This is a genomic window from Victivallis lenta (assembly GCF_009695545.1).
GTDB classification, from domain to species: domain Bacteria; phylum Verrucomicrobiota; class Lentisphaeria; order Victivallales; family Victivallaceae; genus Victivallis; species Victivallis lenta.
This window is the reverse complement of sequence record NZ_VUNS01000033.1, coordinates 1-57488: the sequence shown is the minus strand read 5'-3', so window position 1 is coordinate 57488 and position 57488 is coordinate 1. Positions and strand designations below refer to the sequence as shown.

At 61.7% G+C, this 57488-nt stretch carries 43 protein-coding genes and 1 pseudogene; 17 read left to right on the top strand and 27 right to left on the bottom strand.

The features are described from left to right. Positions 1–326: 326 nt before the first annotated feature. From FYJ85_RS20070 to FYJ85_RS20060, 3 genes are all read right to left on the bottom strand, one after another. Positions 327–1103, bottom strand: a complete 777-nt coding sequence (locus FYJ85_RS20070; protein WP_154420513.1) for a helix-turn-helix transcriptional regulator — start codon at positions 1101–1103, stop codon at positions 327–329. Between the two features lie 266 nt (positions 1104–1369). After that, positions 1370–2767: a serine hydrolase domain-containing protein gene (locus tag FYJ85_RS20065; protein WP_154420512.1), complete on the bottom strand. Its 1398-nt coding sequence runs from the start codon at positions 2765–2767 to the stop codon at positions 1370–1372. Positions 2768–2786: 19 nt separating this feature from the next. Next, positions 2787–5255 (bottom strand): beta-mannosidase, encoded by a 2469-nt coding sequence (locus FYJ85_RS20060; protein WP_154420511.1) that lies wholly within the window; start codon positions 5253–5255, stop codon positions 2787–2789. A gap of 203 nt (positions 5256–5458) precedes the next feature. On the opposite strand from FYJ85_RS20060, the gene FYJ85_RS20055 reads away from it, so the two are divergent. Both FYJ85_RS20055 and FYJ85_RS20050 read left to right on the top strand, forming a co-directional pair. Next, positions 5459–6433, top strand: a complete 975-nt coding sequence (locus FYJ85_RS20055; RefSeq protein ID WP_106052605.1) for a LacI family DNA-binding transcriptional regulator — start codon at positions 5459–5461, stop codon at positions 6431–6433. Continuing rightward, positions 6430–8541, top strand: a complete 2112-nt coding sequence (locus FYJ85_RS20050) for a DUF6311 domain-containing protein (protein ID WP_154420510.1) — start codon at positions 6430–6432, stop codon at positions 8539–8541. The genes FYJ85_RS20055 and FYJ85_RS20050 overlap by 4 nt, the downstream gene beginning before the upstream one ends. Here FYJ85_RS20050 and FYJ85_RS20045 read toward each other — a convergent pair. The 9 genes from FYJ85_RS20045 to FYJ85_RS20005 form a co-directional block, all read right to left on the bottom strand. Then, a complete protein-coding gene (locus tag FYJ85_RS20045; RefSeq protein WP_154420509.1) occupies positions 8500–11274 on the bottom strand; it encodes a VWA domain-containing protein in 2775 nt (924 codons plus the stop codon). The two genes, FYJ85_RS20050 and FYJ85_RS20045, sit on opposite strands and share 42 nt — an antisense overlap. Then, positions 11271–13010, bottom strand: a complete 1740-nt coding sequence (locus tag FYJ85_RS20040; RefSeq protein WP_154420508.1) for a BatA domain-containing protein — start codon at positions 13008–13010, stop codon at positions 11271–11273. The genes FYJ85_RS20045 and FYJ85_RS20040 overlap by 4 nt, the downstream gene beginning before the upstream one ends. Then, positions 13007–13867, bottom strand: a complete 861-nt coding sequence (locus tag FYJ85_RS20035) for a DUF58 domain-containing protein (RefSeq protein ID WP_235903245.1) — start codon at positions 13865–13867, stop codon at positions 13007–13009. The genes FYJ85_RS20040 and FYJ85_RS20035 overlap by 4 nt, the downstream gene beginning before the upstream one ends. Beyond that, positions 13867–15126 carry a hypothetical protein gene (locus tag FYJ85_RS20030; RefSeq protein ID WP_154420506.1) on the bottom strand — a complete coding sequence of 420 codons (1260 nt, stop codon included), beginning with the start codon at positions 15124–15126 and terminating at the stop codon, positions 13867–13869. The genes FYJ85_RS20035 and FYJ85_RS20030 overlap by 1 nt, the downstream gene beginning before the upstream one ends. Beyond that, positions 15123–16541 (bottom strand): ABC transporter permease, encoded by a 1419-nt coding sequence (locus FYJ85_RS20025; RefSeq protein ID WP_154420505.1) that lies wholly within the window; start codon positions 16539–16541, stop codon positions 15123–15125. Before FYJ85_RS20025 ends, FYJ85_RS20030 begins: the two co-directional genes overlap by 4 nt. Position 16542: 1 nt before the next feature. After that, positions 16543–17517, bottom strand: coding sequence for an ABC transporter ATP-binding protein (locus FYJ85_RS20020; RefSeq protein ID WP_106052612.1), 975 nt, complete (start codon positions 17515–17517; stop codon positions 16543–16545). After that, positions 17507–19282, bottom strand: coding sequence for a hypothetical protein (locus tag FYJ85_RS20015; protein WP_154420504.1), 1776 nt, complete (start codon positions 19280–19282; stop codon positions 17507–17509). The genes FYJ85_RS20020 and FYJ85_RS20015 overlap by 11 nt, the downstream gene beginning before the upstream one ends. Beyond that, complete coding sequence (locus FYJ85_RS20010) at positions 19279–20328, bottom strand: AAA family ATPase (RefSeq protein ID WP_154420503.1); 1050 nt, start codon at positions 20326–20328, stop codon at positions 19279–19281. The genes FYJ85_RS20015 and FYJ85_RS20010 overlap by 4 nt, the downstream gene beginning before the upstream one ends. Positions 20329–20394: 66 nt before the next feature. Next, positions 20395–21849 carry a coiled-coil domain-containing protein gene (locus FYJ85_RS20005; RefSeq protein ID WP_154420502.1) on the bottom strand — a complete coding sequence of 485 codons (1455 nt, stop codon included), beginning with the start codon at positions 21847–21849 and terminating at the stop codon, positions 20395–20397. Between the two features lie 584 nt (positions 21850–22433). Here FYJ85_RS20005 and FYJ85_RS20000 point away from each other — a divergent pair. Together FYJ85_RS20000 and FYJ85_RS19995 are read left to right on the top strand one after the other, a co-directional pair. Further along, on the top strand, positions 22434–23861 hold the full coding sequence (locus tag FYJ85_RS20000; protein ID WP_154420501.1) for a sialate O-acetylesterase: 1428 nt from the start codon (positions 22434–22436) through the stop codon (positions 23859–23861). Further along, on the top strand, positions 23861–24586 hold the full coding sequence (locus FYJ85_RS19995; protein ID WP_154420500.1) for an acyl-[acyl-carrier-protein] thioesterase: 726 nt from the start codon (positions 23861–23863) through the stop codon (positions 24584–24586). Before FYJ85_RS20000 ends, FYJ85_RS19995 begins: the two co-directional genes overlap by 1 nt. A 98-nt stretch (positions 24587–24684) precedes the next feature. Here FYJ85_RS19995 and FYJ85_RS19990 read toward each other — a convergent pair whose 3' ends face one another. After that, positions 24685–26040, bottom strand: a complete 1356-nt coding sequence (locus FYJ85_RS19990) for an alkaline phosphatase (RefSeq protein WP_154420499.1) — start codon at positions 26038–26040, stop codon at positions 24685–24687. Positions 26041–26042: 2 nt separating this feature from the next. Beyond that, positions 26043–27848, bottom strand: a complete 1806-nt coding sequence (gene typA / locus FYJ85_RS19985; protein ID WP_106052619.1) for a translational GTPase TypA — start codon at positions 27846–27848, stop codon at positions 26043–26045. Between the two features lie 151 nt (positions 27849–27999). On the opposite strand from typA, the gene FYJ85_RS19980 reads away from it, so the two are divergent. Further along, a complete protein-coding gene (locus FYJ85_RS19980; RefSeq protein ID WP_106052620.1) occupies positions 28000–29295 on the top strand; it encodes a class II aldolase/adducin family protein in 1296 nt (431 codons plus the stop codon). Positions 29296–29348: 53 nt separating this feature from the next. Here the strand turns inward: FYJ85_RS19980 and FYJ85_RS19975 are convergent, their stop codons facing one another. Genes FYJ85_RS19975 through FYJ85_RS19960 form a run of 4 tightly spaced genes read right to left on the bottom strand, consistent with a single transcriptional unit; the run spans position 29349 to position 31910 of the window. Further along, entirely contained in the window at positions 29349–29591 is a 243-nt protein-coding gene (locus FYJ85_RS19975; RefSeq protein ID WP_106052621.1) for a hypothetical protein, read from the bottom strand. A gap of 24 nt (positions 29592–29615) precedes the next feature. Then, positions 29616–29852: a hypothetical protein gene (locus tag FYJ85_RS19970; protein ID WP_106052622.1), complete on the bottom strand. Its 237-nt coding sequence runs from the start codon at positions 29850–29852 to the stop codon at positions 29616–29618. Positions 29853–29865: 13 nt separating this feature from the next. Beyond that, positions 29866–30129 (bottom strand): hypothetical protein, encoded by a 264-nt coding sequence (locus FYJ85_RS19965; RefSeq protein WP_154420497.1) that lies wholly within the window; start codon positions 30127–30129, stop codon positions 29866–29868. Beyond that, positions 30126–31910 carry a S1 family peptidase gene (locus FYJ85_RS19960; protein ID WP_206213348.1) on the bottom strand — a complete coding sequence of 595 codons (1785 nt, stop codon included), beginning with the start codon at positions 31908–31910 and terminating at the stop codon, positions 30126–30128. Before FYJ85_RS19960 ends, FYJ85_RS19965 begins: the two co-directional genes overlap by 4 nt. A 532-nt stretch (positions 31911–32442) precedes the next feature. Between FYJ85_RS19960 and FYJ85_RS19955 the strand changes: the two genes are divergently transcribed. Continuing rightward, complete coding sequence (locus FYJ85_RS19955; protein ID WP_154420493.1) at positions 32443–32787, top strand: hypothetical protein; 345 nt, start codon at positions 32443–32445, stop codon at positions 32785–32787. Positions 32788–32944: 157 nt separating this feature from the next. After that, positions 32945–33619 carry a hypothetical protein gene (locus FYJ85_RS19950; RefSeq protein WP_154420491.1) on the top strand — a complete coding sequence of 225 codons (675 nt, stop codon included), beginning with the start codon at positions 32945–32947 and terminating at the stop codon, positions 33617–33619. 51 nt (positions 33620–33670) lie between these two features. On the opposite strand, the gene FYJ85_RS19945 is transcribed toward FYJ85_RS19950, so the two are convergent. Continuing rightward, complete coding sequence (locus FYJ85_RS19945; protein WP_106052626.1) at positions 33671–34630, bottom strand: alpha/beta hydrolase; 960 nt, start codon at positions 34628–34630, stop codon at positions 33671–33673. A gap of 161 nt (positions 34631–34791) precedes the next feature. Here FYJ85_RS19945 and FYJ85_RS19940 point away from each other — a divergent pair, with 161 nt between their 5' ends. The 5 genes from FYJ85_RS19940 (at position 34792) to FYJ85_RS19920 (ending at position 39268) form a co-directional block, all read left to right on the top strand. Continuing rightward, positions 34792–35610, top strand: a complete 819-nt coding sequence (locus FYJ85_RS19940; protein ID WP_154420489.1) for an HAD-IIA family hydrolase — start codon at positions 34792–34794, stop codon at positions 35608–35610. 139 nt (positions 35611–35749) lie between these two features. Then, positions 35750–36547: a sugar phosphate isomerase/epimerase family protein gene (locus FYJ85_RS19935; RefSeq protein WP_106052628.1), complete on the top strand. Its 798-nt coding sequence runs from the start codon at positions 35750–35752 to the stop codon at positions 36545–36547. Positions 36548–36856: 309 nt separating this feature from the next. Beyond that, a complete protein-coding gene (locus FYJ85_RS19930; RefSeq protein ID WP_154420487.1) occupies positions 36857–38092 on the top strand; it encodes an FMN-binding protein in 1236 nt (411 codons plus the stop codon). A gap of 15 nt (positions 38093–38107) precedes the next feature. Beyond that, positions 38108–38815, top strand: a complete 708-nt coding sequence (locus tag FYJ85_RS19925) for a type II secretion system protein (protein ID WP_154420485.1) — start codon at positions 38108–38110, stop codon at positions 38813–38815. A gap of 27 nt (positions 38816–38842) precedes the next feature. Beyond that, entirely contained in the window at positions 38843–39268 is a 426-nt protein-coding gene (locus FYJ85_RS19920) for a hypothetical protein (RefSeq protein ID WP_106052630.1), read from the top strand. Between the two features lie 106 nt (positions 39269–39374). Here the strand turns inward: FYJ85_RS19920 and FYJ85_RS19915 are convergent, their stop codons facing one another. Together FYJ85_RS19915 and FYJ85_RS19910 are read right to left on the bottom strand one after the other, a co-directional pair. Continuing rightward, complete coding sequence (locus FYJ85_RS19915; RefSeq protein ID WP_154420483.1) at positions 39375–39956, bottom strand: flavin reductase family protein; 582 nt, start codon at positions 39954–39956, stop codon at positions 39375–39377. Next, positions 39953–41848, bottom strand: a complete 1896-nt coding sequence (locus FYJ85_RS19910) for an ABC-F family ATP-binding cassette domain-containing protein (protein ID WP_154420481.1) — start codon at positions 41846–41848, stop codon at positions 39953–39955. The genes FYJ85_RS19915 and FYJ85_RS19910 overlap by 4 nt, the downstream gene beginning before the upstream one ends. Before the next feature lie 258 nt (positions 41849–42106). Between FYJ85_RS19910 and FYJ85_RS19905 the strand changes: the two are divergent. From FYJ85_RS19905 to gcvH, 3 genes and pseudogenes are all read left to right on the top strand, one after another. Next, positions 42107–44359, top strand: a pseudogene (locus tag FYJ85_RS19905) (ribonucleoside triphosphate reductase). Between the two features lie 59 nt (positions 44360–44418). Beyond that, positions 44419–45141: an anaerobic ribonucleoside-triphosphate reductase activating protein gene (locus FYJ85_RS19900; RefSeq protein WP_206213347.1), complete on the top strand. Its 723-nt coding sequence runs from the start codon at positions 44419–44421 to the stop codon at positions 45139–45141. 144 nt (positions 45142–45285) lie between these two features. Then, positions 45286–45660 carry a glycine cleavage system protein GcvH gene (gene gcvH / locus FYJ85_RS19895; RefSeq protein WP_206213346.1) on the top strand — a complete coding sequence of 125 codons (375 nt, stop codon included), beginning with the start codon at positions 45286–45288 and terminating at the stop codon, positions 45658–45660. A gap of 279 nt (positions 45661–45939) precedes the next feature. Here the strand turns inward: gcvH and FYJ85_RS19890 are convergent, their stop codons facing one another. Next, positions 45940–46086 (bottom strand): hypothetical protein, encoded by a 147-nt coding sequence (locus tag FYJ85_RS19890; RefSeq protein WP_154420477.1) that lies wholly within the window; start codon positions 46084–46086, stop codon positions 45940–45942. A 218-nt stretch (positions 46087–46304) separates the two neighbouring features. Between FYJ85_RS19890 and FYJ85_RS19885 the strand changes: the two genes are divergently transcribed. Continuing rightward, positions 46305–46670 (top strand): hypothetical protein, encoded by a 366-nt coding sequence (locus FYJ85_RS19885; RefSeq protein WP_154420475.1) that lies wholly within the window; start codon positions 46305–46307, stop codon positions 46668–46670. Positions 46671–46760: 90 nt separating this feature from the next. Beyond that, positions 46761–47438, top strand: coding sequence for a DedA family protein (locus FYJ85_RS19880; protein WP_106055676.1), 678 nt, complete (start codon positions 46761–46763; stop codon positions 47436–47438). An 86-nt stretch (positions 47439–47524) separates the two neighbouring features. On the opposite strand, the gene FYJ85_RS19875 is transcribed toward FYJ85_RS19880, so the two are convergent. The 5 genes from FYJ85_RS19875 to FYJ85_RS19855 are packed head-to-tail and all read right to left on the bottom strand — an operon-like array spanning position 47525 to position 57332. Beyond that, positions 47525–48169, bottom strand: coding sequence for a S24/S26 family peptidase (locus tag FYJ85_RS19875; RefSeq protein WP_154420473.1), 645 nt, complete (start codon positions 48167–48169; stop codon positions 47525–47527). A 43-nt stretch (positions 48170–48212) separates the two neighbouring features. Beyond that, positions 48213–48473 carry a PqqD family peptide modification chaperone gene (locus FYJ85_RS19870; RefSeq protein WP_106052638.1) on the bottom strand — a complete coding sequence of 87 codons (261 nt, stop codon included), beginning with the start codon at positions 48471–48473 and terminating at the stop codon, positions 48213–48215. After that, a complete protein-coding gene (locus FYJ85_RS19865; protein ID WP_154420471.1) occupies positions 48470–49333 on the bottom strand; it encodes a hypothetical protein in 864 nt (287 codons plus the stop codon). Before FYJ85_RS19865 ends, FYJ85_RS19870 begins: the two co-directional genes overlap by 4 nt. Before the next feature lies 1 nt (position 49334). After that, complete coding sequence (locus FYJ85_RS19860; RefSeq protein ID WP_154420469.1) at positions 49335–49478, bottom strand: hypothetical protein; 144 nt, start codon at positions 49476–49478, stop codon at positions 49335–49337. 21 nt (positions 49479–49499) lie between these two features. Continuing rightward, entirely contained in the window at positions 49500–57332 is a 7833-nt protein-coding gene (locus tag FYJ85_RS19855) for a beta strand repeat-containing protein (protein ID WP_206213345.1), read from the bottom strand. Positions 57333–57488 lie beyond the last annotated feature (156 nt).

The window sequence follows — 57488 nt, the reverse complement described above, 5'->3', positions numbered from 1 at the left end:
GTGAGCATGCTTGAATACCTTTCTAAGTTGGTTGTAGCTAACCTAACTTAATCGATATTTCGGCTATTAATAGCCCAAGCATGCTCTTTTTCGTTTTTTACCAATAAAACTTGCACACGGCGTTATTGCGATTTTATCATTTCCCGGTCATGATTTTATTCACTGCTCAGCTTCACATGCCATGAACCGTTAAATGGAAAACAATGTTTAATTATACTGCAAAATTGTCTTTTATCAATTGACAAAAATGAATAAATACTTTTAAGAATATTAAGAAAAATCAATACACCATCCGGAACCGGCCAGCCCGGTCCGGACGGGAGGATTCATGAATGCAAGGAATTTTTCTGACGATATTGCGCAGGAGTCATGCCGGTCTGCTTTTTAAAAGCGCGGTAAAATGTTTCCAGATTCCTGAAACGGGTTTCACCTGAAATTTCACGAATGGTCAGCGTACTTTCAGCCAGCAGTCTGCACGCAGTCTGTATCCGGTAACGGAGCCGATATTGATAAGGAGAAATGTTGAACTGTGCCTTGAAGAGTGCTCTCAAATAAATGGGACTGTATCCAGCACGAATCAATGAGAACTCCTCCCAATTGATATCTTCATCCAGATGTTCCAGCTTATCTCTTACAACAAAGATTTCCCTGGACAATTCCGCTCTGCGATCCGTCGTCATATCCGGAACAGTCAGCAGGTTCTGACGCAATGAAGTAAAAAGATACTCGGACAGCAAATCCGAGTCCGTCTTGAGATAAAAATCCTCCAATGCGTCATGAACAAACGAATCCAGCGAAGCAAGGTGACGCCACTGCCCGATATGGGGAAGATTCCACTTTCTACGGTTATAATTCTCAAACAGCAGCAGCAGAACCCGATAAGGCTGGTTCTTGGGAAAGTCATGAAGTGTCATGTCTCCCTGGGTGTGACAGAATACTGTACCGCGTCGATATACTTTTCCCTCATAGCTGGCTGCCCCGCTGACCAGGATTTCCACATACAATTTATTTCGCTGAATTGCAAACGGGCTGAAATTGTATCGCGTGGGAGCGCGGAAATAATAAACAAGGGCGAGCTGAGGATTATATTGACGCTTTTTCATATTTTCGGAGATTGTTTTCCTGCGTCGATACGGCAGAATGGCGTATGAAGAAGAGCACGCCCGGCTTTCAATGCACGCCGTGCGCGATCGATAACGGTTTCAATTTGAATTCCTGTTTTACAACTTCATTACAAATATATCCCCGGTATCCAAATGTCAACAGGAAAATGTACGATTCTTATAATTTCACATGGAAAAAACCGGCAGGCGGTTTGAAAAACGAAGCCCCGGGTTTCCGGGGCTTTCGGGACGTTCGGAACTGAAAATCAGTCCAATGGGTGGCCGGCGAGAGGAGGCCACTCCCCGGTACGGAACAGGAGGTTCGATTTGCGGACCAGCCCGACGCCGGAGTCCTCCACCGTCAGCAGGAAGCTCCACTGAAACGGCGTCTCGCAGCAGGAGACCAGCAGCTCCAGCTCGCGCTCCGAATTCCACCGGGCGCTCGCCTCCATCCGGCGCGGCACCGGCTCCCGCCACGACAGCGTATTGGCGATCCGGCGGCCGAAACCGGCTTTCATCGTTTCGCCGTCGAGCGTCAGTTCGATATGATCGTCGAATGATGCAAACTCGATGGTTTCAAACTGCAATGCATTCTCCGACAAGGCGTAACGGCGAAGCGGCAGGACGCGCCCGGCGGAACCGAGCACCGGCATCTCCCAGTGCGTTACCGCCTCTGCCAGAGCCGCGGCATCCGCCGGAGCGGGGGCCGCAGGCTTCTCCTCTGCCGCCGGCAGCAGAATCTCCCAGACGCGGTCGAGGATCGACTGCATGTTCCGCAGCCCGGAGGTGACCGCAAGCGCCATCTCCTGGTCCGGCATCGCAATCGCATACTGCCCGAAGGCGCCGTCGCCCCGGAATGCATTGTGCCGGCAGCGCCAGAACTGAAAGCCGTAGCCTGTCTTCCAGTCAGGCTGGTCGTTCATCGAGTTGTCGGCCTGCACGCTCGTCGCCTGCCTGAAGTAATCGGCCGGGATGATCTGCTTCCCGTCCCGCCGGCCGCCTTCAAGCAGACACTGGGCGAACGAGGCGATCTCTTCGGTGGTCAGGTTGAATCCCCATCCGCCGGCCTCGATCCCCTGCGGCGACAGCTCCCAGCAGCGCGGCGCGATGCCGAGCGGGTCGAACAGCCGCGGCCGCAGGTACTCCCGGAGCCCCTTCCCGGTTGCCCGCACGACGGAGGCGGCGAGCATGTAGCTCGCGCCGGAATTGTAACAGAAGCGCGTTCCCGGTTCATATGCGAGCGCGGTCTCGAAAAACGCCCTGGCCCAGTTCGGCCGGAACTCCATGTCGTCCATCGCACAGTGATCGTGCCCGGAAGTCATCGAAAGCAGATGACGGATGCGCAGACGCTCGAACTTTTCGTCGTAACGATCCGGCAATTCATCCCGGAACAGGTCGACCAGCCGCGCATCAAGCGAAAGCTTCCCTTCCGCGCAGGCGAACCCGACCGCGCAGGAGGTGAAGCTCTTGCTGAGCGAAAACAGCATATGGGGGAGTTCGGGGGCATACGGTTTCTTCCACCCCTCCGCGATCACCCGGCCGTGCCGCATGACCATGAAACTGTGGACGGAATCCAGTTCTTCGATCGCCCGGAAAAACGCGAGCAGCGCGGCGGACGAGACCCCCTCCGCCTCCGGCGTCGAACGCGGCAGCAGTTTTCTCATGTTCCCCTCCCCTTGCCAATCAATTGTAGGTTTTACGCAGATAATTGACTTCCAGAGCCTTGCCGAGTTCGGCGGCCGTGGTTTCCTTTTTCGGCGAAAACACGAGCGTCTTCGGTTCCCCGGGCAGCAGCGTCAGCGAATTGTCGCTGAATATGCCCGGTATTCCGGGCGTATCGAGCGTGACGAAGAAAGCCGGGCGGTCTGTTGAAAGCGTGACTTCGAACCCGCCGTCCTTTCCGGCCTTCACCGCCGTTTTCACATCGGCATGGCGGAAGGCGCAGTGCTTGAACACATCGAAGAAGAAGGTGTTCTCGAACGAAAGCGCCGTTCCGTCGGCACACTCCGCGGAAAGCCGGAGCTCCATGAAATGTTCCTCCGGATTGAATCCGGCCAGTTCCGCCGGCTTGAACGCCTTGAGGCAGCGGCTCTCGCCGGGCTTCAGCGAGGCGGAGAACTCGAAACGCTTCTGCGGCAGCCCGTCGAAATCGCTGACCACGGCCGTGACGGTGACTTTGCAGCGTTCCCGCAGGTCGCTGACTGCGAAGATCCGGGTCTGCCCGTCCTGCGGGTCCCGGCAGGCGGTCGCGATGACCGGCGCATAGAAGCGCTTCGCATGGTACTGAAGCTGCTTCCATTTGCCGCCGTACTCGATGCTCGCCCACGACGCGACCGGCCAGTTGTCGTTCAGCTGCCAGAAGATCGTCCCCATGCAGCGCGGCTTCAGCGTACGCCAGAATTCGACGCCGGTCTTGATCGCCAGCGCCTGCTGCACCTGCGACAGGTAGAGGAAGTCCCCGAAGCTCTCCGGCATGCGGAAATATTTGCCGAACATGCCGATGATCGGCGCGTTGCCCCTGACGCATTTCTGGTGGTGGTCCATGACCGGCGAAAAGACGTTGAACTGGTCCGGCGGGCAGAACGACGCGACCGTCTCGAACGACGGAAACGACTGGTAACCGAACTCCGAACAGAAACGCGGCCTGACCGAATAGTAGGCGCTGAAATCCTTCGCGCCGTGCCAGACCTCCCAGTAGTGCATGTCGCCGCAGGAGTCGTCGTGCCAGCCGTCGTTGAAATTGTTCGGGCCGCCGCACGGGGAACTCGGCCAGAACATGCGTTCCGGATCGAGCGCCTCGACCCTGCGCCAGAGCTCGCGGTTCAGCCGGTCGTAATTCACAAGATAGGTCGAAACACGCTCCTTGTCATACCATTTCGTCGCACCGATGACTTCGTTGTCGCCGCACCAGATCGCCAACGACGCATGGTGCTTCAACCGCGGAATCTGGTAGTCGAGCTCGTTCATGACGTTCGCAATGAACGCCTCGGTCGACGGGTACAGGCTGCATGAAAACATCATATCCTGCCAGACCATGAGTCCCTTGCGGTCGCAGATCTCGTAGAAAATATCCTTCTCGTACTGGCCGCCGCCCCAGACGCGGATCATATTCATATTTGCAAGGCGGGCGGATTCGAGCAGGTCCTCGTAGCGCGCTTCGGTCTGGCGCGACGGGAACGCATCGGCCGGAATCCAGTTCGCGCCCTTCGCAAACACATCGACCCCGTTCACGCGGAAGAACATCGATACGCCGTACTCATCCGGACGGTTCACGACCTCGATGGTACGCAGCCCGATCATGCGTTCGACCGTCCGGTCGGCGGTTTCGACCGTGAGCGGATAGAGCTCCTGTGCGCCGGAGCCGTTCGGCCACCAGAGGCGCGGATTCTTCACCTCGAACTTCGCGCGGACGAGATTGCGCCCCGCCTTCAGCGAAGCGTTGACCGTCTTTTCCTCGCCGTTGAAGCGGAAAGTCACGGCGGTGCGGCACGGTTCTTCGGCGTGCAGCTCGGCGACGGCGGTGCACTCGACCAGGTTCTTCTCATGCTTCTGCTCGGTCCAGACCGCGTCGATGCGGCCGCCGTCCACGCCGGTGAGCGTCAGCGGCGCATAGACGCCGGCCGCCATCAGCGTAATGCCCCAGTCCCAGCCGCCGTGGCAGTGCGGCTTGCGGATCAGATTCAGGTTCTCGACCTTGCTGCACGAGTTCATCGGAATCGGGAACGGCATCCCGGCAGCCGCCTTCTTCGCCTCGAGCTCGGATGACTTGAAGCGGATGCGGATCGTGTTCACGCCGGGCTTCAGCAGCGCCTTGACCTCCGGACGCCAGCAGGCGAACATGTTCTCCGTCGAAACGGCCTTCTTCCCGTTGATCCAGACGGTTGCGAACGTGTCGAACATCTCGCAGTTCAAATAGACGTAACGCCTCGAAAGCAGCTCCTCCGGAACTTCGAATTCGCGCGTAAACTCCCACTCGTACCGGCGGAACTCCTGGACAAGCTCCTCATTCCGTCCGAAATACGGGTCCGGAATCATCCCGGCCGCCAGAAGCGCGCTGTAGTTGTCGCCCGGCAGCTCGGCCGCAATCGTCCTGCCGTTCCATTCCGGGCAGCCGAGCGTCCAGCTCCCGCCCAAATCGATCATCGAACCCATATCAGAATCTCCAACGGTTGTTTTGACACTTCATCTGCCATGCCGTACAATATATTGAAGAAAAACGATTAGTCAAGGCATTTCCGGTCCGATTGCATGAAACAAAATGTTATTTCATGCAAAAAATGTAAAATCCGCTGGCATTTTGCCGGAATGCCGGTATACTATAAGCAAGGAAACCACAGGAGCCAGGGAAAAAACCGATGCGCCCAACCCTGAAAGAGATCGCCGAGGCGACCGGCTATTCGATCGCCACCGTGTCGCGCGCGCTGAACGGCTCGCCCCGGATCACGCCTGAAACGCGCCGGTCCGTGCTCGCCTGCGCGAGACGGACCGGTTACCGCACCGCCTGCCGCCGCGTCGCGCTGATCGTGCCGGGCTACCAGTTCGACGGCTACTTCGGCAGCGTGCTGCGGCTGCTGGCGGCCGAACTCGGCCGTCTCGACTACCCGGTCGAAGTGCTGAGTTCGACCGGGCTCGACGTGCTGGAGGAGCACTCGTTCTGCGGCGCCATCTCGGTCATGGCCCAGAACGGGCTCGAACGCTACTGGGGGGACCGGCACATCCTGCCGCTGGTCTGCATCAATACGCGCCCGCGCCACCTCGACGGCATCTACACGGTCGGCTCGAACGACGAACAGGCCGTACGCCTCGCCGTCGGACACCTGCTCGAACGCGGCCACCGCCGCATCGGCCGCTTCGGCGGAATCTCAAGCTTTTACGATCCGTCCAACTGGAACAGCGTGAACCGTGAAAACGCATTCCGCAGCCAGCTTGCGGCGCACGGACTCGAACCGGAGCTTTACGCCACGAACACCGGGAGCACCCCGTCCACGATCGAAGCCGTGAAATCCCTGCTCGACCGCGGCGCGACGGCGCTCGTCACCGTGAACGAGGGACTCGAACTCGAAACGCTGCACGCGCTCAACGTCCTCGGCGTCCGGGTGCCGGACGAAGTCGCCCTGCTCTCGTGGACCCAGCCGAATCCGGCCGGCTTCGTCCGGCCCTCCATCTCCGGCATCGAGCAGAACTTCGAGGAGCTCGTCCGGCAGAGCTGCGAAACGTTCCGGCGGCTGCTGGCGGGGGAACCGGCCGGGGATACACTCATCGACTACCGGCTGCAGATCCGCGAAAGTTCCGCGAAGTCCGTCGCCGCAAAGGGAGGCGGCCGGAAATGAACACCGCCCTCTTCACAACTTCCCGGCTCCGCACCGCCGGGAAAATCGCCGCCATCGCCGTCATCCTCGCCGCGGCGTACCTCTTCTTCTGCCGGAATACGCAGCTCGTCTTCGAATGCAGTTCCCCCGGCAGCTTCGCTCTGACCGTCACGGCTCCGGACGGCGCCGTGCTCGGACGGGAGGTGTTCATCGGCGGAGCGGAGTCCGCCCGGCTGCGCTTCCTGCTTCCACGGCAGGCGGACCCCGCTGCGCTGCGGTTCGAGCTTGAGGGTGATGCTTCCGAAATCATCTTCCACCGGCTCGACGTCATCCGCGACGGTTTCCGGGTCTCCCGCAGCAAAGGCGCGGTCACCGGCAATCGGCTCGAACCGGTTCCGGCCTCCGAAGTGACCGGAATCCGCCCGTTCCTCCTGCTGCCGGCGGCGCTGCTGACGCTGCTGCTGGCCTATCTGTTCTTTCCCGGCCGGCGGAACCGCCGTTCATACCGCCGGGCTTTTCTCTGCGGCACGCTCATCGGCTGCGCCGCCTTCTTCGTCAGCTTCGGCTGGAAGGTGCTCGACCCGGAGCGGACCGCCTGGCTGCTCGGCGGCGGCGACCCGACCCAGCACTATCTCGGCTGGGTCGCCTTCCGGAACTCGGCCTGGCATTTCCCGCCCGGACTGACCGATATGCTCGCCAATCCCCATAACGCCTCGATCGTCTACACCGACTCGATTCCTCTTTTCGCCCTGGCGTTCAAACTGTTCCGCGCTTATCTGCCGGAACGGTTCCAGTATCTCGGGCTCTTCGGGCTGAGCTGTTTTCTGCTGCAGGGCGGTTTCGCGGCACTGCTGCTGCGGCGCTTCACGAACAAAACCGCGCTCTGGCTGGCCGGCACGCTCTTCTTCGTCTTCGTCCCGGCGCTCTTTTTCCGCATGTATTTCCACACCTCGCTCGCGGCGCACTGGGTGCTGCTCGCGGCGTTCGCGCTCTGGCTCTATTGCGCGCCCTCCCGGAAAACGCTGCTCCTCTGGTGCCTGCTCGGCAGCTGCACGTTCCTGATCCACCCCTATCTCGGCGCGATGGTCAGCGCCCTCTTCTGCGGGCAGCTGCTGCAGAGTCTCCGTGACGGCGGCCGGGCGAAACCGCTCGCCGCCGCATTCGGCGTCTATCTCGGCGCCGTCTGTCTCGCCTTCCATTCGGCCGGCGGATTTTACACCTTCGGCACGGGGGACGGGCGCTTCGGCTCCTTCGGCAGCAACCTGAACACCTTCTTCAACCCGCTCCAGCCGGACAACCTCCTGAAAACGCAGCCGGTTCTGATGGGCCAGTACGAGGGACAGGCCTTTCTCGGGGCCGGAATGCTCCTGCTCGTCCTTCTGGCGATTTACCTCACAGGCGCCGGACACCGGGTCCGGCCGCCGGTCTCCGGGGAGTTCCTGTCCGCAAGCTGCGCAGCCGCCGGGCTCTGCCTGCTCTTCGCCGTTTCGACCAAAGTCGCCTGGAACGACACGATCCTCTTCACCGTGCCGCTGCCGCCGCCGCTGCCTGAGCTCTGCAGTGTCTTCCGTTCGTCCGGCCGGTTCATCTGGGTGCCGATGTATCTGGCCATGCTGCTTGCGGCGGCGGCGTTCTTCCGGTACGCCCGGCCCGGGAGCCGCGCCGGAATCCTCGCGTTCCTGCTGGCGATCCAGGGCTGGGGCCTGCTGCCGATGGTCCGGGAGAGTTTCGCCCGGTTCCAGGCCGCCCCGGTCGAATTCCCGGTGAACCTGCCGCTCGAACGGCTGATCCGCAACCGGGCCGACACGGTGCGCCGCCTCGTCATTCTGCAGGGTTCGCCGCAGGAGCTGACCCGACTGGCCGCCCCGGCGCTGCTGCAGGGACTCCCGGTCGGCGACTTCTATTTCGCCCGCCCCGACCGGCGGACCGAAGCGGAGCGTAACAAGCTGCTGCGGGATCTCGCGGACGGGCGCCCCCTGCCCGGAGACGCCATCTATCTCTTCAAGAGCCCGAAACTGGCCGAACATAGCGGACTGCCCTGTCTCCGGCTCGGAGAGCGGCTGTACGCGGGCATCCCGGAACCGCCGTCAACGCCGCCGGCGGGCGCGGCGCAGGGCGTCGCCGAGTGAATCTCCGGGCTCCTCCGGCTCCGCTGTCGGCGGAACCGGAGGCTCGTCCGGCGGGAACTCCGCATTCTTCGCCTTTTCCGTCCCCGCGGCCCGCTTCCTGCGCTTCTCCCGGGAAAGCGCGGCTTTCCCCTCAACCGCGACGGCTGAAACCGTCGCCGCTCTCCTCCGGAACAGGCGCGAAAGCAGCCCGAGCCGCCGTTCCGCCACCTCAAGCAGCAGCAGCAGCACGGCCGCCAGCGCGATCCACGGCGTCAGGTTGAAACGGCGCAGGCGGGACGGCAGCTCGTCCCAGAGCCCGTCCGGCAGCAGCAGCTCACGGCCGCCGGTCGAATCGGCCAGCTCCGCGATATCCGCACCGGAAACTGCGTCCCCGTCCGGGCGGAACTCCGGCGAATAGAGCGCCGCGGCCGGGGCCAGAGATTCCGGCCGCCTGCCGTCCCAGACGACGGTACAGAGCTGAACCGAGTCTCCCTCGAGCGGCAGGTTGACTTCGAGCCGGTCCGGAGAGACCCAGGTGAAGACGTCCCGCCGGGTTTCGGGCGCCCCGAAGCCGCGGGTCACGACCGAATTGACGACCGGCGGAGCCGGGAACGGATCGCGCTCGCGGTCCGGATTCAAATGCAGCTCGATGCGATGCACACCGTCGGTCAGCTGCTGGGTAATCAGGTAATCGTCTCCCCCGGACTCCGGAGTCAGCATCCAGTTCGCCAGCGCCGACAGCAGCGTACCGGCCATCGGATCGGCCGCGAACCTCCCGGTGTACTCCCCGTCGGCCTCGGCGGTGAACGCGCTGACCCGGCCGAGTCCGGCCTGCCCGACCGCGGCAATCGGCGCCTTGAATTCATCGCGGGTGACCAGGAGGATTTCGGCCCCCTCCCTGCCGTAACAGAGATTGTAGCCGCCGAAACCGGCGGAGCGGCCGAAGTCGGCCTGCGAGACCGAACGCAGCGCCGCCGTGTAATCGGCCTCGACCGGCGTGTCGACGAAGGTATTGCGGGCCATCAGGAACGTATCCTGCGCGAAAATGCGCGGAAGCTCGTCGGCGCGGTCCGAAAAATAGATCATGCCGTTGCCGCGGCGCGCCACATCCTTCAGGAAACCGGCGTCGCTGTCCTGCCCGGTGCCGAGCCCGACCACGCTGACCGTGATCCCGGCCCGGCTCGTGCGCTCCAGCAGCTCCCGGTAAGCGCCGGGCTCCTCCGCATCGGCGGCGTCGGCGAAGAGGATCAGGTGGCGGGTCGCCGCATTCGACCTCATCAGCTCGTTCGTCGCCTGGTGGAGCGCCGTATAAGTGAAGATGCCTCCGCCCATCGACTCGATGCTGCGGATGCGGGTTTCGCCGCCGACGATATCCTCGCGCGGCGTCAGCGGAATGACCGTATGCGCAGCGCTGTCGACCGCGATGACTCCGAATTCGTCGCGCGGCATCATCAGCCTGTAGACCTCGAGCGTGGCCAGATTCGCCATATCCATCTTGGTCAGGTTCCCGATCGGCGCCGACATGCTGCCGGAGCGATCCAGCGCGACGACGAGAGCGAGCAGATTTTTGCGGAGCTCCTGCCGCTGCTCCATCGAGACCGGCAATATTTCCTCGAGCGGCGAACGGTAGTAGCCGCCGACGGCGAACGAACTGCGGCCGCCGGTCATCATCAGCCCGAGCGCGCCGGATCTGACCATGCCGGCCAGCAGCGACATGCCGTCCGGCCCGAGCCGCGAAGCCGGGACGTTTTCAAGGATCACTCCGGAATATCCGGCCAGCTTCCGCGCCGTCAGCTCCGCCGGGGACGGGCGCCTGACGACGACTGGAATCTTCGCCTCCGCGAGCACCCGCGCAAGGTTGCCGGAGGGCGACTCCGACAGCAGCAGCACCGGCTTGCGCCCCGCGATCGAGACCAGCCGCCGCGCCCGGTTGTTCCCGGGCCGTTCGTCCGACGCCGGGTCGGAGCCGATAACCTCGACCGTATAATCCGCCACGCCGGGCTGATCGCTCCGGTCGCGCCAGGAAACGAAGTTGACGCCGCGGTGCAGCTTCACCTCGCGCACCATCCAGCCGCCGTCGCCGCGCCGGATGCGGCAGGTCACCTGCTGCGGCTCCGGGGAGACGATCCGGCAGTTCAATGTGTAGAACTCCCCGGCCGCGGCCGACATCGGCGCGTCGATTCCGGCGATGGCCAGATCGTGCGCCGAAGCGCGGAGCAGCCTGCGCAGGTCGACCGGAACGCCGCGCGCGGCGGCAGCGGCAAATGCGCGAGCCGGGTCCATGCCGGTCCAGCGCCCGTCCGAGATCAGCAGGATGCGCCCCGGCGAATCAGCCGGAATCTGGCGCAGCGCAAGCGCAAGCGCCCCCGACACATCCGATCCGTCCGGATTCGCAATCCGGCTTTCGAGGCCGTCGAAACCGGGGGACTCCGGCAGCTTGTCGATGACCGGTTCCGCGCCGAAAGCGACCACGCCCAGACGGGAGTCGCGCGGACGCGAAGCCTCGAGGCGGCGGAGAAACGACTCAGCCTCCTCTTTCGCGTCATCCGGCATCGAACGGCTGCGGTCGACCGCGACGATCAGCGTTCCGGTCCGGTCGGGCCACTCGACGACAATGCCCGAAAGCGCCAGCACGAGCGCAAGATAGAGCGCCAGCCGGAGCCCGGTGACCCAGCGGCTCCGGAACGGATGCCAGTACAGAAACGCCGCCAGCGGCAGAATCAGCAGCCACGCGGCAGGCCACATAAAACTCATGCTCCACCTCGTTTCACACCGAGTTTATATTGATGCGCCAGCAGAACCGCCGCCGCGAGCAGAAACGCGATCCAGCCGAGCGGCAAACGCGGATTTTCCCTCATCTGCGCGACCTGGAGCGGAGCGCGCCGGAACTCTCCGGCCCCGCTCAGATCCGACTCCGCGGCCGAAAGCGCCGAAACCGAGACGCTCCAGCTCTCTTTCCCGGCCTCGATCCGGCTGATTCCGGGCGGCAGCCCGGCCAGAAGCACACGGCGGCGGACCGGAGCGACGGAGCGGACGCTCCCGTCCGGCCCGGTGACCGAGACGCGCTTCCCATCGGAACCGTTCCATCTGAATTCGACGATTTCGCCGCTGCGGCAGTTCCTCCGGCCCGGCCCTGGCCGTTCGGAGCGCAGAAAATCCGCGATATTCCAGAACAAAGCGGGCCAGACAGGACTCCGGCTCAGGTTCGAACCGCCGGGCGCGAGATTCAGATAAATGTCGCAGTATCCGTCGAGCCGCCGCCGGAACGACAGCAGCTCCGTGTCGCCGCGCCGGATCAGGACTTCTCCGGGCAGCGCCGGGCCGGAAGCCGCGCTCCAGCGCACGCCCTGAAGACCGAGTCCGCGCGTCAGCGGATGCCCGGCCTGCGCCGCGAGAGGCTCCGCCGTCACACTGTCCTTTCCCTCTCCGCCCGGATTCCAGAGAAAACGGTGATAGTTCCCGGGCGCGAGTTCCAGACCGCCGAAGACAAGCTCGGGCGACGAGGCGCGCGTGAAATCGGGATTTGATTCCAGCACCAGATCGAGCTCCCGGGCAGGAACGGCGGCGAGATCGGCCGCATAGGCGAAACGCAGCGGCGGGCGCTCCTCCGAAAGCAGAATGACCGTGTTGTCGAACGCGAGCGGGTCGCCGTCGCTCTCAAGCGTCACACTCACCTCGCGGCCGCGGGCGGAGGCGGGGATGCGGCAGACGAACTTCCGCTGTTCGCCGGGAGCAAGCACGGCCGCCTCAGTCACGCCGCCCGGCGTGAGCCGCAGCCGAACCCGCCGCTCGGATGAGGACGCATTCAACGCCTCAACCAGAATCTTCCCCGCGCGCCGCCGGGCGTTGACCAGCGCCGCGTTGCCGCGCGAAACGCCGGAGGCGAAAACGCCGGTGTCCTCCGCCAATTCGAAGTCGGGTTTCCGGTCGGTGACGATCAGCAGCTCGGCTCCCGGGCAGCGGCTGCGGGCCAGCGCCAGCGCCCCGGCGAGATCGGCCGCAGGCTCGTCGGCGGTCCAGTACGGGCCGACAGCCGTCCGCTCCCGGCCGTCGGAGACCAGGCGCGGCTCGTTCCCGGCCAGAATCAGCAGGACGCGGCGGCCGGGATGGGCCGACAGCCGCTTTTCGAGCTCGGCCTCCCCGAGGGAGCGCGGCGACGCCCCGTCCGTTCCCTCCGCCCGCATCGAAAATGAGTTGTCGAGCACGACGGCCAGCGCCGGAAACGCCTCGTTCGCCATGCGGAACGGCGCCGTTGCCGCCAGAACGAGCAAAATCAGGGCCAGCGCCTCGAGGAAAAACGAGAGCGGCAGCCGGCGGAACTGCCGGCGCGAACCACTTTCCGGCGTACTCTCGGGCCGGTCCCACAAAAAGATTGCCGGAACCTGTTTCCGGACCGAACGGCGATAGAACCAATAGAGCGCCAGCAGCACCGCGAGCGCCGCAAACGCATAGAAGAAATGCGGATGATCGAAGCCGGTGATCAGGTTCATTTCAGCACCCCGCAGCGAAACAGCTGTTGCAGATCCCAGCCCGGATAGAACTCCTCGACGGTCAGCCGGATGAGCCGGACGCCGTACTCTCCGGCCGCCCGGCTCCAGAGTTCCTGATGGCGGGCCAGCCGCTGCCGGTAGCGGGCAAGCAATGCGTCGTCGGCCGCCAGCTCGCGCTCCTCGCCGGTCTCGGCGTCCGTCAGCGAAACGGTTCCGGAGACGGCCGGATCGAGTTCGTCGCGCGTCAGCAGCTGGATGACGACCGCCCGCATCGCGCCGTCGGCCAGCCGCCGCAGAAAGCGGCCCGGCTCCTCCGGCCAGAGCAGGTCAGTCACGACGATGCGGATGCCGCGGCTCTGGAAACCGCCTGCGAAACGGCCGAACGCTTCGCCGGGGCTCGCGCCGCCGTCGAATGCACCGCAGCTCCACTCGAGCGGACGATACGGGAACGGCTCCTTCTCAAGCGTTTCACGCGCATGCCAGACAGCCAGCGAAAAACCGGCGTTGGCCGCCGCCTGCGCAAGCAGTCCGGCCAGCCCGAGCGCCGCAGCCGCCTTCGCCTCTTCGGTCGCCATCGAAGCGGAATCGTCAAGCACGATGTCACAGCGCGGATCGACTTCTTCGCTGTAAAGCTTGACCATCAGCTGTTCGCTGCGGGCGAAAACGCCCCAGTCCAGCTGCCGCAGGTCGTCGCCGGCCTGGTACTCGCGGTATTCGGAAAACTCGAGGGCGTTGCCGCTGCGCCTGCCGGTCCGCCGCCCGTCGATCCCGGCCGTCATCCGGGGCGTGGCCAGCTCGAGGCCGCCGGCACGGGCCAGCGCCGAAGCGAGAACGGAGCGGAACTGCGGACGGTCCATCAATCGCACCTCCGGCCCATAAAGCAGCGGAAATCCCGCACAATGCGCGGAATCTGCGGCAGGAACAGCAGCGCGGCGGCAGCCCAGCCGGCCATCGCCGCGTCCCGGAACACCGCTTCGCCCGAACTCCCCGTCGCAACGGAGATGACCGCAACCGCAGCCGCGACGACGAAAAGCCCGAACGGAATCGAGATATGGTACAGCAACGCAGAAACATTCCGGCGCGAACGGCGCGCCGCCCAGCCGACGATCAGGAATCCGACCTCGGCCCAGGCCAGGCCCCAGCTCACCAGAAACCGCCAGAAATACGGCGAATCGAATTCCGGCAGCAGCAGCCAGGCCGCCAGCGCGACGCCCCAGCACCAGAACCAGCCCCCGGCCGAACTGCCATAGGCCAGAAACGCTCCGAAACGGCGCCAGGCCGGAGACGGCAGCTGTTCAAGCTGCCGCTGCGGAATCCGGTTCAGCGCGCCGCCCATCGACGCCAGCGCCCCGGCCGTCGCCATCCCGATCAGGAGAGGCACCCGGACCCGGAACGGCGCGAAAAGCATGCCCCAGCCGGCCAGCAGCAGAACGAGCTGCCCGAACCGCATCCGGCACTCCTGCACACCGGCCGCCGGACACAGCGATTCGCGGAAGTTCAGCAGCTGCCATGCCGCGAGAATCCCGAACAGCAGCACCGTCGTCCAGTCCGAAAAAGTGTGAATCCAGTCGAACAGCATGACCGGGAGCGTGCTGAGCGCCACCATCAGATCGGCCCGGGCCCAGCGGAGGCTGTCGAGCTGGAGCAGAAAAAGCGTGAGGAAATACGCATCGAAAATCCAGGCGAGAATCGTCAAAGCCCGCTCCGGGAAGAAATAGCAGCCGGTCAGCCAGATGGGCAGGCAGCTGCCGGCGAGCACCCCGAAGGTCAGCAGATGGCTCAGCACGAAACCGCGGAACAGCGCATTCGCATCCATCGGGGAAAAGCCCATGAAGTGCGAAAGTCCCGGCCGCATGCCTCCGATCGAAAACGACGTCCCGGCGAACCCGATCGCCACGCAGAGCGTCGTACCGACGCCGCACAGCACCGACATGAAAATCAGGCACCACGGCCACTGCGGGCTGTAATGCCGCTGCCCGAGAAAGCTCCGGAAGATGATGAACTCAATCACCAGCAGAATGATCACTGCAACCGGCAGCGCGAAATCGTGCCGCATCTGACGCAGGTATTTGACCACCCAGAAATTCCAGCCGTCGCCGTAAGCGTGTCTGCTCATGATCTCCTCCCGCCCTCCGCCGGCCGTGAAAGCCGGGCAAACCCGGCCAGCAGCAGCGCCCCCGCCGCCAGGGCGGGGCCGAACAGAAGCATCCATCCGCCGCCGCTGGAATTGATCAGGCAGAACGGCGTGGTCAGCAGCATGACATCCACATCATGGCGGCCTGCCAGAGTGACGATTCCGCTCAGCAGCAGCGGCAGAACCACAAAGGCGATGACGGTGAACGCCCAGTAACACCACCCCGGCAGAACCTTCCAGTTCCCGGCCGCCCAGATTGCAATGTTCGCATAAAAGAGGAAATAAGAGCAGCCGGAAACCCAGAAAAACGCGTCGAACCAGGTGGCGGAGTCCAGCCGGTACGCGAAAAACACCGCAAGCGCGGCAACCGCCAGCAGCAGGTGCGCAAGCAGGATGCCGCTCCAGGCGCCGCTTGAAACCAGACCATGACAGACCCGGCCGACCGGATTGCGCGGCCGCTGCCGCCTGACCCGCTCACCGGGGTCGAGCCGCTCGAACGCCGCCAGCGTGGCGCACAGCGCGGCAACCGTCGAGCCGACCGCCGTCAGAGAAACCAGCATCACCTTCCCGATATCGGCCGTCATGTCGCCGGCCAGCGCGACGCCGAGCCCGATCAGCGGCGAACAGACGAAGGTTCCGACCAGAAACAGCCGGACCGGAAGCATCCGGTTCGAAAAACGCGAGCTGACCGCCGCCACGCTCAGGGCGTACAGCAGCCCGAGCAGGATCGCGCAGAAAACGCACCAGAGAAAGATGATCGCTCCGACCGAATCCGTCCCCCGAAACAATCCCCACAGAAAAGCGGCGAAAAAGAGCGCCGCCGGCTGGCCGAAGAAGAACATGGCCAGGCAGAATACGCCGATCAGCCAGCGCTTGCCGGCCGAACCGACCAGTATGCCCGCCTGCGTCGCGACCAGCAGCGGAGGCAGCATGGCCAGCGCGACCAGGAACATATCGCCCATCGCAATGCCGCGCAGGAAGTACGCGATGACCATGAAGGGCAGACAGAGCGCATAGATGAAGACGATCATGACCAGCGAACCGAGGAGCTTCCCCCAGATGATCCGGTTCGGAGTGATGACCGTGATGTACGAGAAATCGAGCTCCCGGTCGCGCCGCTCGCCCGTGAAGCGCAGCATCGCGCCGAACGCGCAGACCAGAAACGCCGCCAGCCCCATGCTGCCGGCGACCAGTCCGAACATCACCGCGCCGCTGTCGGAAAACGCGCTGCGCGATTCGGAAACCTGATACTGCATGACCACCAGCATCATCAGCTGGACCACGAGCAGCACGCCCATGACCGCCAGAATGCCGAAGTTGTGGAAATACTGCCGGATCTCCTTGACCAGCACCGGATTGAGCCAGTCGCTCCACTCCCGCTTGACCGCCTTTGCCATCTTACTGCACCTCGCCGGTCGTGATTTTCATGAACAGCTCCTCGAGCCCCATCGATTTGCGCGCGAACCCCATCACCGGCAGCCCGGCCGCGAAAAGCGTCCCCATGACGGGCGGAACGACTTCATCGTCCCCCTCGAGAAACGCCTGCAGCTTCCCCTCCTCGCGGATGATGACTTCGCGGACCGCCGGATGCTCGAGCAGCTTCAGCCGGGCCTCCTCGCACTTCGCGCATTCGATCAGGAGCGTCACGCCCGGTTTCCCTTCTCCTTCCGCGCCCGGGGCTCCGGCGGCGCTTCCCGGCGACGCCTGCGCGAGAAGCTGCGAAAGCGTACCGGCCGAAAGCAGCCTCCCCTTTTCGATGATGACCGCCCCGTCGCAGATGTCCTGCAGCTCGGAGAGAATGTGGCTCGACAGCAGGATCGCCTTGCCCTGCCCCGACAGAATTTTCAGCAGCGAACGCAGCTCAAGGCGGGCGCGCGGGTCGAGCCCGGCGGCCGGTTCGTCCATGATCAGCACGCCGGGATTGTGAACGAGCGCGCGGGCGAGGCTCACGCGCTGCTTCATTCCCTTCGACAGCCCGGCCAGGTATTTGCGGCGGATGCCGCCGAGGTTCGTGAACTCCTCGATGTCGGCCAGAGTCCGGGTCCGCTGCGCGCCGCGGAGCCCGAAACTGCGCGCGAAGAAGTCGAGATACTCCCATACCTGAATATCGCGGAAATCCGGCAGCGAATCCGGCATGTAACCGACCAGGCGGCGCACCTCCTCCGGGTAGTTGACGACCGAGACGCCGTCGTAGAAAACATCGCCGGAATCCGGCAGATCGAGCGTCGCCATGATCCTGATCGTCGTGGTCTTGCCCGCCCCGTTCGGGCCGATGAAACCGAAAACGTTCCCCGCCGCGAACTCGAATGAGATGTCGTCCACCGCCCGGGTCATGCCGAACGAACGAACGAGATTCCGTACCTTAATTTCCATCTTCCGACTCTCCCGCAAAGCTGTATTTGCCGATCACCGCGTGCCGGGCTTCGAATCGATCCGGCCGGAATCCCGGCGTGTAAAAAAGCGGTTCCTCCGCCAGCGCACAGTAATACCCCGGCGGAAGCTCGCCCGAAACCGGATCGCAGCGCTTCTCCCGAACCGCCAGCTGCGCCGCCCGGTAAAGCCGCGCCATATCCATTTTCCGCACGCTGCCCTGCTGCTTTCCACGCCTGAGGAGCACCCGTTCACCGGGTTCGACCGGAGAATCGGAGACGAAAATCCCGCCGTCCGGACCGGCCACCAGAAGGGCGTTGAGGCGGGCGCCGAGGCCGTTCACCACCGCGAGGCCGTCCTTTTCCGGCGCAATCCGCAGCTTTTCGCGCTGCGGCGACACCCGGACAACCGAATAACAGAGCGGAATCCGCGGCTGAAGCAGCCCGGAAGCGAGCTTCTGGGCCGTATCCACATTCGCCAGCACCGCGCCCGCATGGGCGAACTCCAGCAGGTCGCCGGAGTCGAAAGTGAAACCTCCGCCCGGTGCAATCGGCGCGTAAACGCCGAGCCGCGCCAGCGTCGCCGCCTGCCTCCCCTCCTGGTCGAGCAGCGTCACGCCGAACGCCTTCGCCCGCGAATACCACCCCTCGTTCAGCGTGATGAAGCCGACGACCAGCAGGCAGAAAAGCAGGCTGACCGCCGGGGTGGTCAGCAGAATCAGCGGTTCTTTCCGAAACTTCCGGAGCACAAGGAAGTTGACCGGGCCGATCACGATCACGAATACGAGCATGACATAAAACAGCAGCTGCAGCGGAACGGTCGGAATTTCGAGCCCGAGCTCGTCATAGAACGACTGCGGCTGCGGCCGCGCGAAAAACTCGTCATTGGAAGCGAGCGAATCGAGCAGCGCCATGCCGCCCCCGAGCTCCGGCCGCTTCAGCCCGTTCAGTTTGTTCTCCTCCCCTTTCCCTTCATGATCGGCATACCGTTTCAGATAGGCCTCGACCGCCGCGCACTTCTCGGCCGGAACCGGGCGGCAGACGACGCGCCTCCCCCAGCCGTGCTGCCGGACAGCGGGTTCACCGTCCGGACCTTCGGTTCCCTCCGGCCACGGCGAACCGGGCGGGACGCAGATCACGAGGGTGCCGCCGCTGAACACCCACTTCATCAGCGCGGCCTCGACTTCGGGCGGCACGACGTCCTCCGAGCTGATCCAGATGCTGCGGAGCCCGGCGTAATCGCGCAGATTCCTCCCCCACTGGGCAACCGGGATGTTGGAAGACTCGAGCGACCGCCCGTAACGGTCCAGCCGGAAAAACGGCCGATACTCATGCAGAGGCAGCGAACCGGAGAGCAGAATGCCGGAGCGTTTGTAGCTGATCGAGCTCCCGGCATCCGGCAGCAGCGAATGCTTCACCGGGCGGCCGTCAATGACCAGCTCCATCTGCAACGACTCGGAATATCGGCCGCCCGCATCGGCAGGCGGCCGGTAGAGCACGACATTCTGCACGGCTCCGGGCGCAATCAACACGCTGCGCTCGGTGGAGAACGGCGTATCGCCCGCACTCCGGATGCAGATACGGACCTCAGCCGGGCGGCCCCCCGCGTTTTCGACCCGGAACTCCCGGACGAAATAGCTCGACTGCCACTCCGACCCAGCCGCCTGCGGCACGTTCTCGACCGAAACCGCGCCGAAACGTTCCGCCCGGAGCGACGGCGCCGCCAGACAGACGAGCGCGAAGACGATGACGAAGACCGGGCGCTTCATGCCCGCACCTCCCCGGCTTCGAGCGAAACGCCCTTCGGCAGATCGAGCCCGGCCGGATCGACCTTGTCGAGCAGGAGGTCAATCAGGTCGAAGCTCGTCACCTTCTCGAACCGCGCCTGATAATTCAGCAGCAGCCGGTGGTTCAGCACCGCGGGCGCGACGCTCCTGACATCCTCAAAGCCGACTGACGGCCGGCCGGCCAGCAGCGCCGCCGCACGCGCCGACTCGGCCAGCGCGATCGCGGCGCGCGGCGAAGCGCCGAAGGTCACGAACCGCTCGACCTCGGGCAGCGCCCCCGGCGAACCCGGATGCCCGGCCGCGACCAGCCGCGCCATGTAGTTGGCGACCGGCTCGGAGAGGTGGATGCGCTCCATCGCGTCGAACAGTCCGGCCAGCTCCTCCCGGCTCACCCGGAACGACGGCTGCGGCGGCTCACCGCGGCGGCGGTGCGCGATGATCTCGGTCAGCACTCCGGCATCCACGCCGCCGACCGCGATTTTGAAAAGAAAGCGGTCGAGCTGCGCCTCCGGGATCGGATAGGTCCCTTCAAGCTCGATCGGATTCTGCGAGGCGAGCACGAAAAACGGCTCCGGCAGGGGGCGCGTCTCGCCGAGCAGCGTCACGGCATGTTCCTGCATCGCCTCGAGCATGGCGGACTGCGTCTTCGGCGAAGCGCGGTTGATCTCGTCCGCAAGCAGGATGTTCGAAAAGATCGCGCCGGGCTGAAAGACCATCTTCCGCTCCCCGTCCGGCATCATCTGCAGGATGTTGCAACCGAGGATGTCGCTCGGCAGCAGATCCGGCGTGAACTGAATCCGCTTGAAATCGAGCGACAGGAGCGTCCCGAGCGCCTTGACCAGCGCCGTCTTGCCGACGCCGGGCAGTCCCTCGAGCAGGATGTGCCCCCGGCTCAGGATGCCGATCAGCAGCAGCCGGTGCACCTCGTGGTGCCCGAGCAGAATGCGGTCGAGTTCATCGAGAATCCGGTTGGCGCGCTCCTGCACCGGCTGCAGCTCTCCGGGTGAAATCAGTTCGGTCCTGCTCATGAAAAACACGCCTCCTTCAAATTGGACGTTGAATGATATTCGATAAAAATTCCGGGAACGGGGGATTTACCGCCCCTCCTTCGGTTTGAAATAGCGCTCGACCGCAGAACGGTGCTCGGGGTAGACACGCATCTCGCGGCGGTCCACCGCCGCCCCGCCGCCGCGAAGGCTCCCGGCGGCGGCCGCCCTCTGCTCCGCCTCATCGGCCTGCGGAGCGGCCGCAAAGCGCTGCACGACCATGCTCTGCGCCGGATCGGTCTCCCCGGCGAGCGCCAGATCGACCGGCCGCCCCTGATGGTCGGGGGTCGAACCGGTAAAGGTCAGCGCGGCATCCGCGCGCCCGCGGGAAATGCCGCCCGCGCCCGGAGCGTCTCCGTTCGCCATGCACATCATCACAACTGCACCGAGGCCGTCGGCGCCGGGAGCGTTGCGGGCGAGCCATTCCGCCAGATCCTCCTCGGGCAAGCACGCGCCCGGGCTGCCGCATTCCCCGCCGGGGCCGCTGCAGTTGCCGGGTTTTGCGCAGCGGGACTTCATCAGCTTCGATTCGACCAGCTTCGCAAGCTGTTTTTCGAGCCGCCCGGAGGAGTCGCGCATCGCCTCGGCCAGGCGCTTCATCGTCGCGGGGTCAAGCTGCGCCGCCGCGCCGGACTGTTTCAGAAGCTCCGCCAGCTCCGGATTCTCTTCGGAAAGCTTCCGCAGCAGCCCGCCCATCTCACCGGCCGCTTCAGGCGGCAGCTGGTCGAGCGGCAGCGAACTCAGCGAATCGAGCGCCATCGACAGCATCTGCAGTGTTTCGCGGTTTTCGGCGGCCTGCCGCCCCGCCTCTTCTCCGGCAAGCTCGACCCGGCGCGACAGCGCGTCGAGCAGTTCATAGGTCCGCGCCGACTCGTCCGCGCGGTTGTTTTCCTCAAGTTCTTTCAAATCCGCCCGGAGCCCGGCGAGCTCCTTCTCGGGCATGAGGCTTTCCTCCTCAAGCACTTCAAGCTTCTGCTCGAGCAAGGCGGTCTCCTCGGAGATGTCGAGCGCGTGCCGGTCCCGCCCGGCGATGCCGGAGGCGGGAAACAGCAATGCGCCGGCCAGAAACAGCGCGCCCGCCGCCGCGGGCAACCAGTACCGCCCGGCCGAAACCCTCACCCGCACCCCGGCAGGCAGAGAAATCCGCGTTCTCCACTCGCCGCCGTCCGTTTCGAGCGACGAGGCGAGCAGACCGCCGGAGCGTCCGGCGCCGTCGAGCCAAACCAGCAGCTTCCGCCGCTCCGGCACATGTTTCCTGGCATGAATGCCGCCGCACAGCAAAGCAGCGAAGAGCCCAGCCAGCACCGCCGCGGCGGACGCGGCAAACGGCCAATCGCCGTCGACCAGCCGCCCGGCGAGGATCACCCCGCCGGCCGCAAACCCGGCGATGCCGGAGGCGGCCAGAAAACCGCGGCAGAAAAGGGCCGAAGCAAATCTGCGCCGCAGCGCCCCCGCCATTTTTCCGGCGGCGACGACCGGATCTTCCGTTTTCACTGCGCCCATCTGCGACTTTCCCTGATTCGATCTTTTATTCCGGCAACCGAGGGGAACATAATGCCGTTTATTTCCATTTTCAAGGTTCCCCACGGTAAAATTCCGCTTTTGAAACGTCTTCGATTCTTAAGACGGCGCGATCCCCCGGTTCTTAGCCGGCGAATTTGCTTTTTTTTCGATTCATGCTATACTAGAATCGGATCATCATTCTCAGTTCGACATTTTTTAAGGTGATGGTATGTTAATACCATCGAAATATTAACAATGCCTTTCTCGAAGGTGTGAGTACGGCGGAGCCGCACGAAACACAGGAGACGAGCACGACACGCAGTGTCGGGCATGGTCTTTTGAGACGAGCACGACACGCAGTGTCGGGCATGGTCTTTTGAGACGAGCACGACACGCAGTGTCGGGCATGGTCTTTTGAGACGAGCACGACACGCAGTGTCGGGCATGGTCTCTTCAGAGAGCGGGGCCCCCGAAAAGTACCATCCGCCGCGCAGGCGCTGTGGATGACAAGTCCGACTTGTCCTCCGCAGCCTCGGCGAAGGAGGAAGGGGGGGTAACTTTTTGGGGAACAATAGGAGTACCCGATGAAATCCAGCTGGATGCTTGCCGCCCTTGCCGGCGCGGCGTTTTCGCTCGGCGCGGTCGAAACCGCTCCGATCTTCTCCGACTACATGGTTCTGCAACGCGACACGCCGATCCGTGTCTGGGGCACCGGCCGGCCCGGCGAGGCGGTCAAAGTGACCTTCCGGGAAACCTCGCTGTCGGCCACGGCGGACCGGAACGGAGACTGGAAGGTCGAGCTGCCCGCCGCCCCCGCGTCGGCGGAAGGCGCCGTTCTTACGGTAGCAGGCGACAACACGCTCCAGTTCAAGGATGTGCTGGTCGGCGACATCTGGCTCTGCGTCGGACAGAGCAACATGCAGTGGGGACTCAAGGGCATCACCGGAGCGGCGGAGATCGTCAAGGCGGCGGAAAATCCCGAAATCCGGCTCTATCAGGTTCCGTGCGTCTGGAGCCGCACACCGTCCAGAACGCTCAATGCGAAGTGGAAACTCTGTACGCCGGAGACCGTCGGCGGTTTCACGGCGGTCGGCTATCTGGTCGGCCGGGACATTCAGCAGGCGATCAAGGTCCCGGTCGGATTGATCAACATCTCCTGGGGCGGCTGCCGAATCGAAGCGATGAGCGCGCGCGAATCGTTCGCCGGAATTCCGGGGCTCGAGGAGACCGCCGCGACGGTCGAAAAGCAGATCGCGGACATGAATTCGAAGCAGGACTCCGAGCTGCGCAAGGACAAGCAGCGGCTGCCGACCGTCCTCTACAATGCGATGGTTCATCCCCTCACGCCGTTCGCGGTGAAGGGGATGCTCTGGTATCAGGGCGAGGACAACCACTACGAGGGCGCCGTCTACGGCGACAAGCTCAAAGCGCTCGCCCGGACCTGGCGGAACGCCTTCGCCAACCCGACGCTGCCGATCTACATCGTCCAGCTGCCGCCGTTCAACTATCATAAGACCGAGGTGACGCGGCTGCCGAACTTCTGGGCCGCGCAGCAGCGCTTCGCCGAGGGAGACCGCTACGCCGGTTTCATCACCGCGACCGACTGCGGAGTGGCGGACGACATCCATCCGCGCGACAAGGTTCCGCTCGCCCGCCGCCTTGCAAATCTCGTGCTCTATCTGAGCTACGGCATCGGCGACGACACGGCGCTTGTGCCGCAGTTCTATCGGGCAACTCCGCAGAACGGCAAACTCGTCGTTGAGTTCCTGCATGCGAACGGCCTCAGAACCCGCGACGGCAAGCCGGTCTCGCACCTGATGCTGGCCGGGGAAGACGGCGTGTTCCATCCGGCCGAGGGCGTCATCGAGAATGACCGGCTCATCGTGAGCTCCGACAAAGTCGCCAACCCGGTCCGGCTCCGCTTCGGCTGGCATAATGTCGCCAACCCGAACCTCGTCAACAGCGCCGGTGTTCCGGCCGCGCCGTTCGACACGGCCGTACCGGTCCGCTGATGAACGGTTTTCACGTCGAACACTTCACCGTCCGCCACCGCGAGGCCGACCGCCGCGGCGACCTCCGGCTGGCCGGCTGGTTCGATTTCCTGCAGGAGGCGGCGGCCAATCATGCCGCGCGCCTCGGCGTCGGGCTCGAAATGCTGCAGAAAAACGGCATGATCTGGGTTTTATCGAAATTGAAGCTTGAAATGGAACGCTCGCCGCGCATCAGCGAAAAGATCACGGTGGAGACCTACCCGAACGGTTTCCGCCGCCTCCATGCCGCGCGGCAGTTCCGAATCGTCGGCGAAGCGGGCGACGAGATCGGCCGCGCCTCAAGCCGCTGGCTGCTGCTCGGGCTGCCGCGGCTGCGGCCGCTGAAGCTCGAAAGTCTGCCGGTCGAGCTGCCGGACAACTCCGGACGTCCCGACTATTTCACGCTGGAAGCGAAGCTCCCGGCACGCGGACTCACGCCGGAACTTCAGGTTCCCGTCCGCTATTCGATGGAAGATGTGAACGGCCACCTGAACAACGCCGAATATGCTGGGCTCATACAGGATTTCGCGGCAATGAAGCGCGGCGGCTCTCCGGTGTTCCGCTCCGTCGAGCTGCATTATCTCGCGGCAGTCAGGGAGCCGGACGTGCTGTCGGTCGGCGGCGAGTTCACCGGAAACCGGCTCTTCGTCGAGGGAAGCGGAAAATCCGGCCAGACGAGCTTCACCGCCCTGGCGGAACTGGCCTGACCCCTGCCGTACGCCGCGCGTTTCAGCACTTCCACCGGATGACACCGCAAACCGTAAGGTGAGCGGCATCGCCCGGTCACAGGCGCTCTTACTTATATTCACCTCGGTTCCGGGGCCAGCCCCAGCGCGCGGCGCAGCTTCCCGTGGAATTCCTCCGGCGAGTATTCCCCCGCAAACTCCTTCGCCCCTGCGCCGATCGCCCAGACCGGCGTCAGCGCCGCCGCCGGCCGTTTCGAAAAAAATCCCGCGCCGTAATGCCGGTCGCGCAAATCCTGAAGCCGATCAATCCATTCGCGGTAATCGCGCATGACCGTGTCAGGCTCGTAATTCCAGAACCCGCGCATTCCGGCCAGCACCTGCGGCTCCATCAAACGCGGCGCATCAAAATAAAGCCGCTGCAGCTCCCGAAGCTGTTCCGCTCCCGGCGCAAACAGTTCCCCGGCCCCCAGCAGCGCCAGCGCCTGGCCGAACGTCCGCGGTTCCCGGTTCAATTCGCAAAGCAACTCCAGCCGGGAACGGCCGAAAGGGAAATCCGTATCCGGCTCACCCGTCAGCCGAAGCTCCCCGGCGTCATACAAAGAGACGACCACAATCAGCGTATCCTCCGGAGCCGCCTTGAAGAAATCCAGCGCCTTCCCCAGCGCCCGGTCGAACGTCCACAGCTCCCCGAGCAGCATCGAAGCATCGTTTTCAACTCCGGCCGGAGCAATATTGCCGCACTCCGCCACCAGGAGAAAACCATTCCGGTTTTCGAGGCACTCCAGAGCGGTTGCGGTGTAGTCGATCAACCGCTCCCGGTCCGTGCGCGTCCTCCGCGCCATCGCGTAACGACGCCCGGCAGAGTCGGTATGGCGGATGAAAAGCCGCGACACCGGCGGCGTCAGGTTCTTCACATCGAGAACATTGCGGTAGCCGATCCGCGCCATCGTGTCGCCGAGCCGGTCACCGGCAGACCTTCCGTCCGGCGACGGAACCTCTCCGGCCAATACATTGAAGTCACAGAGCGGCAGCCAGTTCGCCACCATTTCCGCCCGGTCCGCACCGGGCTCATGCGCATAAAATGCCCCCGGCAGCCAGCCGGTCAGCAGCGAATCCGAAATGATCCCGACCCGGCGCCCCGACTGCTTCACAAGCGTCGCAAGCGAATCGAGCTCTTCTCCGGACGAAAGTGTGCCGACCGCATCGTCGGCCGGCTTCCCGAGCGCCACCGCATTGGCCGCCGCCAGCGGCAGATGCCGATACTCCCCGGTCAGCGGCAGGAGCGTCCCACGGACCGGAAACGCCGACAGGTTCGACAACCCCGCAAAATCCGCCCCGGCCGCCCGGGCGAACTCAAGCCCGGCCTGATTCGCCCCGTTGATGAAAAAGACGATCACATTACGGGCGTCGGCATGAACCTGCCACGCCAGCAGCAGCAACAGAGCCGAAATGCACCAGCGGACCGCCCGGATCATCGTTACTCTTCCGTTTTAAACCGGTTCCGGCGACGTTCGAGCTCGGTCAGGAACAGTTTGCGCAGCCGGATGTTCAGCGGAGTCACCTCGACCAGCTCGTCGTCCTCGATGTATTCGAGCGCCTGCTCGAGCGACATCTTCCGCGCCGGCGCGATCTTCATATTCCGGTCGCTGCCCGCAGCACGCATATTGGTCAGCTGCTTCGCGCGCTGCACGTTGACGACCAGGTCGCCCTCCTTGCAGTGCTCGCCGACGATCATCCCCTCGTAGCAGTCCGTGCCCGGATCGATGAAGAATTCGCCGCGCTGCTGAAGCCCGTCGATCGCAAACGGAATCGCCTTGCCCTGCGCCATGCTGACCATGGTGCCGTTCGTCCGGGACGGGATCGCCCCCTTGAACGGCTCGTAATGGTCGAAAAGATGCGAGACGATCGCCTCGCCCTGGCTGGCGGTCAGCGCCTTGCTGCGCAATCCGATCAGTCCGCGGGTCGGGATGAAAAACTCGACCAGCTGCCGGACGCCGCGCGACTCCATCTGGATCAGCTCGCCGCGCCGCTGGCCGACGATCTCGATGATCTTGCCGGCGAATTCGGACGGCACATCCACGCTGAGCCGCTCGATCGGCTCGTTCTTCACGCCGTCGATCGTTTTGCAGATGACCTGCGGCTTCGCAACCGCGAACTCATACCCCTCGCGCCGCATGGTTTCAATCAGGATCGCAAGGTGCAGAACGCCGCGGCCGGAGACCTTGAACGCCTCTCCGTTGACATCCTCTACCCGCAGCGCGACGTCGCGCTCGACCTCCTTGAACAGACGCTCGCGCAGCTGGCGGCTGCCGACATACTTGCCCTCCTTGCCGAAAAACGGCGAATCGTTGATGCGGAACATCATCGAGATGGTCGGCTCGTCGATCGCGATGGCCGGCATGGCCTCCGGCGTTTCGGCGTCGCAGATCGTGTCGGAGATATCGATATCGGCGACGCCGACGATCGCGCAGAGGTCGCCGCACTCGACCACGCTGGTCTCCTTCCGGCCGAGCCCCTCGAAGGTGAAGAGCTGCTTGACCTGCGTGTTCTGAACGGTTCCGTCGCGCTTGACGATCACCAGCGGCTTGCGGGTGTCGAGCGTGCCGCGGTAGACGCGCCCGATGCCGATGCGGCCGACGAAGTTCGAATAATCGAGCGTGGCGACCTGGCACTGAACCGGACCTTCAACCTGCTGCGGCGCAGGCACACATTCGAGAATCGCATCGAGCAGCGGAAAGATCGACTCACGCGGATCGTCGAGATTCCGGACCGCCCAGCCGTCGCGGCCGGAAGCGTAAAGCAGCGGAAACTCCAGCTGCTCGTCGCTCGCATTCAGCTCGCAGAAGAGGTCGAACACCTTCGTGTGGACCGCATCGGGCCGGGCGTCCGGCTTGTCGATCTTGTTGATGACGACCACCGGGCGCAGATTCAGCTGCAGCGCCTTGTCGAGCACGAACCGCGTCTGCGGCATCGGCCCCTCGGCCGAATCGACGAGCAGGATCACGCCGTCCGCGAGCTTCAGCACGCGCTCGACCTGACCGCCGAAATCGCTGTGTCCCGGGGTGTCGATCACGTTGATCTTGGTGTTCCTGTACTCGATGCTGATATTCTTGGAGAGAATCGTGATTCCGCGCTCGCGTTCGAGATCGTTGCTGTCGAGAAAGCAGTCGGCGACGACCTCGTTCTCACGGAAAATCTTGGCCTGGCGCATGATCTGATCGACCAGCGTCGTCTTGCCGTGGTCGACGTGGGCAATGATGGCAATGTTTCTTAAGTCACGCATGGAGACTTGTTCCTCGCATTCGGATGTTGAAAGTAAATCTTTACAATATAACACCGCAAGGCATGATTTTCAATGATAATTCACTTGCCGGAAACGGAAAATGCGTGTATATTATGCAACCGACTCAAATAACGTGGAAAGCGTATCAGACATGAACAAAACAAATTTCGTCCATCCGCGCGACCAGATCGTGGACATCATGCAGCGTATTTACGGCTACGGCATGACGACCACCAGCGGCGGGAACCTTTCTATCCTCGATTCCGACGGCAATATGTGGATCAGCCCGGCCAGCGTCGACAAGGGCACGCTGCGCCGCGAGGACATCGTCTGCGTCAAGCCGGACGGCACCGTCGAAGGCCGCCACAAGCCGTCGAGCGAATTTCCGTTCCACCGCGCCATCTACAAGATGCGGCCGGACATCAAGGGAATCCTGCACGCCCATCCGCCCGCGCTGGTCTCGTTCAGCGTGGCCGGCAAGATTCCGGACACCAGCGTGCATCCCGCCGCCAAAATGATCTGCGGCACCGTCGGTTACGCGCCGTATGAGGTTCCGGGCAGCGAAGCGCTCGGCAAGAACGTCGCGGCGGCCTTTTCGGCCGGACACTCGACGATCCTGCTCGAAAACCACGGCGCCTGCACGGCGGGAGCCACGCTGCAGGAGGCGTTCAAGCGCTTCGAGACGCTCGATTTCTGCGCCCGGCTGATCCTGCGGGCAAGCCAGCTCGGCACGCCGCATTACCTTTCCGACACCGAAATCGAGTTCAGCCAGCTCGACCGCAACATCGATTTCCGGCCGTTCGACCCGGAAGTCCGCTCGAGCGACGAAATGGAGCTGCGCTACCAGATGGCGCTCCTGATCCGCCGCGCCTACAAGCAGATGCTGTTCACGAGCACCGAAGGGACTTTCGCGGTCCGCGTCGACAAGGAGCGCATCCTCATCACGCCGCGCAACGTCGACCGCGGCAACATCCAGCCGGAGGACATGGTGCTGGTCAAGGGCATGCGCTACGAGTCCGGCCGCAAGCTGAGCCGCGCCGCGTGGCTGTTCCGCGCGATTTTCGACGCGCAGCCCGAAATCAACTCCCTGATCATCGCGAATCCGCCGCACCTGATGGGTTATACCGTCGCGCACGAGGAGTTCGATCCGCGGGTCATTCCCGAAAGCTACATCCTGCTGCGCGAGATGCCTGCCTTCCCGTTCGGCACGCAGTTCCGCGACCTCAAGAAGATCACCGACACGATCTCGCCGCGCTATCCGGTCATCATGCTCGAAAACGACTGCATGATCTCGAGCGGCCGCACGCTGCTTGAAGCGTTCGACCGCATGGAAGTGGCCGAATACAGCGCCAAGGCGACGATCAGCGCCCGGAACCTCGGCGGCATGAACCCGATCAACGACGAGCAGATCGCCGACCTGGTCAAGGCGTTCAAGCTGATTCCGTAATTCCCGCGGCGATGCGGAAACACCCGGCGGAGCTGAGTTCGCCGGGTGTTTTTTCATGTGCCGAACACATGTTCCAGCAGCCGCCGAATCCGGGTGAAGAGGAAATAAAAGAGCCAGAAAAACAGAACAACCCCGACAATCATCGCCTGCACGGAACGGACAGTATCCCGAAACGGCCGCTCCCGGGTCGTATCCAAGCGCTCCAGCCACCGGACCAGCAGCTTTCCGGCAATCAGAACCGCCACGGCAATCGCGACCGTCAGCAACCCGGAAGCGAAAAACGAGATCACAATCATGCCTCCCTCCCCCGTATTAATCGTTTACATCGCGTCCCGAAGCATCTCCAGCAAATTTTTTATCCCGAAGTAGAGCCCGAGAAACAGCGCGATTCCGCCAAAGAGCCAGATCAGGTAAATCCGCAGCTTCGCCACCGCAACGGTTCTTTCATCGGCGACATGGTTGTCGATCCATTCAGCCAGACGCCCGGCAAAGACAACCGAGACAGCCATGGCGGCAAAAGTCAGGAGCCCGGCGGCAAAAAATGAAAAAACGACCATGCCGGAAGCTCCTTCACCCTTCCGGCCCGAACAATTTCAGCAGTCCCGTCCGGGCCGCGAAAAACGCACCGGCGCCCAAGGCCAGCCAGAGGAACATTTTGAAGGTGTTCCAGCGGTCTTCCCAATACTCGCCGTTCAGCGCGCTGAAAATGTCCGGGGTGAACACATGCCCGACCGCATCGCCGAAATCGCCCTCTTCCCGGAAGAACATGCGGAACGTCAGCGCCAGCACCGAGACACCGGCAATGCCGGAAATAATCCAGATGACAGTGTTCATAAGTTTTCATGTCCTTTGCAGCGCCTGGCCAGCACCGGCAGATCGAGGCTGGTCAGCGCGGTGAGGCTGTTGTGGTATCCCATGATCAGCATTCCCCGGTAGGCCGGTTCATCCTGAATATTCACCGGCCGGATCGGTTTCAGCAGCGGACGCCCGCGGCGGTCGAGTGGAAGCGCCTTGCGGTCCTCAACTCTGGCGGCCCGGATCGAGATCGGCGACGCGCCGGAGATCTTCCCGTGATGGTAACGTTCGAGCCCCTCTTCGAGGCCGCCCGCGGTCTGCGGAACCAGAACCGCCACGCCGAGCAGCCGGTCGAACATGAAGGTAAGGACCGTGCAGACCGCGGCGCGGTCCTGGTGGTTACCGGCGAAAAACATGGTCTCCCCGAACGAGTTCGGAACGACATAGAGCGGTTCCTTGCGATAGAAGATATGCCGGTCCAGCTCTTCCTTCTTTTCGCCGCCGAGATGAAACCCGCAGAACTCCTCGCCGGCGGCCGTGATCCGTTTTCCCATCTCCTCCTTCACGTCGGGCGGAACCGTAAAGCAGAGCCGTTCCGGCCAGAGCGGCCGCTTGCCGTTCCCGTCGCAGACCGCGCACGCTTCATACTTCATGATATAGCGCGCATAGGCGGAGTTCGGCCGGTACTGCGGATTCACGATCTTCTTCGAATATTTGCCGCTGCCCATGCAGAAGAAGCAGCGGACCGGATAACCGGTGCGGCGCGCGACGCTCATCTTCTCCGCATTCCGGTCGAGAATCGCGCCGAGCCGGGAAAGTTCAACCACCGAATCGAGCTCGAACGATTTCAGAACCGCCACAATCATCTCCCGGTTCGTTTCGAATTTGTTCTTCAGATAGCTGCTGTGCCACTCGACGGTCTCGCCGTCGATCAGGACCCGGCCGCGCTTGAAGCAGTCGGAGCTGAATTCCCTGAATTCATCCAGGGTCAGTTCCTTCTGAAACACGTTCTGAATGTGGCTGACCCAGTCGTTGCTCCGCCTCACGACTTCGCGCTCCCGGTCGAGCACATTGAGCTTGAGCGGCTCAAGGTCGTCCGGCTGGAGGTTGTCGATCCGGGTGGCGAACCGGCGCACGACTTTCCTGACGCGCGAGGAGTCGTATCTGGAGCCGACCGTCGTGCTGTCCGGCGCGATATGGCGCAGATAGGTCGCCACGCCGATCACCTCGCCGCCGTCCTGCAGCAGAACCGGGCCGCCGGAGTTGCCGCCCACGAACGGAGCGTCCGTCTCGATCTTGTCCGGGCCGATGCCGAGCAGCTTGCCGGTCTGCGTCACGATCACGTCGTCGCCGAGGCTGTTGCCGTAGGCGATCACTTTCGTCGAAAGCGGAATCGCACCGACGTCGCCGGCGGCGGAAAGCATTTCGGCATCGGGATCGGGGTCTTCGTAGGAAAGAATCACCAGGTCGCGGCTTTTCGAGCCGAGAACCTCCTTGATTTTGTAGACCTTGCCGTTGATATCGACCACTTCGGGCTCCTTCATCTCAAGATAGACATGGGCGTTCGTCACGATCACCGGCTGGTCCCAGAGCCTGGTCATGAACGCGGAACCGCGCCCGTCCGGGGAGCGCACCAGCAGAAAACTGTTGTTGAGGCGGTCGGCCGAACTGTCGACCTGGTGATTTCTCCGGATTTTCGAAAGCAGCGACCCATCTTTTTTCTCTTCGCTCTTTCCTCCGGTCTTCGCATCCTCTCCGACCAGCGCCGTGCAGATACCGCCGACCACCGCCAGAGCCGCCAACCCGGCCCAGAACCGCATAAACAACTTCCTTTCCATTGTCTGACGGAAGCAAAAAATCGCCGGACCATCCGGGTTTCACATCCAAACAGCTGCTATCAATGTAACGGATTTCCGATCAAATTCAAATTTCCTCCCCAAAAAAAACAACGAAAAACACGATTGACCCCATCCCCGCCCCAACTTGACAGGCGACGCAGGCGGCAGTATCTTATATTCGATCAACATAAGCCTTTATTTCGGAAATAAAGAAAAAATCAATAATAACAAGAATAAAAATATTAAGATTAATAGAAAATATTGTTATCGCCAACATAACCAAAGCTGAACTATGTTAAATTTTTTGAAGAAATGTCTGTCGGATTTTCATAAAAAGCACCGTGTATTATCGATATTTATTTTTACTCTTATCATTATAGTAATTGTTTTAGGTGTAATATCCTTAATCGGTCGAATTATTATTCACAAAGATCCATCATTCAGACTATACTTGTTAGAGCAAGGAGAACTTTCAAGTGAACAAGTGATATCATATTTGCATGAAGCAGCAACTATGAAAAAACCGAAATCTGCAGATAATCATTTACTGTCAAATCTTTTAACGGAATGTAAAAGGAGAAATATCCGAATTGAAAAAAAAGAGTTGATTCCATTATTAAATCATCCTGCTCAAACAGTACGTTATCAAGCAGTTCTTCATCTTGGAGCGCAGATTGATTCCAGAAATGTTTCTTCCCTGATTAAAGCATTGGACATGCCTTTTGAAAAATCGCATCATGCAATCATGTCACTGTTGCGCGAAACAACCCGGGAAGAGTTACCTGATGATCCGCAAATCTGGAAAGAGTGGTACAAAAAGCTTCCGGACACATCGGAGTTTAAACAAATGCAATATTGATCAGAGGTCTTCTCCGCATCACAGTCCCGCATAACATGAAAATGTCAGCAATTCCAGCATTTTGACGTAAGTTTTGTACAAAGAATGCCTTGTATAATGTATTCGTAAATGTGAACCACGTTTTACACATTGTTCAACCGAACTCCGGGGTGCTTTCATGAGCCGATCGACGCAGTTTCCGCGAAAAGGTCTCCTGCCGTGTCTTGTGTCCGTTCTTGCCGTACTGCTGCTGCCGGCCTGTTCTCCGCAGCCGGGGGAATCCGAGGCGGCTGTCTGCCGGAACCATCTGAAGGAGCTCGGAATTCTGCTGAAGGCGTATGCGGCCGAAAACAGCGGGGAGATTCCGAACCGGGACAACCTCGAGGGGTGGTCCATGCTCGGAAAGGAAGCGCTGCAGCATCTGGCCTGCCCGCTGCTGCCCGACCGCCGGCCGACACGGGAAAAGGGGAATCCATACTTCTATTTCGGCACTCTCGCCGACGACCCGTCCCGGCAGGGAGGAAACGAAATCATCGCCATCGAAAAACGGGCGCACCGGAACCGCACCCGGCAACTGCTGACGCAGGACGGCAGCGTGCTGACGCTGGAGCAGGAACAGCCCGGGCTCGCCTATGCGCTTATGAAATACCACCGCGGGGAAATCGACTCCTCCTACCGGCAGCGGCAGATCGCCAAGGCCGAACAGTGGGAGCAGCAGCAGCGTACGCGGCAGAGCGTGCGGCGAACGCGCGCAGAGTTCCGGAAATACCTTTTCTTCGCCGCGTCGAGCGGGCTGCTGCTCGTCCTCCTGGCCGTCATGACGCTGAAGCGCCGCATCTCCGCAACTCCGTAAAGACGGACAAGCGGCGGGCGCCGGAGCCCGAAACGCCCCGGCCCCCCCTGCTTACTCCGCCAGCGCCTCCCGCAGCACGCCGCACGCCTGCGCCAGCGCCTCCTTCGCGGGAATCGTATCGGCCACCGCATCGAGCATCAGGAAATCGTGGATCGTGCCGGCATAGCGGGCCGCGCCGGTCGGAACGCCCGCCTGCATGAGCCTGACCGCGTACGCCTCCCCTTCGTCGCGCAGAACGTCGTTCGCATCGGTGATGACGAAGGCAGGCGGAAGTCCCTTCAGCTGTTCCGCCGTCGCCAGCAGCGGAGAGGCAGTGATCTCGCGGCGCGACTTTTTATCCGGCGCGTATGCATCCCAGAAATACTCCATCGCTTTTTTCGTAAGCCACGGGCCGTCGGCGAACTCCCGGTAGGAGTCCGTGTCGAGCGATGCGTCGGTCACCGGGTAGAGCAGCAGCTGGAAACGGAGGCGCGGGCCGTTTTCCGCTTTGCACATCAGCGTCAGCGCCGCCGCCATGTTGCCGCCCACGCTGTCCCCGGCCACGGCGATCCGGGCCGCGTCGAGCTTCAGCTCGTCCGCATGTGCGACGATGTAGCGGAGCGCGGTCATGATCTGCCGCAGCGGAACCGGATACTGCGCCTCGGGCGACGGCGTGTAGTTCACAAACACCACAGCCGCGCCGGTGCGGACGGCGATCTCGCGCACAAGCCGGTCGTGCGTGTTTTTGTCCCCCATGACCCAGCCGCCGCCGTGGATATAAAACACGACCGGCAGCCGCCCCTTCCCGCCCTTCGGCCGGACGATCCGCAATTCGACCGCCCCGCCCTCTCCGAACGGTATTTCGAAATCCGTCACGTCGGCCTCCGGCCGCGGCGTCGGGCCGGACTGCGCGGCGGCCAGCACGGCGCGGGCGTCTTGGTAGCTCAGCGTGTAGAGCGGCGGATCGTTCTTCGCTTCGAGACCTTCGATGAATGCGGCAGTTTCCCTGGTAAGTTCCGGATACTTTTTCATGAGATACCTCCTCTGAATCGACGGGTAATTCCGTCTGAAATGCTCCTTCTTCATCCTATAACTAAGCACAAAAGCGAAAAAATGCAAGCCGTATCGGCAGCTTTCGACGGAACCGGGTTGCAAATCGGCGGGGAAGCAGTATAGTATCGGACAAAAAATATATGAAACTCATTGATTTCTGGAGAGAGGAATCGGTCCGGTTCGACGCGATCCTGTTCGATATCGACGGAACCCTCGTCTACGGCCCGCAGCCGATCCCCGGCGCCGCCGAATTTCTCGCTCTGCTGCGCCGGGACGGAACGCCGTTCTTCTTCCTGACCAACGACGGCGACCATACCCGCCGGCAGAAGAGCGGCTTCCTGAATCGCGCCGGCATTGAGGCGGCCGAAAGCGAAGTGATCTCCTGTCTCTCCGTCCTGCCGGAACTGGCCCGGCGCCGGGGCTGGGACCGCGGCACGCTGTTTCAGGTCGGCCGGGTCGGCGACACCGGAGGATTGAAGCTCGAACGCGACCTCGCCGGACTCGAACAGTGCTGCGGCGTCCTGATGGGCGAAGGCAATTACGACTGGCGCACGAGCTGGGAGGCGCTCACCGGCTTTTTCCGCCGCCATCCCGACCGCCCGTTCATCGTGCCGAATCCGGACACCTGCTGGCCGAACGCCGTCACCGGCGGCATCGGCATCGGGGCCGGCGGACAGGCCCGATGCATCCGGCTCCTCCTGCACGAGATGGGGACCGACATCGAGCCGATTTACCTCGGCAAACCCTGCACGGCGATCTACGACTTCGCGGCGGAGCAGCTCGGCATGGCGGAGCGGAGCCGGATTCTCTGCATCGGGGACTCCCTCGCCAGCGATATCCGCGGCGCCAACAATTCCGGCATGTATTCCGGACTGGTCCTGACCGGAATCACCTCGCGGGAGCAGGCGGAACAGGCGCGCGGCGAATACCGCCCCCGTCTCGTTTTCGAATCGGTCTGACGGTGAATGGGAAAGCCCGCGATTTATATAAAAGAAGTCAAAAAAAAAGAGGTTCCGTCAATTGTCATTTGCGGAACGTGCCATATAGTAAGATAAGGTACGATAATTTTCACCAACCCCAATTTAAGGAGTATCGAAAATGACCAGAGATTTGGCTGTCCAGCTGTATTCACTGCGCCAGATGGCGGAAAAGGATTTTGACGCCGTGCTGAAAACCGTTGCCGATATCGGCTTCAAGGCGGTTGAGCCGGCCGGCTTCTGGAACATGACGCCGGAAGAGTTCCTCAAACGGATCAACGACCTCGGGCTCAAGCTTTACAGCTCGCACTCCCCCTGGGCGAAGCCGGACAATCTCGAAGAGACCATCGACATCGCCGGCCGCCTCGGCCTCGACCGCGTCGTCTGCGGCTACGGCCCGGAGGACTACAAGGATCTCGACGCCATCAAGCGCACCGCCGAAACCACCTCGATGATGCAGGAGAAACTCGAAAAAGCCGGTCTCATGCTCTTCCAGCACAACCACAACTGGGAATTCGAGCGCATCGACGGCCGTCTGAAATACGAAATCTATGCGGAACTCTGTCCGAAGGTCAAGTTCCAGCTCGACGCTTTCTGGTCGACCAATTTCGGCACGGAGGACCCGGTCGAAATGATGAAGCTCTTCAGCGACCGCGTCGTCGCGCTCCATATGAAGGACGGCATCCTGCACCAGGGCGCCGAAGAGCTCAAGATCACCAACGGCATCTATGACCGCAAGGTCGATCTCCTGCCGCTCGGCGAAGGCGACCTGCCCATTCCGGCCATCGTCGCCGCCACGCCGGACCGCGTCAACAACATCGTGGTCGAGCTCGACTATTGCCGCGTGGAAATGGTCGAAGCCCTCAAGCGCAGCTACAAGTACATGACCTCCAACGGTCTTGCGCTCGGCAACAAGTAATCCTCGCGCGACACGCAGCGGGAGCGGGAAAGGCAATCCGCCTTCCCCGCTCTTTTTTGGTCCGCAGCCGGCCTTGCTTCCCGCGATCCTCTGCCCGCCGGCAGATTACGTACAGGAAAACAAACCGCGGCATTCTTTTCAAATAAAATTAGATTAATCTAATTAATTGCCATTGCATTTTTCCGATCCCGCGATATATTAAAAAGCGGAACCGATCCGGGACCGCTTTCTTTCACCATGACAGCAGACCGGATTTACGGTAAAAATAAATTTAGACGAGACTAATTAACAATAAAAGGAGTCTTTCCCATGAAACGACTGATTCCCGGCGTTTTCGCGGCAGCCGCATTTTTTGTCTGCGGAGCGGAGACGCCTGCACCGGTCAAGCCGTTTGCGGCGGAAGCCGCACGCATCTTTCCCGAAGCGAAAGAGTATGCCGAACAGAAACCCGGCATCTATCTCGTCCGGGACGGAAATCAGAAAACGCTCGGCACTCTTTACCTCGAAACCATCGGCGATGACGAACGGCAGTTCGGCTATGCCGGAACCATCGAAATCGCCGTGCTCTTCGACAACAACCGCCAGGTCGCCGGCATCCTGATCGGCAAGAATCAGGAGACTCCCTCGTTTCTCAACCGGGTCCGCGCCGCGAAGTTCCTCGAAAGCTGGAACAAGCTCAAGCTGGAAGAGATCCCCGGGAAACAGGTCGATACCGTAACCGGGGCAACTTACAGCAGCTCCGCCATCCGGGCCGGTGTGCGCAAGCTGGCCGAGTCCTATCTCAAACCGGCCGAAACAGCGCCGAAGCCGAAGCAGCCTGCCGCCGCCGTCCCGGTCCCGGCAACTGCCGCGCCCCGAAATCCTGAAATCATCCAGCTTGAGCGGCGGGTGGCCACGCTGAAGCGGATCGTCTCCGGCAGCCAAGTACTGCTCAAACAGCTGCGGGAACGGAAGGAAGAGGAGCTGCAGCTGCGCCTTGTGGCCGCGCTCGAAGGGCCGGAGGCCGCCGGAAAGTTCGCCGAGGAGCATAAACTCATGTTTTTCAACCACCCCGGACGCGGCAGCCGCAAAAGCCCGGTCGATCTCGCGGCGGAGAAATACAAGAACTCCAAATCGGAAGCCGACCTCAAAGCGCTGAAAGCCGCGATCCTGGCCAATTACGAGCGAATGCTCGAAACCGTCCCCCCGCACAACGCCGAACAGGAGAAAGCGCTGGCCGCCACCGAAGCGAGGCTGAATGCGCTCAGGCAGAAACAGCACTCCCCGGCATCCGCCGGCAAAATGAAGTTCAGCGATCCCGAAGCACAGGCGCAGGAGGATAAGATCAACCGGCTGGCCGCCGCCTTCCGGCAGAGCCGCGATCCGAAGCAGCTCGAAGAGCTCCGCAAGGAGGTCACCCGCCAGCTGGTGCGCGGCACGCTGACCATGCCCGCCCGCATTGCCGAAAAGGAGCGCGAACTCGCCCGGCTGCGGGAACATCTCGAAGAATTCACGAAAGATCCCGACGCCGTCATCCAGTCCCGCATCGACGCTTTGACCCGATAACCATTGGAGAATACCATGAAACGATACTTCACCCTTATTGAACTGCTGGTCGTCATCACAATCATCGCGATTCTCGCTTCGATGCTGATGCCCGCGCTGCACCAGGCGCGGGCCCGCGGCAAATCGGCGAACTGCATCGGCAACCTCAAACAGATCGGAGCCGGAGCGATGCAGTACGTGCAGGATTACGACGGTTTCTACGTAAAATACAGCAACGGCTCCGCCATGGGCGGCGACTCGGGCGTGCGTTTCTGGTGCGGCTGGTACGAAAACAGCACGTATGACTTCACCCGGCCGGAAGGGTATCTGTACCCATACACCGGCGGCGGCAAAGTGCTGACCTGCCCCGCTTTCGTCTACACGAAAACGATCGACGAAGTCGAAAAGGGAGCCGGTTACGGCATGCTTTCGACCCTGAACGACATCAAGCTCTCCCGGCTGCGGCGCCCGTCGCAAATCGTCGCGTTTCAGGATAACGCGACCAGCATGGCCACCGGCGGGAAGTCGGTCGCGGGCAACCCGAACATCTTCCATATGGAGTCGATGGGCTTCTACTCGCTGCACTTCCGCCACTCGCGCTTCGGCAACGTGGCGTGGGCCGACGGCCATGTGTCCAGCGAAAGCTTCAGCCGCTGCACCAAAACCCGGAATGACGTCGAAGCCGCCGAACTCGTCGGCAAGCTCGGCACCGACGACGACGCCCATTACGAAATCGATCTGTAACCGATGGAATGCAAAGAGGTTTGAATCATGAAGAAAGCCGCTCTTGTCCTTCTCCTGCTCGGAGCATGCGTCCTCACCTTTTCGATGTCCTTCCGGAAGGAACCCGTTCCGGCTGAACTGCGGGAAATCGCCGTGGAACCGGAAACCGCCGCAGCGGCGGAGAAGTTCGCCCGGGATATCCAGCGGATCGCAAAACAGAAAACGCCGCGGGAATTCGGCAGACACTGCGCCGACCTGCAGGACAAAACCCTCTCCGGCTCCTACCGGGCGCTGAAGCAGTATGACGAACGCGGCATGGCCGTCTCCGGCATCACCCGCATGGCGAAAACCCCGGACACCTGCACCCTGACGCTCAGCAACTCCTCCGGCGTCGAAGCCCTGATGGTCTGCCGGCACACCGGCGGCGAGTGGAAGTTCGTCTGCTTCTCCCCCGTCCGCGCCCTGCTGCAATAACTGTCCGGGAAGCCGCGGGAGCCGGAGGGACATTTCATCCCCCCGCTGCTCCCGCGACGTATTCGGCGAACAGCATCGGGGGGATCAGGCGCGCCGTCGCAGACTGTTATTTACGCACCACCGGACCGGGTTTTCTGCGGACCGAGTAGCCGAAGTGGCCGATTGCGCCGCCGAGCTCGAAATAGTGGCCGTGCACGTAGGCGGCGAGCCCGGCCCTCTCGAGCTCGAGCCTCCCCTCCGCATTGATGAACTCCTCCGACACCTGCACGGCGACGATCTCGGCAATGAACATGGTGTGACTGCCGAGATCGAGCGTCTGCTTCACCCGGCACTCGAGCCCGAGCGGACACTCGGCAACCAGCGGCGCCGCGACCTGCGAGCCCGCCAGCGGCGTGAAACCCGTCTCTTTGAACTTGTCATGGTCGGCGCCGGAGACCACGCCGCAATAATCGGTCTCCTTCACCTGCCCGACGGTCGGCAGATTCACCGTGAATTCACCGGATTCCCGGATCAGTCCGTAACTGTGCCTTTCGGGACGCACCGAAATCGACAGCATCGGCGGCTTGCTGCAGACCGTTCCGGCCCATGCGATCGTAATCAGGTTGTACGCCCCCGGCCCGCCGCAGCCGACCAGGACCGCCGGAACCGGGGCGAGCTGCGTGCTGCCCGGCCAGATGACTTTCTTCATTTCTGTTCCAACTCCATTCGCTTGGCTTCAAGTTCTTCCCATCGCGCGTAGAGCCGCGCGGATTCGGCGCGGGCCTCATCGAGCGCGGCCTGCAGCGCGGCGCTCTCGCTGCCGTGCTTCGTGTAGAAATCCGGTTCACCGAAGAGCGCCTCAATCTCCGCGATCCTGTCTTCGACCGCGAGAATCGCCGCTTCCATCCCCTCAAGCTCGCGCGCCTCTTTCCAGGAGAGCTTTTTCGGCGGCTGCTTCGGTTTCGGCGCCTCCGGCGCGGCAGCCGGTTTCGGCGGGACCGCAGGAGCGTTCTTCGCTTCACGCGCGCGCCGTTTTTCGAGGTGGTAATCATAATCTCCCGGCGTGTAGACGATTTCGCCGTCCCCTTCGAAGCCGAGGATTCCGGTACAGACCCGGTTCAGGAAATAGCGGTCGTGGCTGACCACCAGCACACAGCCGCCGTAAGAGGCCAGAGCCTCCTCGAGCAGCCGCAGGCTCGAAAGGTCCAGGTCGTTGGTCGGTTCGTCGAGAATCAGGAAATTGCCGCCCTGTTTCAGGATTTTCGCAAGCATGAGCCGCGCCTTTTCACCGCCGGAGAGATAGCGGACCTGCGTATTGATCCGGTCGTCCTCAAAGAGAAACCGCTTCAGATACCCCCAGATCGAAATCCTCTCGGCACCGAGCGAAATCGTGTCGACTCCCTCGCTGAGCTCGTCGGCCACGGTCTTCTCCGGATCAAGCGCGATGCGCGACTGGTCGATGTAGTTGAATTCGACCGTCGGGGCGATTCTGACCTCCCCCCGGTCCGGCGCAAGCTGCCCGGTGATGATCCGGAGCAGGCTGCTCTTGCCGATGCCGTTCGGGCCGATCATGCCGATCCGGGAGCCCGGCTCGAATTCGAAGGAGAAATTCCGGATGATCGTCCGGCCTCCGAAAGCCAGCGCAATGTCCGTAAGGTCGACGGTCTTGTTGCCGAGCCGCGACGCGGCTGGAATCAGCAGCTCCATTTCACTGTCGCGGACCGGGCCGCTCTGCGCGGCGATTTCATCGAACCGCTTCATGCGCCCCATGTTGCGCTTGAGCCGCGCCTTCGGCGAGCGGCGCACCCAGTCGATCTCCGAACGCAGAAAGCTGCGGCGCTTCTGTTCGAGGACATCCTCATTCGCCTCGCGCTCCGCCTTGGCCGCCAGATACTCCGCGTAGCTGCCGGGGTAGCTGTAGAATCTGCCGTGGCTGAGCTCGACGATCCGGCTCGCGATGCGGTCGAGAAAATAACGGTCGTGCGTCACGAACAGGCAGCTGCCCCGGTACTCCGCGAGAAAGTTCTCGATCCACTCCACCGTATTGACGTCGAGATGGTTGGTCGGCTCGTCGAGCAGCAGCAGGTCCGGTTCGGATATGATCGCGCGCGCGAGGGCGACGCGGCGCATCTCGCCTCCGGAAAGCTTATGGCAGCGCCGGTCCGCCTCCCGGGAGAGATTCAGTTTCTCGAGCACGGTGCCGAGCTTGGTTTCGAGGTTCCAGCCGTCGTGAATCATCAGCTCATGGTCGATCTGCGCGTGTTCGGGCGAGTTGACCGAGACGGTTTCGAACTTTTCCTGCAGTTCGCGGAAATACGCGAGCCCGTCCGCGACGTTTTCGCGGATGGTCCGTCCGTCGTCCACTTCAAAATCCTGCGGCAGCACGGCGACCCGCAGATTGCGGGCCCGCGTGATGTTCCCTGAACTCGGGATTTCGTCGCCGGTGATGAGCCGCAGCAGCGTCGATTTGCCGCTTCCGTTGCGCCCGACCAGGGCGACCCGCTCGCCCGCGTTGATGTAAAATTCGGCGCCGTCGTAAATCGTCTGCCGCCCGATGGCCAGCCGGAGCTCGTCCGCCGCCCACAATACCGTTTCCGCCATATCTCTGTATCCCGCTGGTTATTTGATCTTAAAACTATATATGTGAAGCCGCACGTTTACAAGTCCGGGGAATGAAAAAAACAGCCTGATTTCCGCCCCGCCGCACGGCCGGAAACGCCTAAATCCCTGATGAAAACCCATAAGTCGTTGATAGTGACGGACAATAAGAAAAATACAATATATTGTGAAATTTTCACTTGAAATAACAATATAATGTGGTATGCTATATAAACGAGGGAGAAATCGCGGTCCGGGGAAATGAAGATATCCGGCCGGCGGCATCGGCAGAATCCGGCGCCGCATGGATTTCGTATTGTACATCAACGTCAAACGCGGAAAAGGGGAAGTCGTCAGATGAGCAACACCGTGTCCATCCAGAAAATGAAAAAGCGCGACGGCCGGATCGTTGAGTTCGATCCGCAGCGGATCGCGATCGCCGCCGGAAAAGCGCTGAAGGCCGCCGGGATGGGCAGTGACAAGGTCGCCCGCCATATCGCCGACGATGTGGTGCGCGAACTGGTCGACAAAGGGTATGACGATGAACTCCAGATCCCCGACGTCGAGGTGATTCAGGACCTCGTCGAGCATGCGTTCGTAAAACGCGGGCTCTCGCAGGCCGCCAAGCTCTATATCCTCTACCGCGCAAGCCACACGAAGATCCGCGAAGCGAAGAAGCTCATGATGGACGTGCAGGAGCTCGTGTCGAGCTATCTCGGGCAGGAGGACTGGCGCGTCAACGAAAATTCGAACTCCGGCTACTCCTACGCGAGTCTGCTGAACCATGTCTCCGGCTCGGTCATCGCGAACTACGCGCTGGCCAATATGTACCCGCCCGAGATCGCCGAGGCGCACACGTCGGGGGACTTCCACCTGCACGACCTTTCCTGCGGCATCGTCGGCTACTGCGCGGGCTGGAGCCTGCGCGACCTGCTCGAGCGCGGCTTTCAGGGCCGGGGCGGCCGTGCATCGGCCGCGCCCGCCAAGCATTTCGATACGGCGACCGGGCAGATCGTGAACTTTCTCTCGACGCTGCAGACCGAATGGGCCGGCGCGCAGGCGTTCAGTTCGTTCGACACGCTGCTCGCCCCGTTCGTGCGGCGCGACAAGCTGACCTATCCGCAGCTGAAGCAGAACATCCAGCAGTTCGTGTTCGGGCTCAACATCGCGAGCCGCTGGGGGCAGACGCCGTTCACGAACCTGACCTTCGACTGGGTCGTGCCCGAAGACCTGCGCGACAACCCGGTCATCATCGGCGGGCAGCCGCAGAACGAGACCTACGGCGAATTCCAGCATGAGATGGATATGATCAACCGCGCGTTCCTCGAAGTCATGTCGCAGGGCGACCGGGACGGGCGGATCTTCACCTTCCCGATCCCGACCTACAACGTGACCAAGGACTTCAACTGGACCAGCGACAACGCGAAGCTGCTCTTTGAAGTGACCGGCAAGTACGGGCTGCCGTATTTTCAGAACTTCATCAACAGCGACCTGAATCCGGGCGACGTCCGCAGCATGTGCTGCCGGCTGCAGATGGACATGCGCGAGCTGCGGAACAAGACCGGCGGCCTCTTCGGGGCCGGCGAGCAGACCGGTTCGATCGGCGTGGTGACCATCAACATGCCGCGCATCGGCTACCTTGCGAAGGATAAGGAGGGCTTCTACCGCCAGCTCGACCGGCTCATGCGCATGGCGATGGAGTCGCTCGAGATCAAGCGCAAAGTCGTGCAGAAGCACCTCGAAGGCGACCTGCTGCCGTACACGAAGACCTACCTGCCGAACCTCGAGCACCATTTCAGCACGATCGGCCTGGTCGGCATGAACGAGTGCTGTCTGAATTTCCTCGGCTGCTCGATCTGCGACCCGGAGGGTGCGGAGTTCTCGCGCGAAGTGCTCGTGCATATGGCGGAAAAAATCAAGGATTTCCAGGAGGAGACCGGCCATATCTACAACCTCGAGGCGACGCCGGCCGAGGGCACGAGCTTCCGGCTCGCGCGGCTCGACCGCAAGCGTTACCCCGAGATCATCTGCGCCGGAACCGACAATCCGTACTATACGAATTCGACGCAGCTGCCGGTCGGCTACACGTCGGACCTTTTCGAAGCACTCGATCTTCAGGCCCCGCTTCAGCAGCTCTACACGGGCGGCACGGTGTTCCATGCGTTCATCGGCGAGCGGATCGACGACCCCGGGCTCGTGGCGTCGCTTGTGAAGCGGATCGCGACGAACTACCGGATTCCGTACTTCACGCTGACCCCGTCGTTCAGCATCTGCCCGGTGCACGGCTATATTCCGGGCGAACATACGGAGTGTCCGCTGGAGGCCTGATTCAAACAATCACAAATACCCCCAATCACCATCATAACACAGGAGGAAGATGTCATGGCGAAATGTGGAGAAAAAACTGAAGTGTACAGCCGCGTCTGCGGGTACTTCCGTCCGGTGAGCAACTGGAACAAGGGCAAGAAGGAAGAGTTCAAGGACCGCAAGACCTTCGAGGTCGCATCCAAGTAACCGGCCGTTGCGGCGGGCGGGCAAATCAGCATTTGCCCGCTTTTTTCATGGAGAGAAAAATGGATTTTCGCGGACTTGTCAAATTCACGCTGGTCGATTATCCGGGTAAAATCGGCTGCATCATCTTCTCCGGCGGCTGCAACCTGCGCTGCCCGTTCTGCCATAATCCGTGTCTCGTGTTCGACCCGTCCAGTCAGCCGCGCGTGACAGAAAAGGAGTTCTTCCATTTTCTCGAACGCCGCCGGGGACTGCTTGAGGGAGTCGTCTTCTCGGGCGGCGAGCCGCTGCTGCACCCGGATGCGCCCGAGGTGGTCGGCCGGGTGCGGGAGATGGGCTATCTGGCCAAGATCGACACGAACGGCACGCTGCCGGAGCGCGTCGAAGCGCTGCTCGGCAGCTGCGGCGCCGATGCGTTCGGAATCGACTACAAGGCCCCGGCCGCCGCCTATCCGGCGCTGACCGGCAGTTCCGACCGGGAAATCGCGCAGAAGGTCCGGCGCAGCATCGGGCTTGCCCTCGATTCCGGTGCCGAACTCGATGTGCGCACGACCGTGCACAAGGCGCTGCTCAACGCCGCCGCGCTCGAAACCATGTACGGCGAGCTGAAGGCCGTCGGCGTGCGTTCCTGGACGCTTCAGCAGTACCATCCGGTCGAGGTCATCGATGACGAGCTTTCGGCCAAAGAGACCTTCTCCGATGCGGAACTCGTGCGAATCGCCCGCCGCCTCGGTCCCGAAGTCCGGGTCCGCGGCCTGACCGGAAGAATCCTCGAATCGGCCTGATTCCGGCATTTTTTTGGAAAAATCATAAAAAAATGCCTGTCGCCGACTTGAAATTCAGCGTTTTGATGATTCATTACTGCCGTAACATGCAGAATGAATTGCTGAAATCGAGTGAAGTGATCATTATAGAGGAAAACGAACCTGATGAAGTATTACACCGAGGATCATGAATGGGTCGAAATATCCGGCGAGGAAGCCACCGTCGGAATTTCCGAGTACGCGGCGGACGAGCTGGGCGAAATCACCTATGTGGAACTGCCCGAAGAAGAGGATGACTTCATCATCGGGGACCGGCTCGGCGAGGTGGAATCGGTCAAGGCCTCCTCGGATATCTACTCTCCGATCAGCGGGACCGTCTCGCAGGTCAACGAAGCCCTGGCCGACGAACCCGGGCTCATCAACGACTCTCCGGAAGAAAAAGGCTGGCTCTGCCGCCTGACCAACTTCGACAGTTCGGAGCTCGACGATATGATGAACGAAGACGCCTACCAGAAGTACCTGCGCAAACTTCGCAAGTAACGGCGCGTTCCCGGATGGGCGGTGCATGCCGCCTTTTTTGTCTCCGGAGGCCGGAAGGTTCCCGTCCCGGCAGCCCGGGGCCTGCCGTCCTCCGCTGTTGCATGAAAACGCCGGAAGCGGAATAAACGGCAAACACGCGCAAACGGCGGCAGGAGGCTGCCGGGCAGCGATTCCGTGCACTCCCTTTACGCCCGATTCTTCCGATGAGGGCAAGCTTCATACGATATCCGGGCAAAAAAGAAGCGCCCCCCTTTCCAGAGGAGCGCAACTCGGCCGGGATCACTCGGAAAGAGTTTCGCCGTTCGGATTTTTCGGAAGGGAGACCGGCAAATCAACCGGAGTATCCTTCGCCTCGTTGATGTTCTGCGGAAGCACGGGGGTGTCCTGGTTGATCTGTTCGATCTTCTCTTTTTTCTCATTCGACATGATTCATTCCTCCTCGTTTATGAATGCCGCGCCATTCGCGGATTCCTCTTCTCCTCACTGGTAATATAGTGCGGACGGACGGATTTGTCAAATGGAGGCATTTCCGTTTTTTCACCGCCCGAAAAGAGCGCAAACTTGTTTTCATGCCCGGCAGGTGATATATTAAGTACTTATCCCCGAGTGCGGGGACAGGGAAAGCACGGAACAAAAGAGGTGCCATGCGGTTTCGTCCGTCCATATTGCTGCTGTTTCCGGCCGCGCTGCTGTTTTTCTGCGCAGCGTTCCGGCTGCCGGCGCCGAGCCGGCCCGCGCCGGAATACGGCAGCGCCGTCTGCAATACCGTGCGGGCCATGCTTCAGGACGATACGCAGGAGGCCGTGCCGCCCCGGATGCAGCCGGGCCGGGCCGAAGCCGGGCGCCGCAGCGGCACGCCGATTCCTCCTGTCCTGCTGCCGCCGGTTCCCGTTCCCCTCCCCCGGGCAGAAACCGTTCCCGCCGGAAACGGCGTTCCGGTCCATGCCGTCCATGCCCGGCAGTTTGCGTCCCGGCATATGCGGGTCCGGGCCGGACCCGCACAGCAATGATCTCCCGTTCTCCATTCCGATGACGGAAGCGGTTCCGATCCGGAAACCGCTCCCGCGGTCCCGTGTCCACACTGTCAGTTGAGGTTTTTTATGACGGAAATCATTGCAGAACACATTGCAGCATTCGCGGCGCACGCCCATATCTGGGGGCTGCTGCTCATCTTCGTTTTCATGACGGTCGAAAGCTCATTCATCCCGTTCCCAAGCGAAGTGGTGATGATCCCGGCCGGATTCCTCGCGTTCCGCGGGGAACTGCTGACCGGCAACTTCTGGATGGACGCCGCTCTGGCGGTCCTCTCCGGCACGGCGGGGTCGCTCGCCGGAGCTTATGTGAACTATTATCTGGCGCTCCACCTCGGGCGCCGGGCGCTTTACAAATATGGAAAATACTTTTTTCTCAGCGAAAAGACGCTGGCGCGGGCAGAGCAGTTCTTCCGCGACTACGGCGACATCGGCACCTTCGTCTGCCGGCTGCTGCCCGGAATCCGGCAGCTCGTCTCGCTGCCGGCCGGATTCGCCCGGATGAATCTGCGCCGCTTCACGATCTTCACGGCGGCGGGAGCCGGGATCTGGGTCGTGATCCTGACGGCGGCGGGAGCGTGGCTCGGCCACCTGTCGCGCGATCTGGGATACGTCGAACTCGTCCGGAAGGGGCAGCTCATGGTCAGCGAGAATTACATCTGGATTCTGGCCGGGCTCGCCGTCGTGACCATCGCCTATTTCGCCGTCCACCGACGCGTCATGCGCACGGCCGTGCAGGCGGAGTAATGCCGCACGGCAGCGGCCGGAATGGCGCGCCCCGCAAATGAGCTCGGCCAGATTGCATCTCTCCCCCGGGGACGGGGGGAGTACGCCTATGGAGCCGAACGGTCCGCTCCCGGCAATCTGAAGAGGAGCCGTTTCAGGCTGCCGAAATAATGAACCGATCCATTCGCGGAAACCCGGGCAACCGGAATTCCGTGAAAATCGAAAACCATCTCATTCCGGAATACGGTACGGCTGCGGACCGGAATCCGCCAGAATGCCCGGGGTTCCAGACGATGCCATACTCTCCCGGCCCCGGCACGCAATTTCCGGCGCCATTGGTTCCGGCGGAACCGGCGCATGCCCTGCGGGCCTCCGGCAACCGGCCTGAAAACGCCCGGAAAAGAGACCGCGCCGGTTACCAGAGAAAACCGGCATCCGGGCGTCAGAGGCCGCGCATCGGGGGCGGCATTGTTGTCTCCCTGCGTCACGGCCTCCGTTCCGTTCACCCGGATGACCCGGTGGACATATGGAACCGGCGCCGACTCGACTGCGACAATATCGCCCGGCCGAAGCGATTCGAACGAGACCGCTTCCAGCCGCAGCGAGTCGCCCGGCTGAAAAACACCCGACATGCTTGCGCCGCAGTAAAAAGCGGAATGCGGCGCAACAACCGGAGTCGCCGATACGGCAGACGGCGACATGAAACGGCCGGCCGGGAACGGCCCCATTCCCTTATGCCCGTTTTTACGCATAAGATATTTCTCCGATTTCAGCAGGCTGCACGCAACATCCGGGTCAATCGTCGGCAAGCAGGGATTTTTCCTTCAGCGCGCCGATGAACTTACGGACATCAGCGGCGGCCTGTTCCGGAGTGACGCCGCGGAACGTCTCCCGCAGCCGCACCGCCGCATCGGCCGCCGTACCGCCGGTGCTCAGCACACGCCAGACAGCCACCCCGGAAGCATTCAGCGTCATCGCCCGGTTATTGTCGGGGTCGAAAACAATGCCGGTCCCGTCAAACTCCTCCCGCATCATTGCAAGCGGATTCAGTCTCATAAATAATCCTTTAACGTTTTCTGCAAATTTCCGTCCAGATGGGCAAACAGAGCCGTCGGCGGCGAAACCTCCGCCAGCCGGTCCGCAGTTTCGCGGATGGCGGCCAGCAGCCGCTCCCGTTCCTCCTGCGGCAGCAGCCTGACCAGAGGAGAAGCGAAGCAACAGCACGCGCTGTATATGCTCATGAAAAACTCCCGGGAGGCAGCTTCCTTCAGCTCCTCCCGCTCCTCGCCGCGGGCCAGAGCAAACACTCCGGCGACGGGAAGCGCCGGTTCAAACGGATAAGACGCCCCCTCCAGAGATTCGCGGCAACGGCTCCAGGTCGGCAGCGGATGGGCAATCACCTCCTCCCCGCCGCATTCCAGCAGAACCATGTCGTCGGCCGGAACGGAACCGCCCGCCGCCTGCCAGCGCCGGCTCGTCGTGCTCTTGCCCATTCCGCTTTGGCCGCACAGCAGAAGCCCGCCTTTCGAAACGGCGAGCAAAGCGCCGTGAACCGGAAGAATCCGGGCGCCGCGCAAAACGGCGGAAATACAGGCGGTCAGCAATCCAAGCTGCCAGAGGCCGACCGGAATCGGCGGCGGCGACCCCGTTTCCCCTTTCCGGAGAGTTATGACGAATCCGTCGTTATCCCGGTCCAGCAACAGGGCATAACGCCTCCATGCCGCCAGTTCGGAGCAGGAACGGCCGGACGGCGCCTCCACGGTAATTTCGCACTGGGGAGATGCGGCGGAAACCGCATCCCGCACCTTTCCGCCGGTCAGGAGCGCCAGCCGGTCCAGACAACCCGGCCGGCCTGCGGCCGAATCCCGCACGATCAGCGGGGATCCGGTCCGCAGCGGCAATACCAGCTCCGACATTCTAGACCAGCGGATCTCCGTCGCCGTCCGGCGGCATTCCGCCGGACCCCTCGCCTCCCGGTTCACCTTCGCTTCCCCGGAACAACCGGGAGGAAAGCTCCTCGATTGCGGGTGCTTCATACCACATCTTTTCTTCGTCCTGCATCTGCTGTTTCCTTTCCTGTATTTAAGCAAGTTTGCCTGCAATGATCAATTTTCTGCCGTCGCCGTCCTCTTCCAGCGTGAGCTGGTAATTCGAACTGCACCATCCCGAGATATCGGAATCCCATGCCGCCGATTCGCCGCCGAGAGTCACCCTGGAAGCGTCGTTCCAGCCGGAGAATGCCGAGGCGCTCCCGGACATTACTTCCCACTGATCGCCCGCCCAGCCGGTGAGGTCGAAATTGAGCGTATCACCCGCAAAATTATTACGGTTGACGCCGCTTAACGAGCTGCCGAACTCAAAATCCCAGTTCGAGATGTCCGAGAGGTTCAATGCCGCATTCGTGAATGCAACGGAAGAGCCGCCCGCAAAACGGACGCTTTCGAACATGGAGACCGTGCCGTCGAACCCGTTGCTGAAGCCGTCGAACACCAGTTTCCGGTCACCCGTGACACTTGTATCGGCCGTGCGGACGCCGTTGTTCGTACGGTAGAGGTCGCCGCTGCAGCCGCCGAAAAGGAGTCCGTCGAAAGTCAGGTTGTCGCCGTTGCCGGTGACGGTGACGGTGACGTTTCCATCCACCGTGCCGCGGCCTCTGGAACCGGCGGAAATATGCTCGTTGACGGTCAGCGCCTTGCCCGCATCAATCGTGAGGTTGATGTTGCCTTTCATCGACATCCGGCCGGAAACCGTATCGTTGATGCCGAAGTTTCCTCCATAGATGCGCCCGTCGAACGTGCCGCCGGAGATCGTCAGGTCGATATCTCCGGTCAGAATGACGCTGCCCCTGCTGTCGGTATGGGCGAGATACATGCCGCCGGCGACCTGCTTGCTGAAGGTTCCGCCGTCAATCGTCATAGAGACATTTCCGGTACGTTCCGAAGATCCGCCGGCGACGCCGTCCGCGCCGATGACGTTGCTGGTGAAGGCGCCGTCATTGATCCTGACCGTGAGATTTCCCTCGTGGTCATCCCAGTTTTTGACGTCGGTGTTGACCAGATGGCCGGCCAGCAGCGGCTTGTAGGTTCCGCCGTCGATCTGCCCTTCCTTGCTGTTCAACGCGACGGTGCTGCTGAACTCGCCGCCGCAGGAAACCACCCTCACCGGGTTCTTCGCCATGGCGGACTCGTGATCCGCGAAGGCGTCCACGCCCCAGGTGTGGCCGCCGCAGTTCTCCTCCGAGTAAGTGCTGTTGACGTAAACCACGACAGCGGAATCATAATTCAGATAGAGATCATTGTTCTCCACCGTGAAGCAGGCGTCGTTCCAGCTGCTGCCCAGCAACTTGCTGTAATATTCACCGGTCAGGGTTTCGCTGCCGGTGTAATCCAGAAGCAGCTTCTTCTCGCCGCCGCAATATCCGTCAAGAGTGATGGAGATGGTTCCGGCATTCTCGAAGGACCCGAACGCCAGCGTGGAATTGTAATCCATACTGATCGTGCCGTTGTTCTGCAACGCGGCCACGGTGACGATCGAGTTCGCATTCATCGTGATCGCACCGTTGTTGAGCAGACTCACTCCGGCAGCGTTGACCGAAACGGCCCCCTGGCTGCCGTCAAGTTTCAATTCCGCGCCGGTGCCGACGCAGAACGCATATTCGTAGCTGTTTTCTTCGCGGAGTGCGAGATTCAGAGAACCGCCATCGGAGATGACGACCCGGGAACCGGCTTCCGTCACATCCTCCCAGCCGGAATTGTGAATTTTAGCCCCGATGCCGAACCAGCCGGAGCTGGACGCCGTATCGGAATAGTTCACGATTCCGCCGGAAACAGACACGGTTCCATTGTTTTTATCGCGTCCGGCGAAGGATTCGCCCAGACCGCCGACGCTGTAAAGGTTCAGCGTGCCGTTGACAGTGACCTCGCCCTTGTTCTGGAACTCGCCGTAGACCGTCAGGACCGCGTCGGCGTCAACCATCGTGGAGGATTTCACCTTGTTGTAGAACTTTCCGGTGTTCGTACTTTCGGTGCCGACAGTGACAGATGCTCCCGCTTCAAGCCGGATCGAACCTTTGACGGCATCGAGCACGACGTCGTTGACACGGCGGTCGATTTCCATGACGCCGGATACCCTGACATCGGCACCGGAGGCGAAAGTGACTTCGACGCTCTGCTGATTTGCGGCGTCCGCGTCGAACAGCAGAGAGCTGAACTGATAACTCCCCGCACCGATTTCAGTAAGGCAGTCTGTTTTCAACCCGGCCTCATGCGTGAAGCCGCCGGTGCTGGAAAGCTGTGTCGGCCCGCTGAAATTGATGGCGTTTCCAGTGAAATTGCCGGAGAGGTCGACCGCGCCGGAGACATTGACCACGCCGTTGTTGGCGACATCCGCCCTGAGCGAGCTGCCCGACTCAACCGTGGCCGTGCTACCGGTATTGACGACGACGTTGACGGCGGTCAGGCTCGCACCGTTTTTCAGATGGAGTTCGCCGGTGCCGAACTCGCCCGGCGTCGTCGTGTCCCACCCGACATAGACAATTCCGCTCTGGCTCACGACAGCGGCATTGTCGAGCTCGAGAATGCCGTGACGGTTCTTTTTGCGCCCAAGCTCAATGCCGCCGGTCAGAACCAGCTCTGCGCCGTTGGTCATGGTCAGTTTGGCTGCTCCGGCCGTGGCGTAGAGCGGATTGGTCGTATCGGCTGCCACCTGCAACGAATTGCCGGTCAGGTGGGCGGCGTCGACATCGGCGAAACCGCCGACATTGAAGATGGTGACGTTCGATACCGTCTTACCGTCCCAGCCGTTGAACTTGACATAGCCGTCGTAGCGGATGTTCAGCGTCTCGGCGCCGGTGGAGAGCTGCGCGCCGCTTTCGACGATCAGCTGCGAGGAACGGGCGCCGAGCACTTCGTTCGCAGTACCGACATAAACCTTATTCGCCGCCAGCCGGGAACCGGTGCCGAGCGTCAGCGAGCCGACGTTCCCGGTATCGGGATCGCCGCTTACGGCATTCCACTTGCCGATGTAGACCGTCTCGGCAGTCATGGCCTTGCCGGTCCCGAGCGTCTGCAAAGCCGCGCTACGGATATGGACGCTGTCTCCGGCGGCCGCCCTCGCGGCGGCTTCATCCGCCGAAGCGAACGCGGTTTTGCCGATGACATAGAATTTGCCATCCAGTTCGACCAGCTCTCCTTCCTTCTTCGAGCTCCATTCGCTGTTGACAAAGAGATCGCCGGAAGTGACCACCTCCGCCGTCGAACTGCCGTCGGAGAGCGTCAGGTTGACATCTCCGGCCAGATTGCCGCTCACAAGCTGTTTGCCGGCAAAATCGCTCAGGGAACCATCGGTCAGCTTCACAGTGATGTTGCCGAGCGTACTGGCTTCGGCGCCGGTCAGGTTGACCAGCGGCTTCGCAAGATCGGCGGCGGAGACTTCAAAAGTCAGCCCATCCGCCGCCGTCAGCGTCGCCGCCGTGATCGCCTGCGTGAAAACACCCTTGCCGGAAATAGCCAGCGCGCCGTCGGAGGAGACTTCCCCTTCGACTCTTCCGTTGTTGATCAGCAGATTGTTTCCTTCGGCGTTCATGGTAATGCCGTTGACCGCAGTACCGGTGATCGATATCTCCGCATCGCCGCTCAAGGAATCGGCTGTAATATTGCCATTGACCACGGTATCGGCTCCGCTGATTTTCAATGTCGAATTGACAACAGCGCCGCCTGCTCCGCCAAGGCTGATGTCGTTGACTTCTCCGCCGGTGATTTCAATCGAAGCATTCCCGGTGGCGTCCCCCGAAGAACCGCCGCCGTAAATCGTTCCGGTCACATTGCCGCCGGAGACGACAATTTCTGCATTGTCGACAGCCGAATAACCAAGAGCCGACGATCCGCCGGCGCCGCCGCCGTAAATGCTGCCGGAAACCGTGCCGGATTTCACTTCAACCGAGGTATTTCCGACAGTGCCGTATTTGCTGCCGGCATAGATATCCCCGGCAGATGCACCGTCAACAACGATGTCAATCCTGCCCGCATTGAGCTGCGACCCGCCATAAAGCTTGCCGGTCACTTCCCCTCCGGTCAGGTTGATCTGCACACAGTCGGCGCGGAATTCACCCGGCACCTTGCCGGCCGAGGAGTTGCCGCCGCGAATATCATCGACGCTGCCGCCTTCCACATTGATGACAATATTCTTCACGCTGCTGCCGGAGGCACTGCCGTTGCGGAGTCCGTACAGCTGCCTCACTTTTCCGGAGGAAAGCGTGATATTGATGTCGCCGTCGATTGCCCCGGAAGCATTGGCACCGTAGATATCTCCGACCGATGCCTCTCCGGCATTGACATTGATATTCACATTGCCGTTGATCGTATTACCGGTTCCGCCGCCATAAATCTGCCCGTTCGGGGCGAAAGTAGAGGGCAGACCGCACGCCTTATCGGTGACGTTGATGGTGATGTCGCCGTTGACCGTACCGTTTTCTCCCGCTCCGTAAATCGTGGAATAAGCGGAATCGACATGCAGCACGATCGCATTTTTATCGGCATCGTCGCCGTCATTGATGGTATCGCCCCTGCCGCCGAGATAGATGTGACCGACCGACCCACCGGTCAGATTCATTGCGGAAAGCCTCACCTCAAGGTCGGAGACGGAAGCTCCGCCCTCATTGCTGCCGAGGAAAATGGTTCCGTACACCTTCGTTTCCGCATTGCCGTTGGCCTGAACGAGAACATCGTTCCAGTTCATGAAGACCTTCAGCGCCGTGGAGGTATCCGTCGTGCTGTTGACCGTAACCGTTTTTCCGCTGCCGTCCCCATTCAGCTCCACCGTCCCGGCAGAACCGCCGGAGTGAGAGAGATTGACCGTGTCGTTCAGCGTGGTGTTGAGTTTGATCGTGTTCCCCGAAAGCGCGTCGAATTTGCCGGTGTAGCCGGAAAGATCGCCGGTAATCACGACCTCGGTCCCGCCCTCCTTCCTGGCTGTGATCATGCCGGAACCGGTAATCTTCTGACCGAAAACCATGGTGCCGGCGGCGTTGCAGTACATCGTGCCGTTGTTGATGATCTGCGACGCGTTGGCGAAACCGCTTTCGACGCTTTCCATCGTCACGCTGCCGGCGATCTCCAAAGTTCCGACAAATTGATTCGTGTTGCCGCCGACAAGCATGTTTCCGGCAGTTTTGATCGTGCCGGCGCCGGAAATAACAGTTTCCCCCAACCCGTATTGATTCGTACTGCTGAAATAGCAGAGAGTCCCTGCGTTGACGGTCAGCTTTCCGACATTCGTGAATGTAGGCGTGCTCAGACTGTCGTTGTTGTTATAGGTGGTGAATTCAAGCTGCGAGTTTCCGACAAGCGCGATCTCGCTCAGATTTTCCATAAAAATGTGGCAGGGAGCAGTCACATTGTCGAAGGTGACGACCGTGGAGTTGTTACCTTTCAAATAGGTGCGATAGGCGCCGACGGTGGAGTCGGTGATATCGTGGAACGTAACGGTGGTTTTGCCCACAGCCCCGCTCAGATCAATGGTCTGGCGTCCCAGCCAGGCGGCCGGCCCGGTCACATCCAGATTAAGGGTGTCTGCGGTGATTACCGCCGCATCAACCTTCGTAAAGGCGTTGACGCCGACCGTGTAGAATTTGCCGTCCGGACCGATAACGGTCGTCTGTCCCGCCCAGGCCGGATTGATGAAAATGGAGGTCGTGGCGGTCTCCGCCGAAGCAGACGCTCCGGGCTCCAGCTTCCCGGCGCCCTGCTGGCTGACGACGGCTTCGCCATCCGCTCCATAGTTGTTGCCGCTCAAGGTGATGTCGGACGCACTGTTGCCGGCGATGTCGATCGTATTGCCGTCGATGATATTACCGGTGATCTCCAGCAGCGTTACATCGGTAACTTCGGAGATGTAGACGCCGGTCTTATTGCCGGTCACCTCGTTTCCGGTTACCGTCATGGAGCCGGTTCCGTCATTGCGGAGCACAATCGCCGCGTCATCGCTGCTGGCTCCCCGGCAGTCCGAAACGGCATTGCCTTTTACGAGATTGCTTCCGGAAGCAGTGGCTCCGAATTGAATGCCGTTACGGTCCGTATCCCGGACAACGTTGTTCGTCACCGTTGCGTCGCTGCCTGCCTGGAACTGCATCAGGTGGTGGGAAAAGCCTTCAACCGTATTGCCGGAGACAGTCGCACCGCTCACAAACCGCAGATAGATCCCGTTCTGGGCCGTGGCAGAAATGGCGTTTCCCGTCGTATAACCGGTAATGCGGTTATTCTCAAGCGTAACAGCGGAAGAGTAATAGGAACGGCTTCCCAAGCCGGCGGTAATGCCGTAAACCTTCACATTGCCGCCTATCGCCGCCGAGCAATCGATCCGGCAGTTTCGGACCGTCAGGCCGGTAATGCCGTGCTTTTCGACTGATACGCCGGCAGCAGCGCCGCCATTCGCATCAACCGTATTGACACTGCCGGGACGAATGAAAAGCCCGTCAATGACAATATGATCGGCGGCGGCCCCGATACCGCCATTGAGCACCGTGCCATTTCCGGCAGCCCCGAGCAATGTCATGCTCCTGGTGAGCATCAGATTCTCATCGTAAACCCCGGCCTGAATCCTGACCGTGCCGCCGGTTTCCACACCATCGGCCGCCGCCTGAACAGTCCCGAAAGCATTCACGCCGATCGTGTAGCATTTTCCCCCGGCCATTACCAGCGTTCCGGCTTCGCAGGCAGCCCAGGCCGCATCGACAATCACGACCGAAGCGCCGGTTTCGACGACGACAGCCGGAGAAATGACGGCAGCCTCCGGATCGGGCGTGGTGTTCACCGTCGAATCGCTCTCCACCTGGACAGCCGGAACCTCCGTCAGCTGGGCGCCGGCTGCATTCAGATAGAAGTTATCGGCGACCGCCAGATCGGCGGTCTGCACTCCCTGGGAAGTCTTGATGTAGACGCCGGTCGAACTGCCGCCCTGAAATACGTTGTCCCTGATGACGGACCCCGCAACGTCCGCGGGATTGTTGCTGAAGAAGAGCAGCGGCACATCGTAATCCCCCTTGACGCTGTTGCCGGTGACGGTGACCACCGCTTCATTCCCGGCCCCGCCGCGCTTCTGGAAAGCGATGGCCGCTTCGTCCTCCGCTTTTCCGGAAACGGCCGAACCGTAATTGTCGATCACATTGCCGGTGATCGAAATGCTTCCTCCGGCGGGAGCGCTGGTCACCTGAATGCCGCATTTGGCGGCATTCAGAATGTGGTTCCCGGATATGGTGATGTCCCCGCCGTTGTTCCCGCTCAGGTTGACGGCATTATGAGCGGAATCGAAGACATTCCCGGTGATCGTGGTCGTGCCGGAGGTCCCGCCGATTCCCAGCGTGGCCTCCTTTTTGACCTCCCCGTCCGGCAGTACCGTGGTCACCCGGTTTCCGGTGATCGTCGCATTCTCTTGAGCACCAAGCCAGATCGTACCCTTGGCGGGATTTCCGGCGTTGGTGATGATGTTGTTCTTCAAAGTGAAGCCGTCGCTCTGATACTGCGACCAGATCACCCCGTGATAGGGAACATTGCCGCTGTTGCGAATCTCCCCGGCCTCGATCTGCGCCTGAGAAGCGGCCTCGATCGTCATGCCGTCGATGGTCACGTTGGTCAGGGCGCCGCCGCCGTCGGCGCCGAGGATGTAACCGACCAGCACAGTCTCGCCTGTGCCGCGCTCCGGGGAAGAGGCGTCGACTCCCGCCCGGGCGCCGGAAAGCGTGATGTTGCCCTTGCCGGCGGGGAATGTCAGCGCCTCCTTATAAATTCCGGCGGCAATCCTGATTTCCACCGGATTCCCGGCCCCGGCAACTCCGGCCGCCGCGTCGATCGCCTCCTGAATCGTGTGGAAATTGGTTTCGGACGCAACTTCCGCAGGGTCGACTGTGTAGATGATACTCATAGCATAACTCCCTTGGTTTCTTTGTTTTTGGGTCTTCACGGGAATTTGTGGGTAAATCAGCGTGAGATACATCAGAACCCGTCGTCAGTCAAGCGGCAATCCGGCATAACCGCTCCCGTTGGTCGCTTTTATTCCGTTTGCCGTTTGACAGCCGCC

Bases quoted from the DNA above. Each gene is read 5' to 3' on its own strand.
- FYJ85_RS20070 (WP_154420513.1), bottom strand. From the start codon at position 1,103: ATGAAAAAGCGTCAATATAATCCTCAGCTCGCCCTTGTTTATTATTTC.
- FYJ85_RS20065 (WP_154420512.1), bottom strand. From the start codon at position 2,767: ATGAGAAAACTGCTGCCGCGTTCGACGCCGGAGGCGGAGGGGGTCTCG.
- FYJ85_RS20060 (WP_154420511.1), bottom strand. From the start codon at position 5,255: ATGGGTTCGATGATCGATTTGGGCGGGAGCTGGACGCTCGGCTGCCCG.
- FYJ85_RS20055 (WP_106052605.1), top strand. From the start codon at position 5,459: ATGCGCCCAACCCTGAAAGAGATCGCCGAGGCGACCGGCTATTCGATC.
- FYJ85_RS20050 (WP_154420510.1), top strand. From the start codon at position 6,430: ATGAACACCGCCCTCTTCACAACTTCCCGGCTCCGCACCGCCGGGAAA.
- FYJ85_RS20045 (WP_154420509.1), bottom strand. From the start codon at position 11,274: ATGAGTTTTATGTGGCCTGCCGCGTGGCTGCTGATTCTGCCGCTGGCG.
- FYJ85_RS20040 (WP_154420508.1), bottom strand. From the start codon at position 13,010: ATGAACCTGATCACCGGCTTCGATCATCCGCATTTCTTCTATGCGTTT.
- FYJ85_RS20035 (WP_235903245.1), bottom strand. From the start codon at position 13,867: ATGGACCGTCCGCAGTTCCGCTCCGTTCTCGCTTCGGCGCTGGCCCGT.
- FYJ85_RS20030 (WP_154420506.1), bottom strand. From the start codon at position 15,126: ATGAGCAGACACGCTTACGGCGACGGCTGGAATTTCTGGGTGGTCAAA.
- FYJ85_RS20025 (WP_154420505.1), bottom strand. From the start codon at position 16,541: ATGGCAAAGGCGGTCAAGCGGGAGTGGAGCGACTGGCTCAATCCGGTG.
- FYJ85_RS20020 (WP_106052612.1), bottom strand. From the start codon at position 17,517: ATGGAAATTAAGGTACGGAATCTCGTTCGTTCGTTCGGCATGACCCGG.
- FYJ85_RS20015 (WP_154420504.1), bottom strand. From the start codon at position 19,282: ATGAAGCGCCCGGTCTTCGTCATCGTCTTCGCGCTCGTCTGTCTGGCG.
- FYJ85_RS20010 (WP_154420503.1), bottom strand. From the start codon at position 20,328: ATGAGCAGGACCGAACTGATTTCACCCGGAGAGCTGCAGCCGGTGCAG.
- FYJ85_RS20005 (WP_154420502.1), bottom strand. From the start codon at position 21,849: ATGGGCGCAGTGAAAACGGAAGATCCGGTCGTCGCCGCCGGAAAAATG.
- FYJ85_RS20000 (WP_154420501.1), top strand. From the start codon at position 22,434: ATGAAATCCAGCTGGATGCTTGCCGCCCTTGCCGGCGCGGCGTTTTCG.
- FYJ85_RS19995 (WP_154420500.1), top strand. From the start codon at position 23,861: ATGAACGGTTTTCACGTCGAACACTTCACCGTCCGCCACCGCGAGGCC.
- FYJ85_RS19990 (WP_154420499.1), bottom strand. From the start codon at position 26,040: ATGATCCGGGCGGTCCGCTGGTGCATTTCGGCTCTGTTGCTGCTGCTG.
- typA (WP_106052619.1), bottom strand. From the start codon at position 27,848: ATGCGTGACTTAAGAAACATTGCCATCATTGCCCACGTCGACCACGGC.
- FYJ85_RS19980 (WP_106052620.1), top strand. From the start codon at position 28,000: ATGAACAAAACAAATTTCGTCCATCCGCGCGACCAGATCGTGGACATC.
- FYJ85_RS19975 (WP_106052621.1), bottom strand. From the start codon at position 29,591: ATGATTGTGATCTCGTTTTTCGCTTCCGGGTTGCTGACGGTCGCGATT.
- FYJ85_RS19970 (WP_106052622.1), bottom strand. From the start codon at position 29,852: ATGGTCGTTTTTTCATTTTTTGCCGCCGGGCTCCTGACTTTTGCCGCC.
- FYJ85_RS19965 (WP_154420497.1), bottom strand. From the start codon at position 30,129: ATGAACACTGTCATCTGGATTATTTCCGGCATTGCCGGTGTCTCGGTG.
- FYJ85_RS19960 (WP_206213348.1), bottom strand. From the start codon at position 31,910: ATGCGGTTCTGGGCCGGGTTGGCGGCTCTGGCGGTGGTCGGCGGTATC.
- FYJ85_RS19955 (WP_154420493.1), top strand. From the start codon at position 32,443: ATGAAAAAACCGAAATCTGCAGATAATCATTTACTGTCAAATCTTTTA.
- FYJ85_RS19950 (WP_154420491.1), top strand. From the start codon at position 32,945: ATGAGCCGATCGACGCAGTTTCCGCGAAAAGGTCTCCTGCCGTGTCTT.
- FYJ85_RS19945 (WP_106052626.1), bottom strand. From the start codon at position 34,630: ATGAAAAAGTATCCGGAACTTACCAGGGAAACTGCCGCATTCATCGAA.
- FYJ85_RS19940 (WP_154420489.1), top strand. From the start codon at position 34,792: ATGAAACTCATTGATTTCTGGAGAGAGGAATCGGTCCGGTTCGACGCG.
- FYJ85_RS19935 (WP_106052628.1), top strand. From the start codon at position 35,750: ATGACCAGAGATTTGGCTGTCCAGCTGTATTCACTGCGCCAGATGGCG.
- FYJ85_RS19930 (WP_154420487.1), top strand. From the start codon at position 36,857: ATGAAACGACTGATTCCCGGCGTTTTCGCGGCAGCCGCATTTTTTGTC.
- FYJ85_RS19925 (WP_154420485.1), top strand. From the start codon at position 38,108: ATGAAACGATACTTCACCCTTATTGAACTGCTGGTCGTCATCACAATC.
- FYJ85_RS19920 (WP_106052630.1), top strand. From the start codon at position 38,843: ATGAAGAAAGCCGCTCTTGTCCTTCTCCTGCTCGGAGCATGCGTCCTC.
- FYJ85_RS19915 (WP_154420483.1), bottom strand. From the start codon at position 39,956: ATGAAGAAAGTCATCTGGCCGGGCAGCACGCAGCTCGCCCCGGTTCCG.
- FYJ85_RS19910 (WP_154420481.1), bottom strand. From the start codon at position 41,848: ATGGCGGAAACGGTATTGTGGGCGGCGGACGAGCTCCGGCTGGCCATC.
- FYJ85_RS19900 (WP_206213347.1), top strand. From the start codon at position 44,419: ATGGATTTTCGCGGACTTGTCAAATTCACGCTGGTCGATTATCCGGGT.
- gcvH (WP_206213346.1), top strand. From the start codon at position 45,286: ATGAAGTATTACACCGAGGATCATGAATGGGTCGAAATATCCGGCGAG.
- FYJ85_RS19890 (WP_154420477.1), bottom strand. From the start codon at position 46,086: ATGTCGAATGAGAAAAAAGAGAAGATCGAACAGATCAACCAGGACACC.
- FYJ85_RS19885 (WP_154420475.1), top strand. From the start codon at position 46,305: ATGCGGTTTCGTCCGTCCATATTGCTGCTGTTTCCGGCCGCGCTGCTG.
- FYJ85_RS19880 (WP_106055676.1), top strand. From the start codon at position 46,761: ATGACGGAAATCATTGCAGAACACATTGCAGCATTCGCGGCGCACGCC.
- FYJ85_RS19875 (WP_154420473.1), bottom strand. From the start codon at position 48,169: ATGCGTAAAAACGGGCATAAGGGAATGGGGCCGTTCCCGGCCGGCCGT.
- FYJ85_RS19870 (WP_106052638.1), bottom strand. From the start codon at position 48,473: ATGAGACTGAATCCGCTTGCAATGATGCGGGAGGAGTTTGACGGGACC.
- FYJ85_RS19865 (WP_154420471.1), bottom strand. From the start codon at position 49,333: ATGTCGGAGCTGGTATTGCCGCTGCGGACCGGATCCCCGCTGATCGTG.
- FYJ85_RS19860 (WP_154420469.1), bottom strand. From the start codon at position 49,478: ATGCAGGACGAAGAAAAGATGTGGTATGAAGCACCCGCAATCGAGGAG.
- FYJ85_RS19855 (WP_206213345.1), bottom strand. From the start codon at position 57,332: ATGAGTATCATCTACACAGTCGACCCTGCGGAAGTTGCGTCCGAAACC.